The organism is Cellulosimicrobium sp. KWT-B (assembly GCF_002127155.1).
GTDB lineage: Bacteria > Actinomycetota > Actinomycetes > Actinomycetales > Cellulomonadaceae > Cellulosimicrobium > Cellulosimicrobium funkei.
The window spans coordinates 455683-512821 of sequence record NZ_NEDO01000002.1 but is presented as its reverse complement, the minus strand read 5'-3'; the positions used below and the strand labels follow the sequence as shown (position 1 = coordinate 512821).

General features: G+C 76.1%; 50 protein-coding genes and 1 pseudogene (2 of these 51 running past the window's edge). 27 read left to right on the top strand and 24 right to left on the bottom strand.

Annotated elements, in window-relative coordinates; translation table 11 throughout:
• The 3 genes from B9L22_RS08450 to B9L22_RS08440 form a co-directional block, all read right to left on the bottom strand.
• Positions 1–34: the start of a PspC domain-containing protein gene (locus B9L22_RS08450; protein WP_086149992.1), read on the bottom strand. It extends 185 nt beyond the left edge of the window; the window shows 34 of its 219 coding nt (coding positions 1–34); the start codon lies at positions 32–34; the stop codon falls past the left edge of the window.
• Positions 35–127: 93 nt separating this feature from the next.
• Positions 128–706: an O-acetyl-ADP-ribose deacetylase gene (locus tag B9L22_RS08445; protein ID WP_086149991.1), complete on the bottom strand. Its 579-nt coding sequence runs from the start codon at positions 704–706 to the stop codon at positions 128–130.
• A 101-nt stretch (positions 707–807) separates the two neighbouring features.
• Complete coding sequence (locus B9L22_RS08440; protein ID WP_086149990.1) at positions 808–2013, bottom strand: beta-ketoacyl synthase; 1206 nt, start codon at positions 2011–2013, stop codon at positions 808–810.
• 282 nt (positions 2014–2295) lie between these two features.
• Between B9L22_RS08440 and B9L22_RS08435 the strand changes: the two genes are divergently transcribed.
• Positions 2296–3144, top strand: a complete 849-nt coding sequence (locus tag B9L22_RS08435) for an endo alpha-1,4 polygalactosaminidase (RefSeq protein WP_198947254.1) — start codon at positions 2296–2298, stop codon at positions 3142–3144.
• Between the two features lie 57 nt (positions 3145–3201).
• On the opposite strand, the gene hrpA is transcribed toward B9L22_RS08435, so the two are convergent.
• Positions 3202–8043 carry an ATP-dependent RNA helicase HrpA gene (hrpA, locus tag B9L22_RS08430; protein WP_086149988.1) on the bottom strand — a complete coding sequence of 1614 codons (4842 nt, stop codon included), beginning with the start codon at positions 8041–8043 and terminating at the stop codon, positions 3202–3204.
• A gap of 108 nt (positions 8044–8151) precedes the next feature.
• Here hrpA and B9L22_RS08425 point away from each other — a divergent pair, with 108 nt between their 5' ends.
• Both B9L22_RS08425 and B9L22_RS08420 read left to right on the top strand, forming a co-directional pair.
• Positions 8152–8439: an Arc family DNA-binding protein gene (locus tag B9L22_RS08425; RefSeq protein ID WP_085388609.1), complete on the top strand. Its 288-nt coding sequence runs from the start codon at positions 8152–8154 to the stop codon at positions 8437–8439.
• Positions 8436–8864 (top strand): type II toxin-antitoxin system VapC family toxin, encoded by a 429-nt coding sequence (locus B9L22_RS08420; protein WP_086149987.1) that lies wholly within the window; start codon positions 8436–8438, stop codon positions 8862–8864. The genes B9L22_RS08425 and B9L22_RS08420 overlap by 4 nt, the downstream gene beginning before the upstream one ends.
• Before the next feature lie 96 nt (positions 8865–8960).
• Here the strand turns inward: B9L22_RS08420 and B9L22_RS08415 are convergent, their stop codons facing one another.
• A complete protein-coding gene (locus B9L22_RS08415) occupies positions 8961–9911 on the bottom strand; it encodes a YafY family protein (protein ID WP_086149986.1) in 951 nt (316 codons plus the stop codon).
• 140 nt (positions 9912–10051) lie between these two features.
• Between B9L22_RS08415 and B9L22_RS08410 the strand changes: the two genes are divergently transcribed.
• Both B9L22_RS08410 and B9L22_RS08405 read left to right on the top strand, forming a co-directional pair.
• Positions 10052–11191, top strand: a complete 1140-nt coding sequence (locus tag B9L22_RS08410) for an epoxide hydrolase family protein (protein WP_086149985.1) — start codon at positions 10052–10054, stop codon at positions 11189–11191.
• A 105-nt stretch (positions 11192–11296) separates the two neighbouring features.
• Positions 11297–12160: a siderophore-interacting protein gene (locus B9L22_RS08405; RefSeq protein WP_158097177.1), complete on the top strand. Its 864-nt coding sequence runs from the start codon at positions 11297–11299 to the stop codon at positions 12158–12160.
• 13 nt (positions 12161–12173) lie between these two features.
• On the opposite strand, the gene B9L22_RS08400 is transcribed toward B9L22_RS08405, so the two are convergent.
• Both B9L22_RS08400 and B9L22_RS08395 read right to left on the bottom strand, forming a co-directional pair.
• Positions 12174–12566: a PIN domain-containing protein gene (locus B9L22_RS08400; RefSeq protein ID WP_158097176.1), complete on the bottom strand. Its 393-nt coding sequence runs from the start codon at positions 12564–12566 to the stop codon at positions 12174–12176.
• Positions 12563–12817, bottom strand: a complete 255-nt coding sequence (locus tag B9L22_RS08395) for a type II toxin-antitoxin system Phd/YefM family antitoxin (protein ID WP_086149983.1) — start codon at positions 12815–12817, stop codon at positions 12563–12565. Before B9L22_RS08395 ends, B9L22_RS08400 begins: the two co-directional genes overlap by 4 nt.
• A 148-nt stretch (positions 12818–12965) precedes the next feature.
• On the opposite strand from B9L22_RS08395, the gene B9L22_RS08390 reads away from it, so the two are divergent.
• Entirely contained in the window at positions 12966–14021 is a 1056-nt protein-coding gene (locus tag B9L22_RS08390; protein WP_086149982.1) for an NAD-dependent epimerase/dehydratase family protein, read from the top strand.
• Between the two features lie 155 nt (positions 14022–14176).
• Here B9L22_RS08390 and B9L22_RS08385 read toward each other — a convergent pair whose 3' ends face one another.
• The 8 genes from B9L22_RS08385 to B9L22_RS08350 form a co-directional block, all read right to left on the bottom strand.
• Complete coding sequence (locus B9L22_RS08385; RefSeq protein WP_021483059.1) at positions 14177–15268, bottom strand: LLM class flavin-dependent oxidoreductase; 1092 nt, start codon at positions 15266–15268, stop codon at positions 14177–14179.
• A gap of 195 nt (positions 15269–15463) precedes the next feature.
• Entirely contained in the window at positions 15464–15763 is a 300-nt protein-coding gene (locus tag B9L22_RS08380) for a hypothetical protein (RefSeq protein ID WP_021483060.1), read from the bottom strand.
• Positions 15764–15933: 170 nt separating this feature from the next.
• Positions 15934–17592: a bifunctional phosphatase PAP2/diacylglycerol kinase family protein gene (locus B9L22_RS08375; RefSeq protein WP_086149981.1), complete on the bottom strand. Its 1659-nt coding sequence runs from the start codon at positions 17590–17592 to the stop codon at positions 15934–15936.
• Between the two features lie 78 nt (positions 17593–17670).
• Positions 17671–18171, bottom strand: a complete 501-nt coding sequence (locus B9L22_RS08370) for a hypothetical protein (protein ID WP_043658772.1) — start codon at positions 18169–18171, stop codon at positions 17671–17673.
• A 134-nt stretch (positions 18172–18305) separates the two neighbouring features.
• Positions 18306–19178: a metal ABC transporter permease gene (locus B9L22_RS08365; protein ID WP_061267940.1), complete on the bottom strand. Its 873-nt coding sequence runs from the start codon at positions 19176–19178 to the stop codon at positions 18306–18308.
• On the bottom strand, positions 19175–19939 hold the full coding sequence (locus B9L22_RS08360) for a metal ABC transporter ATP-binding protein (RefSeq protein WP_086149980.1): 765 nt from the start codon (positions 19937–19939) through the stop codon (positions 19175–19177). The genes B9L22_RS08365 and B9L22_RS08360 overlap by 4 nt, the downstream gene beginning before the upstream one ends.
• Positions 19936–20904 carry a metal ABC transporter substrate-binding protein gene (locus B9L22_RS08355; RefSeq protein ID WP_086149979.1) on the bottom strand — a complete coding sequence of 323 codons (969 nt, stop codon included), beginning with the start codon at positions 20902–20904 and terminating at the stop codon, positions 19936–19938. The genes B9L22_RS08360 and B9L22_RS08355 overlap by 4 nt, the downstream gene beginning before the upstream one ends.
• Positions 20905–21087: 183 nt before the next feature.
• On the bottom strand, positions 21088–21888 hold the full coding sequence (locus tag B9L22_RS08350; RefSeq protein ID WP_086149978.1) for an IclR family transcriptional regulator: 801 nt from the start codon (positions 21886–21888) through the stop codon (positions 21088–21090).
• Between B9L22_RS08350 and B9L22_RS20215 the strand changes: the two are divergent.
• The 6 genes and pseudogenes from B9L22_RS20215 to hutI all read left to right on the top strand — a co-directional run.
• Positions 21887–22279: pseudogene (locus B9L22_RS20215) on the top strand (helix-turn-helix transcriptional regulator); the annotation flags it as partial. The gene B9L22_RS08350 and the pseudogene B9L22_RS20215 overlap by 2 nt on opposite strands.
• A 226-nt stretch (positions 22280–22505) precedes the next feature.
• A complete protein-coding gene (locus B9L22_RS08340; protein WP_031316030.1) occupies positions 22506–22916 on the top strand; it encodes a VOC family protein in 411 nt (136 codons plus the stop codon).
• A 238-nt stretch (positions 22917–23154) separates the two neighbouring features.
• Positions 23155–25539, top strand: a complete 2385-nt coding sequence (locus tag B9L22_RS08335; RefSeq protein WP_086149976.1) for an excinuclease ABC subunit UvrA — start codon at positions 23155–23157, stop codon at positions 25537–25539.
• A 274-nt stretch (positions 25540–25813) separates the two neighbouring features.
• Positions 25814–27427 (top strand): histidine ammonia-lyase, encoded by a 1614-nt coding sequence (gene hutH / locus B9L22_RS08330; RefSeq protein ID WP_086149975.1) that lies wholly within the window; start codon positions 25814–25816, stop codon positions 27425–27427.
• 33 nt (positions 27428–27460) lie between these two features.
• Complete coding sequence (hutU, locus tag B9L22_RS08325; RefSeq protein WP_086149974.1) at positions 27461–29140, top strand: urocanate hydratase; 1680 nt, start codon at positions 27461–27463, stop codon at positions 29138–29140.
• Complete coding sequence (gene hutI, locus B9L22_RS08320; protein ID WP_233139887.1) at positions 29137–30432, top strand: imidazolonepropionase; 1296 nt, start codon at positions 29137–29139, stop codon at positions 30430–30432. Before hutU ends, hutI begins: the two co-directional genes overlap by 4 nt.
• Positions 30433–30572: 140 nt before the next feature.
• On the opposite strand, the gene B9L22_RS08315 is transcribed toward hutI, so the two are convergent.
• A complete protein-coding gene (locus B9L22_RS08315) occupies positions 30573–31583 on the bottom strand; it encodes an arginase family protein (RefSeq protein ID WP_086149972.1) in 1011 nt (336 codons plus the stop codon).
• A 41-nt stretch (positions 31584–31624) separates the two neighbouring features.
• A complete protein-coding gene (locus B9L22_RS08310) occupies positions 31625–32524 on the bottom strand; it encodes a universal stress protein (protein ID WP_158097175.1) in 900 nt (299 codons plus the stop codon).
• Between the two features lie 212 nt (positions 32525–32736).
• Here B9L22_RS08310 and B9L22_RS08305 point away from each other — a divergent pair, with 212 nt between their 5' ends.
• The 3 genes from B9L22_RS08305 to B9L22_RS08295 all read left to right on the top strand — a co-directional run bounded on the left by B9L22_RS08305 (position 32737) and on the right by B9L22_RS08295 (position 34625).
• On the top strand, positions 32737–33465 hold the full coding sequence (locus B9L22_RS08305; protein ID WP_081599919.1) for a response regulator transcription factor: 729 nt from the start codon (positions 32737–32739) through the stop codon (positions 33463–33465).
• Between the two features lie 145 nt (positions 33466–33610).
• Positions 33611–34084, top strand: coding sequence for a pyridoxamine 5'-phosphate oxidase family protein (locus B9L22_RS08300; protein ID WP_081599918.1), 474 nt, complete (start codon positions 33611–33613; stop codon positions 34082–34084).
• A 28-nt stretch (positions 34085–34112) separates the two neighbouring features.
• Positions 34113–34625: a GNAT family N-acetyltransferase gene (locus B9L22_RS08295; RefSeq protein WP_086149970.1), complete on the top strand. Its 513-nt coding sequence runs from the start codon at positions 34113–34115 to the stop codon at positions 34623–34625.
• 19 nt (positions 34626–34644) lie between these two features.
• Here B9L22_RS08295 and B9L22_RS08290 read toward each other — a convergent pair whose 3' ends face one another.
• Positions 34645–35820, bottom strand: a complete 1176-nt coding sequence (locus B9L22_RS08290; RefSeq protein WP_233139885.1) for a GAF domain-containing sensor histidine kinase — start codon at positions 35818–35820, stop codon at positions 34645–34647.
• Between the two features lie 198 nt (positions 35821–36018).
• Here B9L22_RS08290 and B9L22_RS08285 point away from each other — a divergent pair, with 198 nt between their 5' ends.
• Positions 36019–36828 (top strand): lipopolysaccharide assembly protein LapB, encoded by an 810-nt coding sequence (locus tag B9L22_RS08285; RefSeq protein WP_086149969.1) that lies wholly within the window; start codon positions 36019–36021, stop codon positions 36826–36828.
• A 245-nt stretch (positions 36829–37073) separates the two neighbouring features.
• Here B9L22_RS08285 and B9L22_RS08280 read toward each other — a convergent pair whose 3' ends face one another.
• On the bottom strand, positions 37074–37646 hold the full coding sequence (locus B9L22_RS08280; protein ID WP_076404297.1) for a hypothetical protein: 573 nt from the start codon (positions 37644–37646) through the stop codon (positions 37074–37076).
• A 175-nt stretch (positions 37647–37821) separates the two neighbouring features.
• Positions 37822–38340 carry a hypothetical protein gene (locus B9L22_RS19665; RefSeq protein ID WP_158097174.1) on the bottom strand — a complete coding sequence of 173 codons (519 nt, stop codon included), beginning with the start codon at positions 38338–38340 and terminating at the stop codon, positions 37822–37824.
• 197 nt (positions 38341–38537) lie between these two features.
• Between B9L22_RS19665 and B9L22_RS08270 the strand changes: the two genes are divergently transcribed.
• From B9L22_RS08270 to B9L22_RS08240, 7 genes are all read left to right on the top strand, one after another.
• On the top strand, positions 38538–40598 hold the full coding sequence (locus B9L22_RS08270; protein WP_086149967.1) for a D-alanyl-D-alanine carboxypeptidase family protein: 2061 nt from the start codon (positions 38538–38540) through the stop codon (positions 40596–40598).
• Positions 40599–40817: 219 nt separating this feature from the next.
• On the top strand, positions 40818–42557 hold the full coding sequence (locus tag B9L22_RS08265) for an ABC-F family ATP-binding cassette domain-containing protein (protein WP_086149966.1): 1740 nt from the start codon (positions 40818–40820) through the stop codon (positions 42555–42557).
• Positions 42558–42683: 126 nt separating this feature from the next.
• Complete coding sequence (locus B9L22_RS20470) at positions 42684–43217, top strand: DUF2087 domain-containing protein (RefSeq protein ID WP_232422939.1); 534 nt, start codon at positions 42684–42686, stop codon at positions 43215–43217.
• Between the two features lie 60 nt (positions 43218–43277).
• The gene (locus B9L22_RS08255; RefSeq protein ID WP_061267922.1) at positions 43278–43811 is read left to right on the top strand and encodes an aminoacyl-tRNA deacylase; all 534 of its coding nucleotides are present in this window, start codon (positions 43278–43280) and stop codon (positions 43809–43811) included.
• 337 nt (positions 43812–44148) lie between these two features.
• On the top strand, positions 44149–44523 hold the full coding sequence (locus B9L22_RS08250; protein ID WP_021483854.1) for an STAS domain-containing protein: 375 nt from the start codon (positions 44149–44151) through the stop codon (positions 44521–44523).
• 65 nt (positions 44524–44588) lie between these two features.
• On the top strand, positions 44589–45884 hold the full coding sequence (locus tag B9L22_RS08245) for an exonuclease SbcCD subunit D (RefSeq protein ID WP_086149965.1): 1296 nt from the start codon (positions 44589–44591) through the stop codon (positions 45882–45884).
• Entirely contained in the window at positions 45884–49012 is a 3129-nt protein-coding gene (locus B9L22_RS08240; protein WP_086149964.1) for an AAA family ATPase, read from the top strand. The genes B9L22_RS08245 and B9L22_RS08240 overlap by 1 nt, the downstream gene beginning before the upstream one ends.
• Before the next feature lie 18 nt (positions 49013–49030).
• On the opposite strand, the gene B9L22_RS08235 is transcribed toward B9L22_RS08240, so the two are convergent.
• Positions 49031–49777, bottom strand: coding sequence for a TetR/AcrR family transcriptional regulator (locus tag B9L22_RS08235; RefSeq protein ID WP_086149963.1), 747 nt, complete (start codon positions 49775–49777; stop codon positions 49031–49033).
• Between the two features lie 83 nt (positions 49778–49860).
• Between B9L22_RS08235 and B9L22_RS08230 the strand changes: the two genes are divergently transcribed.
• Both B9L22_RS08230 and B9L22_RS19975 read left to right on the top strand, forming a co-directional pair.
• Positions 49861–50289: a VOC family protein gene (locus B9L22_RS08230; RefSeq protein ID WP_086149962.1), complete on the top strand. Its 429-nt coding sequence runs from the start codon at positions 49861–49863 to the stop codon at positions 50287–50289.
• Between the two features lie 300 nt (positions 50290–50589).
• On the top strand, positions 50590–50754 hold the full coding sequence (locus B9L22_RS19975) for a hypothetical protein (RefSeq protein WP_157446563.1): 165 nt from the start codon (positions 50590–50592) through the stop codon (positions 50752–50754).
• 204 nt (positions 50755–50958) lie between these two features.
• On the opposite strand, the gene B9L22_RS08225 is transcribed toward B9L22_RS19975, so the two are convergent.
• The 3 genes from B9L22_RS08225 to B9L22_RS08215 form a co-directional block, all read right to left on the bottom strand.
• Positions 50959–51774, bottom strand: a complete 816-nt coding sequence (locus B9L22_RS08225) for a uracil-DNA glycosylase (protein WP_086149961.1) — start codon at positions 51772–51774, stop codon at positions 50959–50961.
• A gap of 126 nt (positions 51775–51900) precedes the next feature.
• Positions 51901–53379, bottom strand: a complete 1479-nt coding sequence (locus B9L22_RS08220) for a multidrug effflux MFS transporter (protein ID WP_086149960.1) — start codon at positions 53377–53379, stop codon at positions 51901–51903.
• A 76-nt stretch (positions 53380–53455) separates the two neighbouring features.
• Positions 53456–55999: a tetratricopeptide repeat protein gene (locus B9L22_RS08215; protein ID WP_143317182.1), complete on the bottom strand. Its 2544-nt coding sequence runs from the start codon at positions 55997–55999 to the stop codon at positions 53456–53458.
• A gap of 233 nt (positions 56000–56232) precedes the next feature.
• Here B9L22_RS08215 and B9L22_RS08210 point away from each other — a divergent pair, with 233 nt between their 5' ends.
• Together B9L22_RS08210 and B9L22_RS19970 are read left to right on the top strand one after the other, a co-directional pair.
• The gene (locus B9L22_RS08210; protein WP_158097173.1) at positions 56233–57006 is read left to right on the top strand and encodes a DUF1266 domain-containing protein; all 774 of its coding nucleotides are present in this window, start codon (positions 56233–56235) and stop codon (positions 57004–57006) included.
• A gap of 51 nt (positions 57007–57057) precedes the next feature.
• Positions 57058–57139, top strand: the 5' portion of a protein-coding gene (locus tag B9L22_RS19970; RefSeq protein ID WP_157446567.1) for a hypothetical protein. 59 nt of this gene lie beyond the right edge of the window; the window shows 82 of its 141 coding nt (coding positions 1–82); its start codon is at positions 57058–57060; its stop codon lies beyond the right edge, outside the window.

Below are 57139 nucleotides of genomic sequence, written 5' to 3'. Positions count from 1 at the left end.
GGTACGCGGCGGTGGAGGCGTCTGAGGTGCTCATGCCTTGACGGTACGAGCGTCCCGGGCGCCCCGGTATCCGGAGGCCCCCCGACCCGACCCTGATCCTCGGGGCGGCGACCCCGAGGGTCGGGGCTCAGCGGGCGAGGGCGGCCTGGAACGCCGCGAGCGCCCGCGGCGTCGCGAGGGCGAACGTCACGGCCGAGACGCCCGGCCCGGGGCGCGACCCGTCCCGGTCCTGGGCCGCCGTCGGACCGGCGGGCTCGTCGAAGAGGTCGGGTGCGGACCAGCCGCGGACGGCGTCCACCGCCACGCGGGCGACCTCCTCGACGTCCCAGCCGTACGCGCCCGCGCTGATCGCGGGGAAGGCGACGGTCGTGGCGCCGAGGTCGTCCGCGACGTCGAGCGAGCGGGCGAAGCAGGACGCGAGGAGCGCGGGGTCCGTCTCGCCGCGGTAGCGGTTCGGCCCGACGGTGTGCACGACCCAGCGGGCGGGGAGGTCGTAGGCGTCGGTGGCGACGGCGTCGCCCACGGGCAGGCCGTCGGGGAGGGTCGTGCGCCGGAGCCGTCGGCACTCCTCCAGGAGCCGCGGCCCGGCCGCGGCGTGGATCGCGCCGTCCACCCCGCCGCCGCCCAGCAGGGACGAGTTCGCGGCGTTGACGATCGCGTCGACGTCGAGCGTCGTGATGTCGGCGAGGCGCGCGTCGAGGTCCATCGCTCCATGGTGCCCGGGGAGGGGGTTGCTCGCCGTCGACCACGGGGTCCGTGGCGTCCTGGCCGCCTTGCCGACGGCGACCTCGTGCTCGGCGACCCTGGTCAGTCGCGCGAGACCACGACGCTCGAGCTGTGACCGCCGAACCCGAACGCGTCGACGAGCGCGTGCCGGGCCGACGTCGCGGCCGCCTCCCGCACGACGTCGAGGTCGATCGCGGGGTCGAGCGTGTCGACGTTGAGCGTGGGCGGCACGCGGCCGTCGCGCAGGGCGAGGAGCGCGACGAGGACGCCCAGCGCGCCCGACGCGCCGAGGAGGTGGCCCGTCGCGCCCTTCGTGCTCGTGACGGGCGGCGGCATCCCGAGGGCGGCGCGCAGCGCGTCCGCCTCGTTGACGTCCCCGACGGGGGTCGCCGTCGCGTGCGCGTGGACGAGCCCGACGTCCTCGGGGGAGAGGCCCGCCGAGCGCAGCGCCATCATGATGGTGCGGGCCTGGTTCTCGGGGTCCCCGCCGACGATGTCGTACGCGTCCGACGTCAGGGCCGCACCCGAGACGACGCCGTGCACGACCGCCCCGCGGGCCCGGGCGTGCTCCTCGCGCTCGAGCACGAGGAGCGTCGAGCCCTCGCCCATGACGAACCCGTCCCGGTCCACGTCGAACGGCCGGGACGCGCGCTCCGGCTCGTCGTTGCGGGTCGACATCGCGCGGGCCGCGGCGAAGGCCGCGAGCGAGAACGGCTGGACGCCCGCCTCGACGCCCCCGCACACGACGACGTCCGCCGAGCCGGCGAGGATCATCTCGCGGCCCATCGTGATCGCCTCCGAGCCCGCCGCGCACGCGCTGATCGGGGCGCGCGCGCCGGCCTTGGCGCCGAGGTCGATCGACAGCCACGCGGCCGGGCCGTTGGCCATGAGCATCGTCACGGTGTGCGGGGACACGCGCCGGTGGCCCTGCTCGTGCAGGACGCGCGACTGGTCGAGCGTCGTCGCGATCCCGCCGTTCGCGGAGCCGACGACGACGGCGAGACGCGTCGGGTCGACGTCGGGCGACCCGGCGGACGCCCACGCCTCCCGGCCCGCGACGAGCGTGAGCTGCTCGGCCCGGTCCGTGCGGCGCCGCTCCCGGACGGAGAGCGCCTCGGCGAAGGCGTCGTCGACGCGCGCGGCGATGCGCACGGGCAGCTCGGCCGCCCAGTCGTCGTCGATCGCCCGCACCCCCGGCTCCCCGCGCAGCAGCGCCTCCCACGTGTCGGGGGCGGTGCGCCCGACCGGGGTCACCGCCCCGTACCCGCTGACGACGACTCGTGTCATGGTGTGCCCCTTGCAGCCGAGCCGCCGAGAACGGCGACGGGTGTGGTCGATGGGTCTTATTCCAAGTCATCGCGACGGCCTTTGTCGCCCTCGCAGGTGTGACGGTGCGCACGCCGACATCCCGGCAGGAGCGGCGGACGGCTGCCGCGAGCGCCCTCGGGCGGCGTACGGTCGGCACAGCGGCCGCCGTCGGGGAGGCCGCGGGACGAGGGCGGGGGAGCAGCGGTGCACCGTGCGGGGACGCGAGGGCCTGCTGCCCGACGGCGCGCGCACCGCGCCGTGGTGGCGGTCGCCGTGGGCGTCGTCGTGCTCGGGACCGGGTCGTGCGCCGCCCCCTCGTCCCCGGCGCCCGCGGCTTCTGCCCGGGCGGAGACGCCCGCCCTGCCGCCCACGGACGGCGTGCTCGACTACCAGCTCGGCGGCGCGTACGACGAGGTCGACGCGGGGGACGGGCCCGTGCGGCCGGACGTCGTCGTGCGGGACGCGACCGCCGCACCGCTGCCGGGCGCGTACTCCGTCTGCTACGTCAACGGCTTCCAGACCCAGCCGGGAGAGACCGGCCGGTGGCTCGAGGGCCACGAGGACCTGCTCCTGCACGACGCCGACGGGACGCTCGTCGTCGACCCCGACTGGCCGGACGAGCACGTCCTCGACCCCTCCACGCCCGAGCAGCGCGACGGCATCCTCGCGATCCTCGGGCCCGTCGTCACGGGCTGCGCCGACGCCGGCTTCGACGCCGTCGAGCTCGACAACCTCGACACCTGGACGCGGTTCGACGCCGTCGACGAAGACGGCGCCCACGCCCTCGCCCGCGCGTACGTCGACCTCGCGCACGACGCCGGGCTCGCCGTCGCGCAGAAGAACGCGGCGGAGATCGCGTCCGTCGCGCACGACGACCTCGGCTTCGACCTCGCCGTCACCGAGGAGTGCGCGGTCTTCGACGAGTGCGCTGCGTACACCGACGTCTACGGCGACCACGTGCTCCAGGTCGAGTACCCCGACGCGCTCGCCGGCGCAGGCCTGACCTTCGACGACGTCTGCGCCCGCGACGACCGCGCCGCGCTCACCGTCCTGCGCGACCGCGACCTCGTCGGCCCGGACGAGCCGGGCTACGCCTACGACGTCTGCTGACGGCGCGGCGGAGCGTCCGGTCGCCACGAGCATGACCGTGGGTTCCCGCCCCGCGCGTCACCAGCCGTCAGGTGTGAGGAGCTTGCGGATGCGCTTCTCGCTCACCGGGCCGTCGGTGCCGAGCTGCTGCGCGAACAGCGACACGCGCAGCTCCTCGATCAGCCACCGCACCTCGGCCAGGTCGGCGGCGCGGACCGGGTCGGCCGGGCCCTGCGCGTACGCGGCACGGGCGCGCTGGTAGGCGTCCTCGACGTCGTGCACGCGCCACGCGAGCTCGGCGTCGCGGTTCGGGTTCGACTGCGCCTTCTCCAGCCGGTAGGACGCCGCCCGCAGGTAGCGCGTCAGGTGCGGCAGGCGTCGGGGCGGGGTCTGCGAGACGAAGCCGTCGTGGATCAGGCCCGCGGCCTGGTCGCGCAGGTCGGTGAGCGTGTTGAGCAGCGCGAGGCTGTTCGACGCGCGGATCTCCGCGTCGAGGTTCCGCGACGCGGTGAGCGCGGCGACCACGTGCCCGACCACCTGGTGCACGTGCTCCTCCAGGTGCGCGCGGACGAACGTGCGCGCGGCCGCGTAGGCCTCGGCGTCTCTGATCGTCGCCGCGTCCGGCTGGCCGCTGCCGCCGCTCGTCAGCGCGATCACCGCGGCGAGCTGCAGGTCCGCGACGAGCGCGTCCGTGTTCCGGTACGGGCTGGCCGCCAACGTGAGCGACTGCGTGCCGTTCCAGCGGCTCGTGATGCGCCCGGTCTGGAGCGCCGTCTCGGTCAGCAGCAGACGCCGCACACCCCGCGCGTGCTCTCGCGCCTGCGCGGTCGCGTCGGCCAGCACGCGCAGCGCGACGACCGGCTTCCCCTTCGCGTCCTGCTCCTCGACGACCGCCGGGTACCCGCGCACCACGACCCCACCCCCGAGGTCGGTCGACACCGTCGCGGGCAGCCGCCCGTCGGCGAGGTCGTCGGGCCACGTCGTCAGGTCGGTGCGCTCGCTCACCAGGCTCGTGGTCGAGTCCGGGGGCGGTGCGCCGTCGGTGCTCGGGCCGGCCGCGCCGTCACCTGGTGCGGTCGGCCGTCCGTGGCCGCGCGCGGCCTCGACGCCCGGCGCACCCGACGGCGCGCCGCCCGCTCGTCCTGCACCTCGCCCGGGTGAGCCGGACGCGGAGGCGGGGGAGGGGGCGTCGGATGCGAAGGGCGTGGCGGGCCTGGCGGGAGCGCCGTGAGGAACGAGCGGCGCGGATGGTAGCCCGAGCACCGACGCCCCCTCCGCCGCCGGACCCGACCCCGCGCCGACGGAACCCGACGCCGCCTCGCGCAGAGCAGCACCCACCGCGCCCTTGACCGCCGCCCGTACCGCCGCCTGGTTCTGTGCCGCGAGACGGCGCTGGAGCGCGAGAAGGTCCTTCGACTCGTCGAGCACGACGGAGCCGCCGCGCCCGCGGGTGTCCTCGACGCGGAACGTCATGCGCAGGTGCGCGGGCAGGCGCGCCTCCTGCTCGGGGCCCCACGCGTCGTCGGGGATGACGACGTCGCGCAGCGCCCGGACGGCGCGCGTGAACGCGACGTGGAACGGCTCGGCCATGTCGCCCGCGCGGGCCATGTCCTCCCAGGCGGGCGTGTGCTCGCGGAGCCAGGCGACGACGTCGCGCGCGACGTCCGGTGCCGGCACGAGCTGGACGCGGACCGGCTTGGGCAGCGAGCGGATCGTCGCCGTGGCGAGCTCGTCGAGCAGGCCCGGCACCATCCAGTCGAACCCGTCGGGGACGACGCGGTTGAGCACGGAGATCGGGACGTGCACGGTCACGCCGTCGGCCTCGGTCCCGGGCTGGAACTGGTACGTGAGCGGGAGCGTCAGCTCGCCCTGCGGCCAGGTCTCGGGGAACTGCGACGTGTCGACCTGCTCGGCGTCGGGCACGAGCTGTTCGAGCGTGAAGGTGAGGAGGTCGGGGTCGCGGCGCTGCGCCGTCTTCCACCAGCGGTCGAAGTGCGCGGCGGACACGACGTCGTCGGGCACGCGCTCGTCGTAGAAGTCGAACAGCACGTCGTCGTCGACGACGAGCCCGCGCTGGCGCGAGCGCGCCTCGAGCTCCTCCGCCTCGGCGAGGAGCTTGCGGTTGTCGTGGAAGAACCGGTGGTGCGTCGTCCACTCGCCCTGCACGAGCGCGTGCCGCACGAACATCTCGCGCGCGGCCTCGGGGTCGACCTTGGCGTAGAGGACCTTGCGGTCCGCGACGATCGGCACGCCGTACAGCAGCACCTTCTCGGTCGCGATCGCCGCGCCGCGCTTGGTCGACCAGTGCGGCTCGGAGTACGTGCGCCGCGCGAGGTCGCCCGCGAGGTCCTCGGCCCACTCGGGCTGGATCCGGGCGACGTCGCGCGCCCACAGCCGCGACGTCTCGACGAGCTCGCCCGCCATGATCCACGCCGGCGGCTTCTTGCTCAGCGGCGAGCCGGGGAAGATCGCGAACCGCGCGCCGCGCGCGCCGGTGTACTCGTTGCGGGCCTGCTTCTGCGCGCGCCGCAGCGCCTTGGCGCGGGCCTCGCCCTTGAGGTGCGCGACCGACGACGCCTTCACCTCGCCCGTGTCCTGCATCCCGATCTGCGACAGCAGGCCGGACAGGAGCGCCTTGTGGATCGTGTCGCCGTCCCAGGCGCGCTTGTAGGTCTGGTTTTCGGGGGTTGCGTCCGCGGTGGGGGCGGCGTCGGTGCTCGGAGCTGCCGCGCCGTCGCCCTGGTCGTCCGGCCGGGAGTTCACGAGCGCGGCTTGACGCTCTCTCGCATCCGACGCCGCCCCCACCGCTCGTCCTGCACGTCGCCCGGACGTCGGTGCCGCGTCCCCCGCGACGCCCGACCCGTGACGCGCGCGGGGGCGGTACGACATGTCGATGCCGAGGGGCTTGGACATCTCGCGGAGCTGGGCGACGACGTCCTGCCACTCGCGGATGCGCAGGAAGTTGAGGTACTCGGCCTTGCACAGGCGGCGGAATGCCGACGACGAGAGCTCGTGCTGCTGCTCGCGGACGTACTCCCAGACGTTGAGGTAGGTGAGGAAGTCGGAGTGCGGGTCGGTGAAGCGCGCGTGCGCCTGGTCGGCCTGCGCGCGGACCTCGGCGGGGCGCTCGCGCGGGTCCTGGATCGACATGACGGCGGCGATGATCGCGACCTCGCGCGCGACGCCCAGCCTCGAGCCCTCCCAGATCATGCGGGCGAGGCGCGGGTCCATGGGGAGCTGCGCGAGGACGCGCCCGACCTCGGTGAGGCGCGTGACGCCGTCGGACGTGGCGAGGGCGCCGAGCTCGGTGAGGAGCTGGACGCCGTCGCGCACGGCGCGCGTGTCCGGGGGCTCGACGAACGGGAAGCGCGCGACCTCGTCGGGGGTCTCGACGACGCCGACGGAGATCATCTGGAGCAGCACGGACGCGAGGGAGGTGCGCAGGATCTCCGGCTCGGTGAACTCGGGCCGGGAGAGGAAGTCGTCCTCGGAGTAGAGGCGCACCGCGATGCCGTCGGCGACGCGGCCGGAGCGGCCGGAGCGCTGGTTCGCGCTCGCCTGCGAGACGGGCTCGATGGGCAGGCGCTGGACCTTCGTCGCCTTGGAGTAGCGCGAGATGCGGGCCGTGCCGGGGTCGACGACGTAGTGGATGCCCGGCACGGTGAGCGACGTCTCGGCGACGTTCGTCGCGAGCACGATGCGCCGCGAGGAGTGCGCCTGGAACACGCGGTGCTGCTCGGCCGACGACAGCCGCGCGTACAGCGGCAGGATCTCGACGCGCTGCGGGTGCTTCGGGTCGGTGACGCGGTCCTTGAGGTGGCCGGTGAGCGCGTCGGCGGCGTCGTGGATCTCGCGCTCGCCGGAGAGGAACACGAGGATGTCGCCCGGTCCCTCGCGCATGAGCTCGTCGCACGCGTCGACGATGCCGGTCACGAGGTCCTTCTCCTCGGCGCCCGCGCGGCCCTTCGCCTTCGTGCCGCTGCCGGTGGAGGCGCCGGGGTCGACGTCGGGGGACAGCGGCCGGTACCGGATCTCGACCGGGTAGGTGCGGCCGGACACCTCGACGACGGGCGCGGCGTCGGGCAGGGCGTCGACCACGTAGTCCGGCGCGCCGCCGAGCTGGGCGAGGTGCGCGGGGGAGAAGTGCTGCGCGAAGCGCTCGGAGTCGATCGTCGCCGACGTGATGATCAGCTTGAGGTCGGGGCGGCGCGGCAGGAGCCGCGCGAGGTAGCCGAGCAGGAAGTCGATGTTGAGGGACCGCTCGTGCGCCTCGTCGACGATGATCGTGTCGTACGCGAGAAGCTCCGGGTCGCGCTGGATCTGCGCGAGCAGGATGCCGTCCGTCATGACCTTGACGAGCGTGTCCTCGCTGGAGGTGTCGGTGAACCGCACCTGGTACCCGACGACGCCGCCCAGCTCCGTGCCGAGCTCCTCCGCGATGCGCTCGGCGACCGTGCGCGCGGCGATGCGGCGGGGCTGCGTGTGCCCGACCTGACCCGAGCGGCCTCGGCCGAGCTCGAGCGCGATCTTGGGGAGCTGCGTCGTCTTCCCGGAGCCCGTCTCGCCCGCCACGATGACGACCTGGTGGTCGCGGATCGCGGCGGCGATGTCCGCGCGTCGGGCGCTGACGGGGAGCTGCTCGGGGTACGTGATGGGCGGGACCGTCACGTTCTCGCGCGCCTGCGCGGCCCGGTCGAGCTGCGCGCGGCTCACCTGCCGCGGGCCCGACGTCGTCCGCTCGCCCCGACCGCGACGCGTCGGCTCCCTGGTCGTCGAGGTGCCCGACGCCGTCCGCTCGCCCCGCCCGCGCCCGCGGCGGTTCCCGCGGCGTCGGCGACCCTCGCGCGGGGTGCCCTCGGCGGCGCCGTCCGGCTGGGGAGGGCGCGCGTCAGGCTGGTTCGCTGCGGGCTCGGTACTCACGACGGTCCATTCTCTCAACCTCTCGCAACTTCATTGCTCTCGAGGAGGGGCCGACCCTGGCCGATCGTGCTGTCATTTTGCTAGCGTCATGCGTGGGAGGTGGTCCAGGTGGCGACGCTGACGATCCGAGGGCTCGACGACGACGTGCGCGAACGGCTGCGGGCGCGGGCGGCGGAGCACGGGCGGTCCATGGAGGCGGAGGTGCGCGAGATCCTCACGTCCGCGGTGACAGCCCCCAGCGGGCTGGAACGGGGGCTGGGCACCTTCATCCACAGGTCGTTCGCCGACGCCGGTCTGGCGGTCGAGCTCGACCTCCCCGCGCGCTCGGAGCACGGCCGGGTCGTCGACCTCTCCGACGAACCGGGCACGCCGGACCGGGAGACCGCGGACACGTGATCGTCCTCGACACGAACGTGGTGTCCGAGGTGATCCGCCCGGTGCCCGAGGCGCGCGTGCTCCGCTGGCTCGACGCGCAGGCTCCGCAGGCGCTGTCGATCACGGCGGTCACCGTCGGCGAGATCGTCCACGGGGTGGCGCGGCTCCCCGAAGGGCGGCGCCGTGACCGCCTCGCCGCGCTCGTCGAGGAGCACGTCACCACGACCTTCGCGGGCCGGGTGCTCCCGTACGACGCCGACGCCGCGCGCGTCGGGGGCACCCTCCTGGCGCTCCGCGAGCGAGCGGGCCGGCCGATGAGCCTGGCCGACGCGCAGATCGCTGCGATCTGCCGCGTGCACGACGCGACGCTCGCGACGCGCAACGTCCGTGACTTCGCCGCTACCGGAGTGGACGTCGTCGACCCGTGGGACCCACGCACGACCTGACTGACGCGGGAGCCCCCGACCGTCGCCGAGCATGGGCTCGGCGACCGATTCCCTCGAAGGAAGGCCGCCAGCCCCATGCTCGGCGACCGGGTCGGGTCACGGCGGGGTCGCGCGGGCGTAGCGGGTCGCCAGGGTGCGCACGTGGTCGACGAGGGCCGGCGGCTCTGTCACGTGGAAGTCGAGGCCCAGCATCCCGACCCACACCGCGACGACCTCGACGCTGTCGCCGCCGGTGACGAGGACGCAGCGGTCGTCGGCGAGCGGTTCGACCGTGCCGACCGTCGGGTTGATGCGCCGCAGCACCTCGTCGGCGGGCGCGTCGACGACGATCCGGGCGTGCACGGCCCAGCCGGCGCGCGCGACCTCGCGCACGACGAACTCGGTCAGGTCGCCGGGGAAGTCCACCGGCGCGAACCGCCGCCCGCCCGGCACGCGCAGCACGAGCCAGTCGACGCGGTAGGGAGCCCACGCGCCCGTCGCCGGGTCGCGGGCCACGAGGAACCAGCGGCGCTGCCACGCGACGAGGCGGTAGGGCTCCAGCTCGAGCGGCTCGTCGCGGTAGAAGCAGCGCAGGCCCTGGTGGTCGCGCACGGCGTCGGCCAGGGCGGTGAGCGTGTCCGGATCGACGACCGGGTCCTCGACGTTCGAGTCCGTGTTCGCGGGGCCGGCGGCGCTCGCGGACCGGAGGGCGGCGAGACGACGGCGCAGGCGGTCCGGCATGACCTGCTCCAGCTTCGCGAGCGCGGACGCCCCGGACTCCTCGAAGCCCGCCGTGCCGGTCGCGGCCCGCAGCCCGACGGCGACCGCGACGGCCTCGGCGTCGTCGAGCAGGAGCGGGGGCAGCCGCGCCCCGGCGCCGAGCCGGTACCGGCCGCCCGGGCCGCGCACCGCGTCGACGGGGTAGCCGAGCTCGCGCAGGCGGGCGACGTCGTTGCGGACCGTGCGGTCGCTGACGTCGAGGCGCTCGGCGAGCTCGGCGCCCGACCAGTCGGGGCGCGACTGGAGCAGGCCGAGCAGCGCGAGCATGCGGGCCGAGGTGGAGGCCACGGGTCCCTCCTGGGGTCGACGGACGACGCGGGAGAACTCCTCAGAGCACAGCCAGAATAACGGAAGGAAGCGTTCCTAAACCCTTCCTAGAGTCGGGAGCAGAGCAGGGCACGAGGCCCCGCCCGACCGAGGAGACCACCATGACCGCGTCGCACCGCTCCCCGTCCCTCGAGCACCGCCCGTTCTCCGTCGCCGTCCCGCAGGCCGACCTCGACGACCTCCGGTCGCGCCTCGAACGGACCCGGTTCGCGCCCGCCGCCCCCGGCGACTCCTGGGACTACGGGACGCCCGAGTCCTACCTGCGCGACATGGTCGGGCGCTGGACGGCGTTCGACTGGAGGGCGGTCGAGGACCGGGTCGACGCGTACCCGGGCTTCCGCGCCGAGATCGACGGCCAGCCGATCCACTACCTCCACGTGCGCTCCCGGCACGACGACGCGACGCCCCTGCTGCTCGCACACACCTACCCGGGCTCGTTCCTCGACTTCCTCGACATGATCGACCCGCTCGTCGACCCTGTCGCCCACGGCGGCCGGCCCGAGGACGCGTTCCACCTCGTCATCCCCTCCATGCCGGGCTTCGGGTTCTCGACGCCCGTCGTCGGGGACACGGACTGGACGATGGCCCGCGTCGCCCGCACCTACGACGTCCTCATGCGCGACCTCGGGTACGACTCCTACGGGATCCACGGCAGCGACGGCGGCGCGATGGTCGGCCGCGAGCTCGCGGTCCTCGACCCCGAGGGTTTCCTCGGCGCCCACGTGCTCCAGCTCTTCTCCTTCCCGTCGGGCGCTCCCGGCGAGATGGACGGCTTCGGCGAGAAGGAGCTCGCCGCGCTCGGGCACCTCCAGTGGTTCCAGTCCGTGGGTGCCTACAACACGATGAACGCGTCGCGGCCGCAGACGATGGCCGCGGGGCTCGCCGACTCGCCCGTCGCCGTCCTCGCCTACCACGAGCTGTTCGAGAGCTTCGGCAACGGGACGAGCCTCGTGAGCGCCGACCAGGTGCTCGCCCAGGCGACGCTCTACTGGCTGACCAACTCCTACGCGACCGCCGCGCGCTACCACTACGCGGAGCAGCGCTCGGGCGCCGAGCCGGTCGTGAGCCGGGGTCGGATCGGCGTGGCCGTCTTCGCCGACGACTTCCAGACGATCCGCGCGTTCGCCGAGCGCGACAACGCCCGGATCGAGCACTGGTCCGAGCACCCGCGCGGTGGTCACTACGCGGCGCTCGAGGTCCCGCTCGACGTCGTCGCCGACCTCCGGGTCTTCTTCGCCTGACGCCCGCGACCGTCGAGAACGGGGTACCGCGCGCTCGACCACGACGTCGCCGTCGTCATCGGCCGGATGACGACGGCGACGTCGTGCTCGGCGCAGAATGGGGCGGTGTTCTCCCGACCCGCGACCCGCCTCGACCTCGTCCCGCGCCGCGTCCGCGTGCACGCCGTCCGGGAGACGTCCGGCGCGCTGCGCCGCCTCACCTTCCGCGACGCCGCCCCGGGCGAGGCCTCGCTCGCGACGCTGCGCGTGCCCGGTCCCGACGACCACGTCAAGGTGTTCCTCCCGGACCCGGCCACCGGCGTCCTGCACGCCCCGACGCTCACCGACGACGGCGCCCTCCAGCGCCCGGCAGGCGTCGTGTCGATCTCGCGCGAGCTGACCGTCCGGGCGACGCGGACCGTCGACGGGGTTCCCGAGGTCGACGTCGACTGGGTGCTCCACGGCGGCACCGACCCGGGTGCGCCGCCCACCGGCGAGGGTGGCCCGGCGTCGGCGTGGGCCGCACGGGCGGCGGTGGGCGACGAGGTCGTGCTCGCCGGCCCGACGACGAGCCGCGCCGTGCCGGACGGCGTCCGGCGGCTCCTGCTCGTCGGGGACGAGACGGGCCTGTCGGCGCTCGCGCGCTGGGTGGAGGCGGTCGGGGCCGAGGTGCCCGTGACCGCGATCGTGGAGATCGGCGACGACGTCGACGAGGCGTTCGTCGAGGACGAGCTCGGGCGCGCGACGACCGAGCTCCTCTACCGCACCGACGGGCCGGGACAGCTCGCCGAGGCCGTCCGCGCGCTCGGCCCGCTCGACGCCGACGAGTACGTGTTCGCCGCGGGCGAGGCGACCGACCTCGTCGCGGTCCGCCGTGCGCTGCGCGGCTCCGGCGCGCGGCCCGACCAGCTCGCCGTCCACGGCTACTGGCGCCGCGGCGTCGTCAACCTCGACCCCGAGGCTCCTTTGGACCCGACCGACCCGGACTGACGCCTCGCCCGGGTCAGCTGCCGTGCAGGACGTCGACGGCGAGCCCGCGCCCGGCGACGGCGAGCCGCGAGTCGTTCGTCCACAGGGCGGAGCACCCGTGGACCTGCGCGGCGGCGAGGTGCAGCGCGTCGGGCGTCCGGAGCGACGAGGAGGCGCGCAGGCGTGCCGCCCGCTCGAAGGCCGCCGTATCGAGGGAAAGCTCGACGAACAGGTCGAGCGCGCCCCGGTACCGGTCCTCGAGCTCCGGGTCCCCGGACCGCAGCGGTCCCACGAGGCACTCGAGCCGGACGAGCGGGCTGATCGCGAACTCCTCGTGCCCGTGCCGGGCCAGCAGCTCACGCACGTGCGGACCACGCTCGGCGTCCTCGACCAGGTAGATGACGAGGCACGTGTCGAGGTAGATCACTCCCAGCCCTCGCGCGCGGCCTCGATGTCGGCGTCGATCTGGCTCCCAGAGCGGGCAGTACGTCGCGACGGCGGGTGGTCGTCGAGCCACTCGACGATCGCCGCCCCGGTCCCGTGCGCGAGGTCGGCCCGGACCGGCACGAGCCGCACGAGCGGGACACCACGGCGCGCGATGACCACGTCCTCGCCGGCCGCGGCACGGCTGACGAGCTGGGAGAGGTTGTTCTTGGCCTCGAGCACGTTGACCTGCATCGCCGCTCCTCGGGTCGGTCGTCCTGGCCAGGATACCTGGCCAGTGTGCTCCGCGGAAGGCCCGCGAGGGTCGTAAGGTCCCTCCCGCGGCCGTCTGCGGGCGGCGTAACGGGCTGCAAGCAGACCGACGGCGCGCCACAGTGGGCCCATGACCCGACTCCTCGTGCTCGGCGGTTCCGACTTCGTGGGGCGCGCCGTCGTCGACGACGCCCTCGCCCGCGGCTGGGACGTCACCGTCCTCAACCGGGGCACCACGCCCGTGCCCGACGGCGTCCGGCAGCTCGTGGGCGACCGCACCCGGCCCGACGGCCTGGACGCGCTGCGCGTGGACGACGTCCCGCAGAAGTGGGACGTCGTCGTCGACACGTGGTCCTGGGCGCCCGCGGCGGCACGCGACGCCGCCCGGCTCCTCGCCGGCCGGGTGCCGGGCGACGACCGGTACGTCTACGTGTCGTCGCGCTCGGTGTACCCGTTCCCGCGACCGCGCGGAGCCGACGAGACGTCGGAGCTCGTCGACGGCGACCCGGACGGCACGACCTCCGACGACTACGCCCGCGCCAAGCGCGGCGCGGAGATCGCCGTGACCGACGCGCTCGGCGACCGGGCGATCCTCCTGCGCGCGGGCCTCATCCTCGGGCCGCGGGAGAACGTCGGCCGCCTGCCGTGGTGGCTGCGGCGCGTCGCGCGCGGCGGCCCGGTGCTCGCCCCCGGGCCCGCCGACCTGCCGCTGCAGTACGTCGACGCGCGCGACCTCGCCGCGTTCGCGCTCGACGTGGCGCTCGCGGGCGCGTCCGGGCCGGTCGACGTCGTCAGCGCGCCCGGGCACACGACCATGGGCGAGCTGCTCGCCGCGTGCGTCGAGGCGACCGCCGACGACGCGGCAGCAGCGGGCGACCCGCCCGCCCAGCTCGTGTGGGTCGAGCCGGAGGCCGTCCTCGCGGCCGGGATCGAGCCGTGGACCCAGCTCCCGGTCTGGCTGCCGCCGGGCGAGCTGCACGACGCGCTCCACGGCTCCGACACGTCGCGCGCGGCGGCGCTCGGCCTGCGCACGCGCGACGTGCGCGAGACGGTGCGCGACACGTGGGCATGGCTCCGCGCCCTCGACGCCACGGGAGGGACGACGCCGCAGCGCGCGGACCGCCCCGCCGTCGGGCTCCCGCCGGACCTCGAGGCCGCCGCGCTGCGCGCCGCCGGCCGCGGCTGACCCGCCGACGCGCTGACCCGCGGCCCGCCGACCAGCCGCCGTCGAGCACGACCCTGCCCTCCGTCGAACACGACGTCGCTGTCGTTCTCGCCCCGATGGCGACAGCAACATCGTGTTCGACCGGGCGGTCGGGCCGCGCAGGCGATCGGTGGGGGTCAGTGCTCCGCGAGGAGCTCGCGGACGCGGGGGATGACCTGGGTGCCGTAGAGCTCGATGCTGCGCAGCATCGTCGAGTGGGGGAGCGTGCCGGTCGAGTACTTGAGGTCGAACCGGCCCGCGCCGAGGAGGCGGACGGTGCGGGCGATCTTGCGGGCCACGGTCTCGGGCGAGCCGACGTAGAGCGAGCCGTCGCGCACGTCGTGGGCGAACCGCCCGCGGTGGTACGCGGGCCAGCCACGCTCGCGCCCGATCCGGTTGTTCATCGCCGCGAAGTGCTCGTAGACCTCCTCCTGGGCCTGCTCGTCGGTCTCGGCGACGTGGCCGGGCGAGTGCACGCCGATCGGCAGCACCGGGGTGCCGAGCTCCTCGACCGCGCGGTGGTAGAGGTCCACGTAAGGGCGGAACCGCTCGGGCTCGCCGCCGATGATCGCGAGCATGAGACCCAGGCCGTGCCGCGCGGTCCGCACGACCGACTCGGGCGAGCCGCCGACCCCGACCCACGTGCGCAGGCGCCCGCTCTCGGTCTTGGGCCACACCTCCTGGTCGGCGAGCCCGGCGCGCGTCGTGCCCGACCACGTGACCGGGCCCTCGTCGAGCAGGTGGACGAACAGGTCGAGCTTCTCCTCGAACAGCACCTCGTAGTCGGCGAGGTCGTAGCCGAACAGCGGGAACGACTCGATGAACGACCCGCGCCCCAGGATGACCTCCGCGCGCCCGCCGGACAGCGCGTCCAGCGTGGAGAACCGCTCGAAGACGCGCACCGGGTCGTCGGAGCTGAGCACGGTCACCGCGGAGCCGAGGCGGATGCGCGACGTCCGCGTCGCGATCCCGGCGAGCACCACCTCGGGCGCGCTGATGGCGAAGTCCGCGCGGTGGTGCTCCCCGACGCCGAAGAAGTCGACGCCGACCTGGTCCGCGAGCTCCGCCTCCTCGACGACGTCGCGGATCGTGCGCGCCCCGCTGAGGAGCACGCCGTCCGGCCCGGCGGTCACGTCGCCGAAGGTGTCGAGCCCGAGCTCGACCGTCGCGGGATCCGGTGCGGCCGTCGCGCTCTCGGTGGGGATCGGGGAGGTCGTCTCGTCGGTCATGATCTGCTCCTGCGGTCGGGCGACCGTCGGGGGACCGGTGCTCTCACCGGTGGCGCGGTCGTGCGCGTCTCAACCGTGCCCGGTCCGCGGATCTTCCGCGACCCGTCCGCGGGCCACTCCGGCAGGGACGACGACGGCCGCCGCCCCGGGTGGGACGACGGCCGTCGGTGCCGCGCGGGCGGGCCGGCGGGGACGTCAGTACGTCGCGACGTCGCCGTTCGCGACGAGCGCCGCGATGGCGACGATGTAGATGACGAAGCCGATGGCGCCGAGCACGGTGAAGATGATGCTGAGGATGAGACCCCACTTGGCGAGCTGGTTGTCGAAGCCCGCCTCCTTGCTCTTCTTGCGCGCGATCGCGCTGACGACGATGCCGGCGACCGCGAAGACGAACGCGAGGACGAAGCCGACGATGCCGAGGGTCTTGCCCGGGTCCTCGATCGGGGCCGAGTAGCCGGCGTGGGCCTGCGGGGCGGCGGGGTACTGCTGGGCCATGGTTCTTCTGCTTTCTGGTGGGGCCGACGTGGTCGAGTCCGGACGGGGCGCGGACGGGGTGCCGGCCGCGCGACTGCGGGGCTCATTGTGGGGCATGACGGCTGTGCGTGAACAGGGGGAGTTCTCCCCGGGTGCCGTGAACACCGGGCATACCGGACAGGCCGGACGGATCAACCCGCCGTCGGGTCGCTCGGGGCGTAGAGACGCAGCGCTCCGCGCCGCATGGTGAGACGGACGGTGACCGGCCCGGCGGGGGCGACGTCGTCGAGCGAGAGCGTCTCGCCGTCGTGCGCGAGCACCACGGGCGGCGACCCGGGGCGCCCGTGCTCGGCGTCGGGGGAGCGGTCCGTCGTGACGGCCTCGCCGTCGGGCCCGACGACCGCGCCGCGCGCGGGGAAGCGGAGCTCCAGGGCCGGGACGGACGTCGCGTCGACCACGAGGTGCCCCCGCACCCCGGGCACGCGCCGCGCGACGCGCGTCCCCGCGTCGCCCGCCGCGACCTCGAGGAACGTGCGCAGCCTGCTCGCGCGCCGCTCGGCCCGGGCCGTGCGGACGTCGAGCACGCCGTCGTCGAGGCGGTGCCGCTCGACCGGCGCGAGGCTCTGCGGGTAGTAGCGGTTGACGCCCGCGAACAGCGACCAGTACTCGCCCTCGTGGCCGTCCACCTCCATGCGCACCCGGTGCGCGCGCCGCAGCACGCGCGCCGCCGCGAGGACGGCCGCCGGCCACTTGCCGAGCCGGTGCTCGTGCTTCTCGCGCTCGGTGACGAGCTCCGGGTAGACGCCGGCCGAGAAGGTGTTGAGCACGGTGCGGGGCGGTCCGTCGACCCCGTCGACCTCGAGGTCCGCGACGTCGATCGTCACGCCCGAGCCCGTCCGCACCGCCTCGATCGTCGCGCGCATCGACGTGAGGTCGGCCGCGCGCGCGAAGTGGTTGAGGGTGCCGCCGGGGAGCACGGCGAGCGGGAGGTCGTGCGCGCGCGCCGCCGCGGCCGCGGTCGACACCGTGCCGTCACCACCGCTGATGCCGAGCGCGCGGGCGCCCCGCGCGACGGCGTCGTCGTACAGACGGCGCAGGTCGTCGCCCTCGGCGAGCACGTGGACGTCGGCGCGGGGGAGCCCGTCGCGGACCGCCACGAGCGGGTCCTCCTTGAGCAGCCGGCCCGAGCCCGCGGCCGGGTTGACGACGACGAAGAGGCCCGCGCCGTCGTCGAGCGCGGGGACGTCCGCGGGTGGCCCCGCCGGGACGTCGGGGCGCTGCTCGGCGCGGCCGGGGACGAGCACCCGACCCGCGAGCGCGACCCCGACGCCCAGCGCCGCGCCCGCGGCGACGTCCGAGAACCAGTGCGAGCCCGTGTGCAGGCGCGAGTACAGGACGGCCCCGGCGAGCGGCGTGAGCGCCAGCCCGACCGTCGGCCACTCGATCGCGACGCCCGTGACGAACGCGGCGGCCGACGCCGAGTGGCCCGACGGGAACGAGGGCGACGTCGGCGGGTCCGCCACGCGCCGCCACAGGGGAAGGCCGTCGAGCGACGGGCGCACGCCCCCGAACACGGTCTTGCCGACGACGTTCGCGAGGACGCTCGACACGAGCAGCGAGCCGTAGCCGCGCAGGGCGGCGTCGCGCCCGCGCCGCCCGGTGGCGGCGATCCCGACCGCGGCCCCGGCCCACAGCACGCTGTGGTCGGCCCACGTCGAGAGCCGGGAGAGCGCGGTGTCGGCCGCGGCCCCCAGCGCGCGGCGGTTCGTCCAGCGGTTCACCGCGCGGTCGAGGCGGGCGACGCCGGGGAGCGCCTCGTGCGGCTTGACGATCCCGGTGACACGAGGCATCTCGCCATCGTAGGAAGGGCGGTCGAGGACCGCGCGGCGACGCCGCCCCGGGACCCCGCGCGGGCCGGCTGGTCGGGCTCAGGCCCCCGCGCGGCTCGTCTCGCCGCGGAGCGTGTCGATGTGCGCCTGCAGGCGCTCCAGCGCGACGGCGACGCCCTCGCCCGCGTCGTGCGCGAGGTCCGTCACGTAGCGGAGCTGGGCGGACGCCGCGTCGAGCGCGACCTGGGCGTCGGCGAGCGCGACGGCCGCGCGACCGTCGGCCGCCTCGTCGTCGTCGGTCGCGCGCTCGAGCGCGGAGCGCGCCTCGTCCGTCGCGGCCTCGACCGACTCGACGGCGTCGAGCACGTCGTTGCGGAGCACGGGGTGCAGGGCGGGGAGCTGGGCGTGCACGCGGTCGAGGTCGTTCCCGATGGTCTCCGTCTGGACCTGTGCGTCGGCGATGAGCTGCTGAACCTCGGCGGCGCTCGCCGTCGAGCACATCGGCAGCATCATGGACAGCGCGAGCAGGCTCGCCGCGGCGAACCGGGCAGACGTGCGCGTGCGCTGCGGCGTCGTGGGCTCGCTCGTCCTCGCTGACATGGCGACAAGTCTCCCGGGCGAACCTGAGAAGCACCAGGGAATCGAGGGCGAATTCATGGAGATTTCGCACACAGCGCACGCAGGAGGCGTGGTCCGGCGGCCCGGACCGGGTTCCGGGCCGCCGGAGCGGACGGTCAGACGCGCGCGAGCCGACGGCGTCGGGCCGCCGCGACCCGCGTCCCGACGAGCCCGTGCCGCGGGCTGAACAGGTACGCGAGCGCGAACGCCACGCCCAGCGCGACGACGACCGTCCCGCCCGACGCCGTGTCGAGGTAGTAGCTGACGTAGATGCCCACGACCCCGCACACCGCCGCGACGAGCGGCGAGATCCACAGCATCCGCGAGAAGCGGTCGGTGAGGAGGTACGCCGTCGCGCCGGGCGTGATGAGCAGCGCGACGACGAGGACCACGCCGACGGCCTGGAGCGCGACGACGACCGTCAGCGCGAGCAGGCCGAGGAGCAGCGCGCCGAGCCGCCGGGGCGAGAGCCCGATCGCGTGCGCGTGCGTCGGGTCGAACGCGTAGAGCGTGAGGTCGCGCCGCTTGAGCACGACGACCGCGAGCGTCACCGCGCCGAGCGCGAGCACCTGGAGCAGGTCCGCGCGCGAGACCCCGAGCAGGTTGCCGAACAGGATGTGGTTGAGGTCCGTCTGGCTCGGCGTCACGGAGATGAGGACGAGGCCGAGCGCGAAGAGCGTCGTGAACACGACCCCGATCGCGGCGTCCTCCTTGACGCGCGACGTGTCGCGCACCGCGCCGATGAGCAGCACCGCGAGCAGCCCGAAGACGAGCGCGCCGAGCGCGAACGGCGCCCCCACCACGTACGCGAGCACGACGCCGGGCAGCACGGCGTGCGAGACGGCGTCGCCCATGAGGGACCAGCCCACGAGCACGAGCCAGCACGACAGCACGCCGCACACGATCCCGGCGGTCACCGTGACGGCGAGCGCGGTGCGCAGGAACTCGAACGACAGGGGCTCCAGGAGGGTGGCGAGGAGGTCGGTCACGGGGCCACCTCCACGCCGAACGCGAGCGCGAGGTTCTCGGGCCGCAGGACCTCCGCGGGCGTCGAGTGCAGCAGGACGCGGCGGTGGAGCAGCACCGCCTCGTCGGCGAGCTCGGGCAGTGCGTGCAGGTCGTGGGTCGAGACGAGGACGGTCGCCCCACCGGCCGCGAGCTCGCGCAGCAGCGTGGTGATCGTCGCCTCCGTGCGCTTGTCCACGCCGGCGAACGGTTCGTCGAGCAGGAGGATCGTCGCGCCCTGCGCGAGCCCCCGGGCGACGAACGCGCGCTTGCGCTGCCCGCCCGAGAGCGCGCCGATCTGCCGGTCGGCCAGGTCGGCGAGCTCGACGCGCGCGAGCGCGTGCTCGACCGCCTCCCGGTCCGCGGGCCGCGTGCGCCGCGTGAAGCCCTGGTAGCCGTAGCGGCCCGTCATGACGACGTCGCGCACGCTCAGCGGGAACGCCCAGTCGACGTCCTCGCTCTGCGGCACGTACCCCACGGCCTGGGCGCGCCGGGCGCGCGCGGGGGGTGCGCCGTCGACCAGGACGGTGCCGCGGTCCGGCCGGACCATGCCCATGACCGCCTTGAACAGCGTCGACTTGCCCGAGCCGTTCATGCCGACGAGCCCGCACACCGTCCCGCGCCCGCTCGACGCGCCGAGCGTGAGCGTCGCGCCGTCGAGCGCGAGGACGTCGCCGTAGTGGACGGTGAGGTCGCGCACGTCGATCGCCGGCGTGCCCGACGGCGCGCGCCCGCCCGCGCTCACGCGTCACCGCCCGCGGTGGTGCCGGTGAGGCCCGCGACGATGGTCTCGGTGTCGTGGCGCAGGAGGTCGAGGTAGGTCGGCACGGGTCCGTCGGGCGCGGAGAGGGAGTCGACGTAGAGCGTCCCGCCGAACGCCGCGCCGGACTCGCGCGCGACCTGCTGCATCGCGTCGTCGGAGACGGTGGACTCGCAGAACACGGCCGGGACGTCGTGCTGCTCGACGAACTCGATGGCGCCGACGACCGACTGCGGCGTCGCCTGCTGCTCGGCGTTGACCGCCCACAGGTACTTCTCCGCGAGCCCGGCGTCGCGCGCGAGGTAGGGGAACGCGCCCTCGCACGTGACGAGCGCGCGGTGGCTCTCGGGCAGCGCGTCGAGCGCCGTCGTGAGCTCGTCGTGCACGGCGGCGAGCTCGGCGGAGTAGGCCGCGGCGTTCGCCGCGTAGTCGTTGGCGTGGGCCGGGTCGAGCTCCGCGAACGCGTCGGCCATGTTCTGCACGTAGACCTGCGCGTTCACCGGCGACATCCAGGCGTGCGGGTTCTCCTTGCCCTGGTACTCCTCGGCGGTGTCGTCGCCCAGCGCGATGGGCTCGACGCCCTCGCTGACGACGACGTGCGGCACATCGAGCCCGTCGACGAACCGAGCGAACCACGCCTCGAGCCCCATGCCGTTGTCGAGGATGAGGTCGGCGTCCGCCGCCTTGCGGACGTCGCCGGGCGTCGGCTCGTAGCCGTGGATCTCCGCCCCGATCTTGGTGATCGACTCGACGCGCAGGTGGTCGCCCGCCACGTTCTCCGCCATGTCGGCGAGCACGGTGAACGTCGTGAGCACGACGGGCCGGCCGTCGTCGGGCGGGGTCGCCCCCGCGTCCATGGCGCTCGAGCAGCCGCTCAGCGTTGCCGCGGCGAGGAGCGCGACGGCTGCGGCAGCGCGGGATGCGGACTTCCGCGTCGAAAAGTTCGGCATACCGAAAAATCTAGTCGGCACGTCGGCCGCACGCAACGCCGCTTCCACTCCGGTCCGCCGAGGTAGAGCCCAGGTGCCGCGAGGTAGTGCCCTGGTCCCGCGAGGTAGAGCCCTGGTTCAGCGAGGGGGAAGACCAGGGCTCTACCTCGCCAGACCACGGCTCTATCTCGGCAGACCGGGCCTCTACCTCGGGGCGGTCGGGCCCGCCGGGCGGGTCGGAGGGGTGCGGGCACCCAAGCGGCGGCTCACCTCGGCGGCGGCGCGCCCGACGGCGGCGGCGAGCTCCGCGCGGCGGGCGGGCGGGGCGTCGTCGGCCCAGAAGGTGAGGGCGATGCCGGCGACGGGGAGCCCGGTGTGATCGACGGCCGCGTGCGCGACGGACGCGAGTCCCGGGGTGACCTCGCCGTCCTCCTCGGCCCAGCCGCGCCGTCGGACGCCGCGCAGCACCTCGCGCAGGGCGCCGAGGGTCTGCGGCCCGACGCCGGTGCGGTCGGCGAACGCCGCGGCGCCGGGGAAGAGGGCGCGGACCTGGGCCGCGGGGAGGCCGGCGAGGACGGCGCGCCCGCTCGCGGTGAGGTGCGCGGGGAGGCGCACGTCGACGTCGGTCACGAGCGTGGGGCGGCGCGGGGCGCGCTGCTCGACGAGGTAGAGGACCTCGCGCCCGTTGAGGACGGCGAGGTGCGCGCTCTCGCCCGTCGACTCGACGAGGCGCGCGACGACCGGCCGCGCGAGCCGGGCGAGGGGCGCCTGCCGCGCGTACGCCGACCCGAGCGCGAGCGACGCCGTCCCGAGCCCGTAGCGGTGCTCCTCGGGCAGGTGGGTCACGAACCCCTCGTCGACGAGGACGGACAGCAGGTGGTAGACGGTCGAGCGGGGGAGCCCGAGTCCCTGCGCGACGGCGGCCGCGGGCGACGGGCCCGCCTGCGCGGCGAGGAACGTGAGCACGCGCACGGCCTGGCGCGCGGCGGGGACGTCACTCGGCATGGAGGCCACGGTAGGCCCGTGGCACGATCGAGGCGTGACGACGACGCCCGACGACCAGCGCCTGCGCGACCTCGCGCGCCTGCGGCGCGTGCGCGACCGGATCGACCGCGAGTACGCGCAGCCGCTCGACGTCACGGCGCTCGCGGCCGGCGTGCACGTGTCGGCCGGGCACCTGAGCCGCGAATTCAAGGCGGCGTACGGGGAGTCGGTGTACGCGTACCTCATGACGCGGCGGATCGAGCGCGCCAAGGCGCTGCTGCGTCGCGGTGACCTGAGCGTCACGGACGTGTGCTTCGCGGTGGGGTGCTCGTCCCTGGGGACGTTCAGCACGCGCTTCACCGAGCTCGTCGGCGTGCCGCCGAGCGTGTACCGACGGCGCGCGGCCGAGTCCGGCGCCGGGTCCCCGGCTCCCGCGGAGTCGCGGACGGCCGCGGCGGCGGGCACCGCGCACGGCACATCGCCGGGCGCTTCGCCGGAGACCACGACGGGCACCGACGCGGGCGCCGTCCCCGGCGCGGAGCGGCTGGACGGGCTGCCGGCGTGCGTCGCGCGACGCGTCACGCGACCGGTCAGGAATCGAGAAGCGCAGGCCGGACGGCGGTCCTAGCGTCGTTCTCATGAACCTCACCATCAACTCCAGCTTCCTGCCCCAGACCGACCCCGACGCGTCGCTCGCGTTCTACCGCGACGTGCTCGGCTTCGAGGTCCGCAACGACGTCGGCTACGAGGGGATGCGGTGGATCACCGTGGGCCCGGCCGACCAGCCGGACACCGCGATCGTGCTGCACCCGCCGGCCGCGACCCCGGGCCTCAACGACGACGACAAGCGCGCACTCCTGGAGATCGTGGCCAAGGGCGCGTACTTCGGCGTCAACCTCGCGACGCCCGACGTCGACGAGACGTTCGCCCGGATCGAGGCCGCGGGGGCGGAGGTCGTGCAGGAGCCGATCGACCAGCCCTACGGCGTGCGCGACTGCGCCTTCCGCGACCCGGCGGGCAACGAGATCCGTATCCAGCAGCGCTCCTGACCTCCGCACCGCCGCCGTCACGTCCCGGCGCCCCGGTCCCGCGCCGCCGTCGCGCACGGCGCGATGAGTCCCGACCGCCCGGCCGGTCCTCACCCCGGGACGTCCACCCACCGCACCCATCCACGCGCCGACCGTCCGGCTCTCCGGCAGACTCTTCCCGGGCTGCCGGGAGCGGGCGGTCGGCGCCGTCGACCGGTCTTCCGACCGCGCGACGAGGCTCGACGACGAGGAGACACGCATGAGCACGGCCACGACGACGGGAACCCCGACCTCGGAGCGCCAGGACCCCGACGCGCACGACGTCATCCGGGTCCAGGGGGCGCGGGCGAACAACCTGCAGGACGTGAGCGTCGAGATCCCGAAGCGGCGTCTCACGGTGTTCACGGGCGTCTCCGGGTCGGGCAAGAGCTCGCTCGTGTTCGACACCGTCGCGGCCGAGTCGCAGCGCCTCATCAACGAGACCTACCCGGCGTTCCTCCAGGGGTTCATGCCCACGCTGGACCGCCCCGACGTCGACGTGCTCGAAGGGCTCACGACGGCGATCGTCGTGGACCAGGAGCGGCTGGGCGCCAACCCGCGCTCCACGGTGGGCACGGTGACCGACGCGAACGCGATCCTGCGGGTGCTGTTCAGCCGGTTCGGCGAGCCGCAGGTCGGTCCGCCCACGGCGTTCTCCTTCAACATCCCCGCGCGCAAGGCGAGCGGCATCATGACGTCCGCCACCGGCGAGAAGACGATCGTCCGCAACGCGATCTACCACGGTGGCATGTGCCCGCGGTGCGAGGGCCGCGGGTCCGTCTCCGACCTCGACCTCACGGAGATCTTCGACGACTCGAAGTCGCTGCTCGACGGCGCGATCAAGGTCCCGGGGTATACCGCCGACGGGTGGATGGTCCGCGGGTTCGTCGAGTCCGGGTTCTTCCCGGGCGACAAGCCGATCCGGGAGTTCACCGACCAGCAGCGGCAGGACTTCCTCTACAAGGAGCCCACCAAGATCAAGGCGGCGGGCATCAACCTCACGTACGAGGGCCTGATCCCCAAGATCCAGAAGGCGATGTTCTCCAAGGACGTCGACTCGCTCCAGCCGCACGTCCGCGCGTTCGTCGAGCGCGCGGCGACGTTCGCGCCGTGCCCCGACTGCGGGGGCACGCGTCTGTCCGAGTCGGCGCGCTCGTCGAAGATCCGGGGTGTGAACATCGCGGACCTGTGCGCGATGCAGATCACCGACCTCGCGGCGTGGATCCGCGACCTGGACGACCCCCACATGGCGCCCGTCGTCAACGCCCTCGGCGAGAACCTCGCGTCGTTCGTCGAGCTCGGGCTGGGCTACCTCAGCCTCGACCGGCCGTCGGGCACGCTCTCGGGCGGCGAGTCGCAGCGCATCAAGATGCTGCGCCACCTCGGGTCGTCGCTCACCGACGTCACCTACGTCTTCGACGAGCCGACCATCGGCCTGCACCCGCACGACATCGACCGCATGAACGGCCTCCTGCTCCAGCTCCGCGACAAGGGCAACACGGTCCTCGTCGTCGAGCACAAGCCGGAGACGATCGTCGTCGCGGACCACGTCGTCGACCTCGGCCCGGGTGCGGGCACGGCCGGCGGCCGGGTGACGTTCGAGGGCACGGTCGAGGGGCTGCGCGCGAGCGACACCGTCACCGGGCGCCACCTCGACGACCGCGCGACGCTCAAGGAGGAGGTGCGCTCGCCGTCGGGCGCGCTGGAGATCCGTGGCGCGGACGCGCACAACCTGCAGGACGTGGACGTCGACATCCCGCTCGGGGTGCTCGTCGTGCTGACCGGGGTGGCCGGGTCGGGCAAGAGCTCGCTCGTCGAGGGGTCGGTGTCGCGGCGCGAGGGCGTCGTGACGATCGACCAGAGCGCGGTGCGGGGGTCGCGCCGCAGCAACCCCGCCACCTACACGGACCTGCTGGAGCCGATCCGCAAGGCGTTCGCCAAGGCGAACGGCGTCAAGCCCGCCCTGTTCAGCGCGAACTCCGAGGGCGCGTGCCCCGAGTGCAAGGGCGCGGGCGTCATCTACACGGAGCTCGGCTTCATGGAGACCGTCTCGACGCCGTGCGAGGACTGCGGCGGACGCCGGTTCCAGGCCGCGGTGCTCGACTACACGCTCGGCGGGCTGAACATCGCCGACGTGCTCGACCTCCCGGTCGCGAAGGCGCGCGCGTTCTTCTCGTCCGGCGAGGGCAAGGTGCCGGCCGCCGCGGCGATCCTCGAACGTCTCGACGACGTCGGCCTCGGGTACGTGAGCCTCGGCCAGCCGCTCACGACGCTGTCCGGCGGCGAGCGCCAGCGCCTCAAGCTCGCGACCCACCTCGGCGACAAGGGCGGCGTGATCGTGCTCGACGAGCCGACGACCGGCCTGCACCTCGCCGACGTGCAGAACCTCCTCGGGCTCCTCGACCGGATCGTCGACGCGGGCAAGTCCGTCATCGTCATCGAGCACCACCAGGCGGTCATGGCGCACGCTGACTGGATCATCGACCTCGGCCCCGGCGCCGGGCACGACGGCGGTCGCGTCGTCTTCGAGGGCACCCCGGCCGACCTCGTGGCGGCCCGCTCCACCCTCACGGGCGAGCACCTCGCGGCCTACGTGAACGCCTGACCCGCTGCCACCCCGCCGCCGCCCGACCCTCCCGGCCCCCCGGTGCCGAACAGGTGATCGTGGCGCGTCCAGAGCGGCTGACGCGCCACGACCGCCTGCTCGGCTCGCCGGGGTGGCCTGGTCGGCGGCGGCGGCGGCGTCGGCGGCGTCGGTAGCTGCGGTAGAGGGCCGGCTTCTGCGGTCGGGGAGGGAACAAACAACCCTGTCTGGGATCCCAGACTGAACCTGTCGCGGCGGGCTCCCGGCGCGTCGGGGCGCGGTGTGTTCTGGGGGAATGACAGCGACGACGCACTCCCCGGCCGTCTCCGACCCGGCCCGCGCCGCGCGCGTCGTCGTCGTGGGCGACGGTCCGCTGACGATCGACGACGTGGTCGACGTCGCGCGGCACGGCGCGCGCGTCCGGCTCGCGGACGCGGCGGTCGAGGCGATGGCGGCGAGCCGTGCCGTGGTCGAGGGGCTCGCGGACGACGACCGCCCGCACTACGGCGTCTCGACCGGGTTCGGGGCGCTCGCGCGGCGCCACATCCCGGTCGAGCGGCGCGCGCAGCTCCAGCTCAGCCTCGTGCGGTCGCACGCGGCGGGGTCGGGGCCGGAGGTCGAGCGCGAGGTCGTGCGGGCGCTCCAGCTCCTGCGGCTCGCGACCCTGGCGACCGGGCGGACCGGGGCGCGTCCCGTCGTCGCGCAGACGTACGCCGCGATGCTCGACGCCGGGATCACGCCCGTGGTGCGGGAGTTCGGCTCGCTCGGCTGCTCGGGCGACCTCGCACCGCTCGCGCACGTGGCGCTCGCGGCGCTCGGCGAGGGCGAGGTCCGGGACGCCACGGGAGCCCTCGTGCCCGCCGCGGACGCGCTCGCCGCGGCCGGGATCGCGCCGCTCGCGCTGCGCGAGAAGGAGGGCCTCGCGCTCATCAACGGCACGGACGGCATGCTCGGCATGCTCGCGCTCGCTCTGCACGACCTGCGGTCCCTGCTCACGACGGCCGACGTCGCGGCGGCGGCGAGCGTCGAGGCGCTGCTCGGTTCGGACGCGCCGTTCGCGGCCGACCTCGTGGCGATGCGACCGCACCCCGGCCAGGCGGCGTCGGCCGCGAACCTGCGCGCGCTGCTCGACGGCTCGCCCGTCGTGGCGAGCCACCGCACGCTCGACGCCGACGGCCGGCCCGAGTGCACGCGGGTGCAGGACGCGTACTCGCTGCGGTGCGCACCCCAGGTGCACGGCGCCGCGCGCGACACGCTCGACCACGCGACCGCCGTCGCGCGCCGGGAGCTCGCGGCGGCGATCGACAACCCGGTCGTCACGGTGGACGGGCGCGTCGAGTCGAACGGCAACTTCCACGGGGCCCCGGTCGCGTACGTGCTCGACTTCCTCGCGATCGCCGCGGCCGACGTCGCGAGCATGAGCGAGCGCCGCACGGACCGGTTCCTCGACAAGGCCCGCAACGAGGGCCTGCCGCCGTTCCTCGCCGACGACCCGGGCGTCGACTCCGGGCTGATGATCGCGCAGTACACGGCGGCGGGGATCGTCTCGGAGCTCAAGCGGCTCGCGGTGCCGTCGAGCGTCGACTCGATCCCGTCGTCGGCCATGCAGGAGGACCACGTGTCCATGGGCTGGGCCGGGGCGCGCAAGCTCCGCCGCGCCGTCGACGGGCTGGGCCGGGTCCTCGCGATCGAGCTGCTCACCGCGACGCGCGCGCTCGACCTCCGCTGCGACGCCGGGTCCCTGCACCCCGCGCGGGGGACCGGCGCCGTGCGCGACCTCGTGCGCACGGCCGCCGCGGGACCCGGACCGGACCGCTACCTCGCGCCCGAGATCGAGGCCGTGACCCACCTCGTCGCGACGGGTGCCGTGACCGCGGCGGCGAGCGCCGCCGTCGGGCACCTGGCCTGACCTCCCGCCCGACCCCGAAGGAGCGAGACGACCATGACCCACGAGCCGACCCACCGCCTCGGCACGCCCGTCCCCGTCCGCGCCCCGCGCGGCACGACCCTCACCGCGCGGTCGTGGCAGACCGAGGCGCCGCTGCGGATGCTCATGAACAACCTCGACCCGGAGGTCGCGGAGCGGCCCGACGACCTCGTCGTCTACGGCGGCACGGGCCGGGCGGCGCGCGACTGGCCGAGCTACCACGCGATCGTCCGCACGCTCACGACGCTCGCGGACGACGAGACGCTCCTCGTGCAGTCGGGCAAGCCGGTCGGGGTGCTGCGGACGCACGAGTGGGCGCCGCGCGTGCTGCTCGCGAACAGCAACCTCGTGGGGGACTGGGCGACCTGGCCCGAGTTCCGGCGGCTCGAGGCGATGGGCCTGACGATGTACGGGCAGATGACGGCGGGGTCGTGGATCTACATCGGCGCGCAGGGCATCCTCCAGGGCACGTACGAGACGCTCGCCGCGGTCGCCGCGAAGCGGTTCGGGGGCTCGCTCGCCGGGACGCTCACCCTCACCGGCGGGTGCGGCGGCATGGGCGGCGCGCAGCCGCTCGCGGTGACGCTCAACGGCGGCGCGTGCCTCGTGGTCGACGTCGACCGGTCGCGCCTCGACCGGCGCGTGCGCGAGCGGTACCTCGACGTCGTCGCCGACGACCTCGACGCCGCGGTCCGGCTCGTCGAGGACGCGCGGCGCGAGCGCCGGGCGCTGTCGGTGGGGGTCGAGGGGAACAGCGCGACGGTCGTGCCGGAGCTGCTGCGACGCGGGGTCGAGGTCGACGTCGTCACGGACCAGACGTCGGCGCACGACCCGCTGTCCTACCTGCCGGTCGGGGTGGACCTCGCGGACTGGGCGGACTACGCCGCCGCGAAGCCCGACGAGCTCACCGACCGCGCGCGCGAGTCCATGGCCCGGCACGTGGAGGGCATGGTCGGGTTCCTCGACGCGGGCGCCGAGGTCTTCGACTACGGCAACTCGATCCGCGACGAGGCGCGCCGCGGCGGGTACGACCGGGCGTTCGACTTCCCGGGGTTCGTGCCCGCGTACATCCGGCCGCTGTTCGCGCAGGGCAAGGGCCCGTTCCGGTGGGCCGCGCTCTCGGGCGACCCGCGCGACATCGCCGCGACCGACGCCGCCGTGCTCGACCTGTTCGACGACGACCACCTCCACCGCTGGATCCGCGCCGCCCAGGAGCGCGTCGCGTTCCAGGGCCTGCCCGCGCGCATCTGCTGGCTCGGGCACGGCGAGCGCGACCGCGCGGGCCTCGCGTTCAACGACCTCGTCGCGTCGGGCGCGGTGCGCGCGCCGGTCGTCATCGGCCGCGACCACCTCGACGCCGGGTCGGTCGCGTCCCCTTACCGCGAGACGGAGGCCATGGCCGACGGCTCCGACGCGATCGCCGACTGGCCGCTGCTCAACGCGCTCACGGCCGCGTCGTCGGGCGCGACGTGGGTCTCGATCCACCAGGGCGGCGGCGTCGGCATGGGCCGCTCGATCCACGCGGGCCAGGTGTCCGTCGCGGACGGCACGCCGCTCGCCGCGGCCAAGCTCGCGCGCGTGCTGTCGAACGACCCGGGCCTCGGGGTGCTGCGCCACGTCGACGCCGGGTACGACGACGCGGTCGCCGCCGCCGAGCGCGGCGGGCTCCGCGTCCCCGCGCGGGAGACGCCGTGACGGGACGACGCGCGGCGGGCACGTCCTCGGTGCCCGGGTCGACGCTCGTCACCGGCATCGGCGAGCTGACGACCAACGCCCCGGGCGGCCCCGGCACGCGCGACGGGGACCCGACCGGTCTGGTGACGGACGCCGTCGTGCTGCTCGACGGCGGCCGGGTCGCCTGGGCGGGCCCGGCCCGGGAGGCGCGGGACGCCGTCGGGCAGGCGCTGGACGGACGGGAGCCGGACGTGACCGTCGACGCGGGCGGGCGCGCGGTGCTCCCGGGGTTCGTCGACTCGCACACCCACCTCGTGTTCGCGGGCGACCGCGCCGCCGAGTTCGAGGCGCGCATGGCCGGGCGCCCGTACGAGGCGGGCGGCATCCGGTCGACCGTCGCCGCGACGCGCGCCGCGTCCGACGACGTGCTCCGCGCCGGGCTGGCCCGGCACCTCGACGAGGCGGCCCGCCAGGGCACGACCACGGTCGAGGTGAAGAGCGGCTACGGCCTCACCGTCGCGGACGAGGAGCGTTCCGTGCGGCTCGCGCGCGAGGTGACGCCCGAGGTGACGTTCCTCGGGGCGCACGTCGTGCCGGTGGAGCACGCGGGCCGGGCCGACGCGTACGTCGACCTCGTGTGCGGGGAGATGCTCGCCGCGTGCGCGCCGCACGCCCGGTGGGTCGACGTGTTCTGCGAGACCGGCGCGTTCACGCCCGAGCAGTCCCGCCGCGTGCTCGAGGCCGGGGCCGCCGCCGGGCTCGGCGTCCGCGTGCACGCGAACCAGCTCGCGCCGGGGGAGGGGGTGCGCCTCGCCGTCGGGCTGGGTGCCGCCGCGGTGGACCACTGCACGTACCTCACCGACGACGACGTCGCGGCGCTCGCCGGCTCGTGGGCCGACAGCGGGACGCGGCCGGACGGGCCGGCGGGAGCGGTCGCCGGGACCGTCGCGACCCTGCTCCCGGGCGTCGAGTTCTCGACGCGCCAGCCCTACCCCGACGCGCGACGCTTCCTCGACGCGGGCGCCGTCGTCGCGCTCGCGAGCGACTGCAACCCCGGGTCGAGCTACACGTCGTCGATGCCGCTGTGCGTGGCGCTCGCGGTCCGCGAGATGCGGATGACCGTCGCCGAGGCCGTGTGGTCCGCGACCGCGGGCGGCGCGCTCGCGCTGCGGCGGGACGACGTCGGCCACCTCGCCCCCGGCGCCCGGGCCGACGTCGTGCTGCTCGACGCCCCGAGCCGCACCCACCTCGCCTACCGCCCGGGCGTCCCGCTGATCGCGAAGACGTGGAGGTCCGGCCACCCCCACCCCTGACCCACCCCCAACCCCCCGGCCCCCAACCCCCCCGGCCCCCAGCCTGCGTCGAACAGGTGGTCCTGGTGCGTCCGGGTCGCGTGTCGTGCCAGGACCACCTGGTGGGCGGCCGGTACCGCCTGCTCGGCGGGGGGGGGGGGCTACGTCAGTGCCGGTTTCGGGGTCGGCGGGTGGAGGGAGAGGCCTGCCGCGAGCTCCAGGACGCAGAGGGCGGCGAGGCGGACCGTGCGGCCGTCGGGGGTGTCGGCGGTCGCGTCGACCTCGACGACGTCGGCGGAGCGGAGCCGGTCGTCGCGCGCCGCGGCCCGGACGAGGGCGCGCAGCTCCCACGCCGCGATCCCGCCCGGGGCGCTCGCGGGGCAGCCCGGGGCGACGGAGCGGTCGCACACGTCGACGTCCACGTCGAGGTGCACCGGCCCACCTGCGGCGCCCGCGACCTCCATGGCCGCCCGCATGACGTCCTCGGGCCCGCGCCGGCGCAGCTCGTCGACGTGCACGACGGTGATCCCCAGCTCGACGGCGCGGCGTGCGTACTCGGCGGAGTTCGCGAAGTCCGCGATACCGACCTGCACGACGCGCCGCGGGTCGAGCCCCGCCTCGACCAGACGCCGCACCGGCGACCCGTTGGACACGCCGTCGCGCAGGTCGTGGTGAGCGTCGAGCGTGACGAGGCCCGCGGTGGCGAGGTCGTCGCCCCACGCGCCGAGCGCGGTCGCGACGGTCACGGAGTTGTCGCCGCCCAGCGCGACGAGCAGCCGTGCGCGCTCCAGCGCCGCGCGGGCCGCCGCGCGCGTCCGGGCCTCGCCCTCCGCGCCGTCGGGCTCGTCGACGTCGCCGAGGTCGGCGAACGTGAGCTCGGCGAGGTCGACGGGGCCGGTCCGCTCCGCGGGACCGCCCGAGGCGACGGGTCGCACGCGGGCAGAGGGGCCGCCGTCGGGCAGCGGGCGGTCGGGGACGAGCGCGGGGCTGTACCGGCGCAGCGCGGCGCGCACCGCGGCGGGCGTCGCGTGCGCGCCGGTCGGCGAGAGCGACGTGCGCCAGGCCGGGACGCCGAGCAGCGCGACGTCGACGGCGTCACCCGTCGGCCCGGGCCAGTCGCCCGCCCGGGGCCACGAGGGGTCGTGCGGGAGGGCCTGCGCGTCGTCGCTCACGGTCTCGACGCTAGCGGCCCGACGACGGTCCCGCCGCGCACCTAGTCGCGCGCCGCGTGCACGACGGCGACGGGGTGCGTCGCGTGGTGCAGCACCTCCTGGCTCACGGAGCCGAGGAGCATGCCGCGCAGGTCGCCGCGGCCGCGCGACCCGACGACGGTCAGCGCGGCGCCCGCCGCGGCCTCCCGGAGGGCGACGGACGGCTCGCGGTCGACGACGAACGTCTCGACGAGGACGTCGTCGTGCTCCGCGGTGCGCACGCGCGCGAGCGCGGCCTCCACGGTGCGCGACGCCTCGGCGCGCGCGTCCCGCTCGGCGGCGGTGTAGAACGCGGGGTTCTCCTCCCACAGCGGACCGGCGGGCAGCCGCCAGGCGCACACCGCGACGACGCGGGAGCGCGTGCGCGCGGCCTCGTCGAGCGCGAACCGGAGCGCGGCGTCACCGTGCACGGACCCGTCGACGCCGACCACGACGTCGGTCGTGCGCTCCACGTGGTCCACGGACGGCGGAACCACGACGACCGGCACCGGCGCGCGGGCGGCCAGCCGGGTCCCGACGGACCCGAAGAACATCGACCCGACGGACCCGAGCCCGCGCGACCCCACGACGACGAGGTCGGCGTCCTTGGCCTCGTCGAGCAGCGCCTCCGAGGGCGGGCCGGAGCGCAGCAGCGTCCGCACGGGCACCGACGGGTCCACGCGCGCGGCGCGCTCGGCGGCGGCCGAGAGGATGGGGCCGGCGATCTCGCCGAGCTCCTCGACGCTCGGGTAATAGGCGCCGCCGACGAACGGCGTCGCGACGACGGGCACGTACGCGACGTGCAGCACGCGCAGCTCCGCGCCCCGACGTGCCGCCTCGTGCACCGCCCAGTCCAGGGCCTTGCCGCTCGTCGTGCTGCCGTCCACACCGACCAGCACGACCTGCTGCGTCGATCCGCTCACCATGACCACCTCGGTCCGTCGTCCCCTTCGTGGCGGTCGTCCCGCCACCTGCCACACCTCCTGGATACCCCGCGCGGGCGGTCCGCCGCACCCGGCGACCGCCCCCGACGCGCGGGACGCTCGGCACGACCCACCGGGACGAAGGTCCCGCACCCGCGGCGCCACGGGCGGACGCGCGCGAGAATCCCCCTCCGACCGGCTACGTTGAGGGCATGGGCTCTCCCCACCCGATCCGCGTGTTCCTGCTCGACGACCACGAGGTGGTCCGCCGCGGCGTCGCCGCTCTGCTCGAGGCCGCCGGTGACATCACCGTCGTCGGCGAGGCCGGCACCGCCGCCTCCGCGCTCGCCCGCATCAAGGCGACGCGCCCCGACGTCGCGATCCTCGACGTGCGCCTGCCCGACGGCTCGGGCGTCGAGGTGTGCCGCGAGGTGCGCTCCGAGCTGCCCGAGGTCGGCTGCCTCATGCTCACCTCCTTCGCCGACGACGAGGCGCTGTTCCAGGCCGTCCTCGCCGGGGCGTCGGGGTACGTGCTCAAGCAGATCCACGGGTCCGACCTCGTCGGGGCCGTCCGCACGGTCGCCGCGGGCGGGTCGCTGCTCGACCCGGCGAGCACCGCGCGCGTCCTGGAGCGCCTGCGCCACGCCGCGGACGAGACGCCGGACCGCCTCGAGGGCCTGTCCCAGCAGGAACGCCAGATCGTCGCGCTCATCGGCGAGGGCCTGACGAACCGCGAGATCGGCAAGCGCCTCTACCTCGCGGAGAAGACGGTCAAGAACTACGTCTCCCACGTCCTCGCGACGCTCGGCCTGCAGCGCCGCACCCAGGTCGCGGTCCTCGCGACCGAGATGCGCCAGGAGGAGGCGTCCCGCCAGGGCGCCCCGGGCGCGGGCGGTCCCACGGGGGACCGGCAGCACGGTGGCCCGGCGCAGCGTCCCTGACGGCGGGCCCGACCCGCAGGGCGGGACGGGGCCCGAGGGCTCGCCCGCGCACGGTCCGGGGACCGACGCCCGCGGACCGGGCGACCGCGCGGCGTCGGGACCTTCGGCACTCCCGGATCTGACACCGCGGCGCGACGATGTGGAGATGGACACAGTCGAGCGGACCGGGACAGGGGCACCGGTGGGGAGCGGGGGGCTCGCGACGGCCGAGCGCCCGCGCGCCTCGGCAGGGCTCGCGGAGCTCACGCCGGAGGAGAGCTACGCGCTTCTCGCGACCGTCCCCGTGGGCAGGATCGTCTACACCGACCACGCGCTGCCGGCGATCCAGCCGGTGAACTTCGTGCTCGACGGCCCGGACGTCGTGTTCCGGACCGCGGAGGGCTCGAAGCTCGCGGTGGCCGCCAGCCGCGCCGTCGTGGCGTTCGAGGTCGACTCGTTCGACGCCGACGCCCGCTCCGGGTGGTCCGTCGTGCTCGTCGGCCGCACGTTCGAGGTCACGGAGCCGGTGGAGCGCGCGCGGCTGCTCGCGCTGCCGCTCGTGACGTTCGTGCCCGGCGTGCGCGACCGCGTCATCAAGGTCGTGCCGCGCATCGTCACGGGGCGGCGGATACTGCGCTGAGCCGCGGGCCGCGCACTACGCTCGCCGGGTGACTGCGACGATCGAGGTGCGCACCGCGACGCCGGCGGACTGGCCGGGCATCTGGCGGGCGCTCGAGCCCGTGTTCCGCGCGGGGGAGACGTACACGTACCCGCGCGACATCACCGAGGCCGACGCCGGGGCCGCGTGGCTCGACGCCCCAGGGGCGCGCGTCCTCGTGGCCGTCCCGGCGGAGGACGGCGCCCGTGGCACCGTGCTCGGCACGGCGAAGTACCTGCCCAACCACCCCGGCGCCGGGGCGCACGTCGCGAACGCGAGCTTCGTCGTCGGGCCCGACGGCGCCGGGCGTGGCGTCGGCCGGGCGCTCGCGCGCGCCGTGCTCGACGGTGCGCGCGCCGACGGCTACCGGGCGATGCAGTTCAACGCCGTCGTGGAGACGAACGAGCGCGCGGTCCGGCTCTGGGAGTCGCTGGGGTTCACGATCCTCGCGACCGTCCCCGAGGCGTTCGACCACCCGGTGCACGGGCTCGTCGGCCTGCACGTCATGCATCGGACGCTCTGAGCACCCGGTCGCGCGCGCGTCAGCCGAGCGGCACCCACCACTCGAGGCGCGTGCCGCCGTCGGGCCGGGCGGTCGCGGTGCTGGACCCGCCGAGCGCGGCGGCGCGCGCCTGCATGTTCCGCAGGCCGGAGCGCCGGCCGCCGGGCTGGATGCCCACGCCGTCGTCGGTGACGGTGAGGCGCGCCTCGTGCGCGGTGACGGCCAGGTGCACGACGACGCGGCTCGCCTGCGCGTGCCGGGCCACGTTGGTCAGAGCCTCGCCGAGCACGACGACGAGCTGGTCCGCGACCTCGGCCGGCAGGCTGGGGCCGCCGTCGGTCACGCCCGCGCCCGACCCCTCGGCCGCCACCTCGACGTCGACCTCGGGCGCGAACCCGAGCACGGTCGTCGCGGCCTCGGCCTGCGCGCGGAACCGGTCCTCGATCGAGGGCGCGTCCGGGTCCGTGGCCGTGTGCAGCGCGAAGATCGTGGACCGGATCTGCCGGATCGTCTCGTCGAGGTCGGAGACGGTCTCCTCGATGCGCGTGCGCGCGTTCGGGTCGCTGACGAGCGGCTGCACGCTCATGAGCGTCATGGCCGACGCGAAGAGGCGCTGGATGACGACGTCGTGCAGGTCGCGCGCGATCCGGTCGCGGTCCTCCAGGACGCCCACCTGCTTCGCCCGGCCGTAGAGCCGCGCGTTCTCGATGGCGACGCCCGCGGCGGCGGCGAGCGCGACCACGGCCGCCTCGTCCTCCGCGGTGAACTCCTCGCACCCGCCGCCGGGGACCTGCTTGTCGGTGAGGTAGAGGTTGCCGAACACCGTGTCGCGCACCCGCACCGGCACGCCGAGGAACGTGTGCATGGGCGGGTGGCCGTCGGGGAAGCCGGCCGAGCGCACGTCGTCGGCGATCTCCGGGACGCGGATGGGCGCCGGGTGGTCGATGAGCTCGCCGAGCAGCCCCTCGCCGTGCGGCCAGTGGTCGATCTCGGCGACCTCGTCGTCCGAGAGACCCAGGGGGATGAACTGCGCGAGGCGCTCGCGTCCCGAGGCGTCGAGCACCCCGAGCGCGCCGTACCGGGCGCCCGTGAGCTCCATCGCCGCGTCGACGATGCGCCGCAGCACCTGCGGCAGGTCGAGGTCGCTCGTCACCGCCACGACGGCGTCCAGCACGCGTTGCCCGGCGCTGGCCGGCAGGTCGGTCGTTCCGCTCACCCGATGCAGTCTCCCAGACCCCGGCGGCCCGGCGGCACCCGTCTCGCCCGGGGTGTGACGTGGGCGACACCGCCGCGCTATCGTGCGTCCACATCTCGGGACGTCCGACGCCGTCCTGCCGCCGGCCGCACGTCGCCGTCGTGCAGGTCCCGGACCACCGGGCCGTCGACGCAGGGGGCCGAAGGGACGCGGTGCCGCATGCCGACCACCGACCAGGGCGCGGACGTCGCCCCGCACTCCGGGGCGCCCGCCGAGGCCGCGGCGAGCGCCCTCGCGGACCTGCGGTCCGCCGTCGGGCACCTGCACCCCGACGACCCGGCCGAGCTCGTCGCGATCGCCGACGACCTGCGCGCGCTCGGCAGCCCGGCCGCCGCGGTCCCGTTCTACGAGGCGGCCGTCGAGCAGGGCGTGCCCGGGGCCGTGTACCGGCTGGGCGTCGCGCACCACGAGGCGGGCGACGCCGCGGAGGCGTTCCGCTGCTTCGAGCTCGCCGGTCTGGCGGGCGACGCGCTGGGGGCGTTCATGGCCGCGCAGGTCGCGGCGGAGCGCGGCGACCTCCACGCGGCCCGCCGCTGGTACGAGCTCGCGCAGGGCGTCGAGGGCGCGGCCGTGCGGCTCGCGCAGGTGCTCGCCGAGCTGGGGGAGCGCGACGCGGCCGACGACGTCCTCGCGGCGACGTCGGGCGAGAGCTGGGAGGCGGCGGTCGAGCTCGTGCGCAGCGGCGCCCTCACCCCGGACGACGCCGTCGCGCTGCTCGAGGGGTGGGCCGGGACGGGCGAGGCGCGCGTCGCGGCGGCCCTCGCGGACCTCTACGTGCGCGCGGGTCGCGGGCCGGACGCCGAGGACCTGCTCGAGCAGGCGGCGCTCGCCGGCGAGCCGACCGCGCGCACGAGCCTCGGGGTGCTCCGCCTCCGGGCGGGACGCGTCGCCGAGGCGATGGCCCTGTGGCACGAGGCCGCCGCCCAGGGCGATCCCCAGGCGGCGGAGCTGCTGGCCCGCTTCGGCTGACGCCGGGCGGCCGCACCGGACCGGGCGGCCACGGTCCGGGCACGCAGAAAGGCGCCCGGCGGGCGACCGGCTCCGTCGAGCTGTCGGTCGCCCTGCCGGGCGCGGAGGGCGGGACGTGCGGGTGGTCTCCCCACCGCCCGCACGCCCCTCTTCCCCCGGGAGCGACTCCCTGCAGCGACGGCCTCAGATCGTCGCGCGGTATCGGTCGCCCCGTGGCCCGCCGCACACGGCGGGCGGTCGAACCGTCAGACCAGCCAGGCGTTGCGCTGGACGAACGGGATCCTCTTCCACGCCTTGCCGAGCCCGAGCACGCTGCCCGCCCCGAGGAGCGTGAGAGCGATGATCGTGAGCGACATCGTGATGTGGTCGTCGATGATCGGGTTGGTCACGAGCGGGAGCTCGGCCAGGTACATGAGCAGGAGCAGGAGCGTGCCGCTCACCGCGGCGATCCGCATCCCGATGCCCAGGATCAGGGCGAGCCCGATGCCGAGCAGGCCGACCATGAAGAGCACGTCGATGAACGCGTTCCCCGCGAGGCCGCTGAAGAAGCCCGAGAACGTGCCCTCGAGGTTCGACAGGAAGCCGGTGGTCGGGCTGTTCCCGTTGATCCACGACCGCTCGGCGGGGGTGGCGAACCCGAGCCCGAACGTCTTGTCGAGGAAGGCCCAGAGGAAGTAGAACCCGATCGTGATCCGCAGGACGCCGAGCACCACCTGGGTGGGTCGCGTGGCGCGCTCCGCGAGGCTGAGGGTCTCCGGCTCGGTGCCTTCGACCGTGGGGAGCGGCGCGTTGGCGTTCCGCTCGATCGTCCCCTTCATCACTGTCCCCTCTCATCGACCCGTCCGGTGCGGTCGGGCTCCTGAGACCAAGCAAACCCCTGTGAAGGAAGGGTGGACGTCAGGCAAAAGTCGCCGGGCCCGGGGACCTAGGTCCCCGGTGCGGACGAGGGCGCGGGGATACCGGGCGCGGGCCGCTCGCGCGCGGCCCGTGCGGTCACGAGCCCGAGGCGTCCTCGAGGTCCGCGCGGAGCTCGTCGACCCGGGTGCGCAGGCTCTCGATCGCGTCGCGCACCGCGGCGTCGGCACCGGAGAGCGAGCCCGCGACGTCGCCCAGCTCGGTGGACGCGTCCTCGAGCGCGGCCTCGGCGTCGGCCAGGCGCTGCTCGGCCTGGGCGCGCGTCTCGTCCGTGGCGGACGCCGCCTCGTCCGCCGCGGCGCGGGCCTCGTCGGCGGCCTCCTGCGCGGACGCGACGGCCTCCTCGGCGCGGGTGCGCGTGTCATCCGGGAGGGTGCCCAGGTCGTCCGTGAGCGACCGGACGTCCTCGCCGATCGTCTCGACCTGCGCGCCCGCGTCGTCGAGGAACTGCTGGACCTGGTCGCCCGTCAGGGTGAATTCCGGCACGCTCACCGAGCCGTCCTCGGCGCACCCGCCCAGCGCGACGGTCGCGGCGACGGCTGCCCCGAGCGCGAGCGCGCGAGACGTTGACCTGCGGTGACGTGTCGGTGAACTCATGGGGAGATTGTCCACCGCGAACATGAGACCGGGGTGAGAGCCTCGTGGAGGCGGTGTACGGTAGGCGGACGAGGGCACTGTGGCGTGCAGCACACCGATCGTGTGCGCGCGCAGCCGTGACGTCGGGCGCGACGACGCGCACATCCGGCGTGCGGGACCGCAGGTCCGTGGCAGGGCACGAAGCACGGGAGTGAGCGGTGAGCACCACGGCGGAGCACGAGGGCGCGGACGACGCGCCCGTGACGCCCGAGCCCGCGCCCGCCGCCGCCGCGGTGGGCCCGGAGTCGTTCGGACGGCGCGCGCGGGCCGTGTCGCACGTCCTCATCTCCTCGGCGCTCGCCATCACGCTCGCCGCGGCCCTCGCCGGCAGCGCCCAGCCCCGCCCGGGTGCGTCGTTCTTCGCGCAGGAGGCGGCCACGGCGACCCAGGTCGCGGCGCTCTCGAGCACGCTCGGGGCCGGCCTCGACGAGGGCCAGCAGCTCGACGGCGCCATCGAGGTCCTCGCGACGGCCAACGCGCTCGACGACGGCCACGTCTCCCCGCCCGTCGAGCAGGCCCGCGCCGAGCTCGGCATGCTCCTGGCCACCTACCTCGCGCAGCAGGACGCGGCCCGCCGCGTCCCCGCGCCCCTCGTGCCCGACGGCGACCTCGACCTGGACGAGTCGCTCGACGGCGCGCAGGTCCCCGAGCTGCCGGAGCCGCTCGACCCGGGTACAGGCGCAGGCGCGGGCACCGACGACACCACGACGGGCACGGACGGCGAGACCGCGGACCCCGCGACCGACCGCCCGGCGCAGCAGCCGGCGACGGTCGACGCCGCCGGTGACGTAGCGACCGACGCGGTCCGCACCGCGGCGACGCCCACCGCGCCCTCGCCGAGCCCGACGAGCAGCCCGTCCCCCAGCGCGACCGACCCCTCGCCGAGCGTCACCCCGAGCCCCGGCGGCACGCCGAGCCCGGCGCCCGGCACGAGCACGCCCCTGGACCCGTCCGCCCCCGGCGGCACGGGATCCCCGGGAGGCGCCGGGTCCCCGGGCGACCGGACGCTGCCTGAGGACGAGGTGCCCGCGCCCGACGGGGTGGCACCCGGCGAGATCGACGGTTCCCAGGACCCGGCCGACGGCTCGGCTGACAGCGGTGACGGCGACCACGCCGAGGGCGACGACCACGCGCACGGCGACGTGACGCTGGAGGACGTCCTCGCCTCCGCGACGACGCTCGCCGAGCTGCTCGGCACCGACCTCGTGCCGGTCGGGGTCGTCCCGGCCGCCGGGGCGACGGCGCTCGCGGGCACCACCCTCGCGGAGCGGCTCGCCGAGGTCGTCGAGCGGTACGCGGGCTCGACGGCGCAGTACCAGAACGGCCGCATCCCGCCGGAGGCGCTGTGCGCGCTCGACTTCGCGCCGGGCAAGACCCTGCGCTGCGACGCCGCGGAGCAGCTCGAGGCGCTCGCCGCCGAGTTCGAGAAGGAGTTCGGGTACGCGCTGAAGATCACCGACGCGTACCGCCCGTACGACGAGCAGGTGCGCCTCAAGGCGGTCAAGCCCTACCTCGCGGCCGTGCCCGGCACGTCGCAGCACGGGTGGGGGCTCGCCATCGACGTGGGCGGGAACGTGCCGTCGGGGACGTCGCTCGAGTACGTCTGGCTCCGCACGCACGGTCCGGACTACGGCTGGGACAACCCCGCGTGGGCGCGGCCCAACGGGTCCAAGCCGGAGCCGTGGCACTTCGAGTTCTTCGCGGCGGGCAAGATGCCGACGCGGTACACGCCTGCCGAGAGCAGCGCGCCGTCCACGCCGCAGAAGCCGGCGACGCCGAGCGCCCCCGCGCCGAAGCCGACGACCCCGCCCGCGCCGCAGCCCCCGGCACCGACGCCCACGCCCACGCCCACGCCCACGCCGACGGAACCTCCGCCGACGAAGCCCACGGACCCGCCGCCGCCCACGACCGTCGCCGTCCCGGCGAACCTCGTCGGCAAGCAGCAGGCCGCCGTGGAGGCAGCGCTCCAGGGCGCCGGGTTGAAGGTCAGCGTCACGACGAAGGCCGACCCGGCCGCGCCCGGGACCGTGCTGTCCGTCGCGCCGGGCTCCGGCACCCAGGTCGCGCCGGGAAGCACGGTCGCGATCGTCGTCTCGTCCGGGCCGCCGCCTGAGCCCGAGCCCGAGCCGTCACCCGAGCCGACGGACCCGGCACCCGAGCCCACGGTCGCGCCGACCGAGGCCCCGACGGCCCCCGGGACGGAGCCGACCACCCCCTGAGCCGAGGGGCGTCGTCGGGCCCGGGCGGGACCGTGGCCGCGCCCGGTGCGAGGGCGCCGCCGGAAAATGCCGTGCGCCTCCCGAACCGACGGCGTAGCGTCGGGCGCGATGTGATCCTCACCCGCCCCGGCCGCTCCGTCCCGTCGAGCCCGTCGCCGTGGCCCCCGCCGCCCTCCGCGGCGTGCGCGCGCCACCCGGGCACCTGGTAGGTGATCACCCATGGCACGTCCCACCCCTGTCCTGCGCGCGTCCGACGTCCGCGTGTCCTTCGCGGGCCGCGCGGTCCTGCGCGGCGTCGACCTCGCCGTCGACCCCGGCCACCGCACGGGTCTCGTCGGCGAGAACGGCGTCGGCAAGTCCACGCTCCTGCGGGTGCTCGCGGGCACGCTCGCGCCCGACGACGGCACGGTGAGCCGGCCCGCGGACCTCGGGTTCCTGCACCAGGAGTTCCCGTACCCGCCGAAGACGACGGTCCGCGCGGTCGTCGACGACGCGCTCGTGCGCGTGCGCGGGATCGAGCGCGAGCTCGAGGAGGCGGCGCTCGCCCTCGCCGGCGACCCGGGCGGCGAACCCGCCCCCGGTGCCGAGGAGGCGTACGCGCGCGCCCTCGCGCGCGCCGAGCTCGCCGACGTCTGGGACGCCGACGCGCGGGCCGCGCGCACGCTCGCGGGTCTGGGGCTCGACGTCGACGGGGTCGCGGGCCGCGAGGTCGGGTCGCTGTCCGGGGGCCAGCGCACGCGGCTCGGCCTCGCCGCGCTGCTCGTGCGCCAGCCCGGCGCGATGCTGCTCGACGAGCCGACGAACCACCTCGACGACGACGCGGCGGAGTTCCTCGCCGCGGCGCTGCGCGCGCTCCCGGGCGCCGTGGTGCTCGCGAGCCACGACCGCGTGTTCCTCGACGAGGCGTGCACCGAGATCCTCGACCTCGACCCGGTCGCGGAGCCGCTCCGCGGCGCGGGCGGCGGGGACGCGGCACGCGGCGGGGGAGCGGGGACCCTCTACGGCGGCACGTACGGCGACTACCTCGAGGCCAAGCGCGTCGAGCGCGAGCGCTGGGAGCAGCGCTTCGAGGCGGAGCAGGCCGAGCTCGCGGAGCTGCGGCGCGGCGTCGCGGTGACGGCCCGGGACGTCGCGAAGAACCGTGAGCGCGGCAACCAGGCGAAGATCCTCTACGACTTCAAGGGCGAGCGCGTGCAGGGCCAGGTCGCGCGGCGCGTGCGCAACGCGCAGCAGCGGCTCGACGCGCTCGAGCGCGACCAGGTGCGCAAGCCGCCACCGCCCCTGCGCTTCGCCCCGCCGAGCTGGGGGACCCGCCTCGCCCCGGGCGGTGGCGACGTGGTCGCGTGGGCGCGGGGCGTCGTCGTGCACCGGCCCGGGCGCGATCAGCGAGGGGCGGCCCCGGGCGAGCGGCCGGACCGGCTCGACATGGCGGCGTCGGGCGTCCCGTCGATCGAGGTCGCCCGGGGGAGCCGGCTGCTCGTCACCGGGGCCAACGGCGCCGGGAAGTCCACGCTGCTGCACGTGCTCGCGGGCGACCTCGTGCCCGACGCCGGCACCGTGGGCCGGGTGCGCGGGGTCCGGGTGGGGCTGCTCGAGCAGGACGTGCACCTGCACGACGACGACCGCACCCCGCGCGAGCTGCTCGCCCTCGCGCAGGGCGTGGACCCGGCGGACGCGCGCGACGCTGCCGTGGACGCGCGCGGCCTCCTCGCGCCGCGCGACCTGGGCCGACGGCTCGCGGAGCTCTCCGTGGGGCAGCGCCGGCGCGTGGTGCTGGCGATGCTCGTCACGCAGGCGCCCGACGTGCTGCTCCTCGACGAGCCGACGAACCACGTGTCGCTCACGCTCGCGGGCGAGCTCATGGAGGCCGTGGAGGAGTGGCCGGGCGCGGTGGTCGTGGCGTCGCACGACCGGTGGCTGCGGCGCCGCTGGCAGGGCGACGCCGTGCACCTCGCCTGACGGCCCCCGCCGCCCGTCGGCCCGGCTGGGGGGTCGGGGCGCAGGTCGGGCGCGGGAGGTGGAGCGCGGCCTGCGGGTCCGGAAACCCGGTGGCCGTGCGCGGCGCGGCGTGCGTAGGGTCGGGCGGTGGACGACGACCGGACGGGCGCCCCGGTGCCCGACAACGCGTGGAAGCAGGTGGTCGCGTCGCTCGCCGACGCGGGACGGCTCGAGGTGCTCGCGCGCGTCGTGACCGAGGGGCCCGCGGAGGCGGTGCTGTCGGCCGACGAGCGCCGTCGGCTCGCGCCGCTCCTCGCCGCGGGCGTCGTGGTGCGCGAGGAGACGGGCTTCCTGCGGGCGGCGCCCGAGCGGTTCGCGGCCCTGCTCGCGACCGTGCCCACGCCGCGCCCCACGGGCCCCGACCGCTTCCTCACGGACGGACGCCTGCTGCGCATGCCGAAGCGGTGGCGCGACCGCGAGCTCGTCGTGCGGTACCTCGCGGCGCAGGTGCTCCCGCTGGAAGAGCCCGTCACCGAGCTCACGCTGACCAAGCGGCTCGCGGCGCGCGCCGCGGACCCCGTGTCGCTGCGGCGCGCGATGGTCGACGCGGGCCTCGTGCACCGCACGCGCGACGGCGCCGAGTACTGGCGCACCGTCGTGACGGAGTTCGACGACGTCTGACGGGCGGCGGCCCCGCTCCGGCAGCCCGTGCGTCGGGGGCGAGGGCTAGGGTCGGTTCTCATGAGCAGCGAGCGCGCCGTGGCGGCGCTGGAGGCGTCGGGCATCGACTTCACCCTCACCCGGCACGGCCGGGTGGGGTCGCTGGAGGAGGCCGCCGCCGCGCGCGGCGTGCACCCGGCGCGCGTCCTCAAGACGATCGTCGTGCGGCGTGCGGAGGACGACTACCTGTTCGTGCTCGTCCCGGGCGACCGGCAGATCTCGTGGCCCAAGCTGCGCGCGCTGCTCGGGGTGTCGCGCCTGTCCATGCCGGACAAGGAGGTCGCGCGCGACGTCACGGGGTACGAGCGCGGCACGATCACGCCGTTCGGCGCCACGCACGCGTGGCCCGTCGTGGCGGACGTGCGCGTGGTCGCCGTGCGCGGCGAGGACGAGGTGGATGTCGCGGGCGACCCCGCGACCCCGGAGGCCCCGGGCGACGGCGACCACCTCGTCTCGATCGGCGCGGGCGAGCACGGCGTGGCCGCGACGGTCGACGGGCAGGCCCTCGTGGCGGCCCTCGGGGCCCAGGTCGCCGACGTCACCGAGCCCCTGTAGCGGGTCCGGGAGCGAGCCCTGCGACGCCGCCCGGGCTGCACCTCAGCGTGGCGCTCCCGGGGCTCCGGGAGGCGCGCGCAGGCACCGGCGCGGTCCGGGTTGTGAGGGTTCGGAGGAAGGTCGCGGTCGACCGTCGCGCGGGCTGGTGTGCGCCCCGCGCCGGGTGCAGACTCTGGGGTGTTCCGGTCACGGTCGCCTGGTCCGACCCGCCGCCCGACGGTCACGGCCGGCAACCGGACGGAGCCGTGAGGCAGGCGCAGGGAACAGGCCACCACCGCCGGACGTTGTCCGGAGGGGCGGCCGACAGCAGCAGGACGACTCGAGAGAAGCGGGAACCGTGGACACAGGCAGCGCGATCGACCGGACGAGCGGGATCGTCTACGCCCCGGCGGACGGCGGCGTGGTCGTGACGATGTGGGGCGAGGTCGACGCGGCGCTGCGCGACCGCGCGAGCGAGGCGATGTCCTACGTGCTCGACACCCGCGGGCGCGTCGTGGTGGACGTCGCCGACGTCACCTTCATCGACTCCTCGGGCATCGCGTTCATCATCCAGCTCTACATGCTCGGCGAGGAGGACGGCCGCGAGGTCGTGCTCCGGGACCCGTCGCCGAGCATCGTCGAGCTGCTCGACATGATCGGCATGGGCGGGCGCATCCCCGTCGAGCGCAGCGGCGCCTCGACGGGCCCGATCGAGGTCGTCGGCGCCGTCTGACACCCGCGCGCCCGCCGCCGCCCCGGGTCCCCGGGGCTGTGGGAACCGGCCGGTACGGTGCGGGCATGCGCATCCTGCACACCTCCGACTGGCACCTCGGGCGCACCTTGCACGGGGTCGACCTGCTGGAGCACCAGGCCGCGCACCTCGACCACCTCGTCGAGCTGACCCGCTCCGAGGCGGTCGACGCGGTCGTCGTCGCGGGCGACGTCTACGACCGCGCGATCCCGCCGGTCGACGCCGTCTCCCTCCTCTCGGACGCGGTGACGCGGCTCGCCGAGCACGCGCACGTCGTCGTCACGCCGGGCAACCACGACTCCGCCGTCCGGCTGGGGTTCGGCGACCGCCTCCTGCGCCCGGGCGTCCACGTGCGGGCGCGCCTGGCCGACGTCGGTGCGCCCGTCGTCCTGGGCCCGCGCCCCGGTTCGACAGACGGTGACGACTCCCCGCTGCTCGTCTACGCGCTCCCGTACCTGGACCCGGACACGGCCCGCCACGTCCTCGCGGACGCCGCGGACGCGCCGGACGCCGACGCTCCGGGCGTCGAAGGTGTGGGCGGCGACCCGGTGAGGCAGCGGCCGCTCGCGCGGTCCCACGAGGCCGTCATGGGGGCGGCCCTGCGCCGGGTGGGCGCCGACCTCGCGCGGCGCCGCGCCGCGGACCCACGGGTGCGGGCGGTCGTCGTGGGGCACGCGTTCGTCGTGGGTGGCCTGGCATCGGACTCCGAGCGCGACATCCGCGTGGGCGGCGTGGACGCCGTCCCGGCCGCCGCGTTCGCGGGCCGCGGGGTGGACTACGTGGCGCTCGGCCACCTCCATGGGCCGCAGCGCGTCACCGTCCCGGAGGTCGGCGGCGGAGAGCCCGGGGGCGGCGTGGCGACCGTCGCTCGCTACTCGGGCTCGCCCCTCGCGTTCTCCTTCTCGGAGCTGCACCAGCGCAAGTCCACCGCGCTCGTCGACGTCGACCGGCTCCGCACGGACGCGGACGCGGCGGTCGAGCTCGTCCCCGCTCCCGTGCCGCGCCGCCTCGCGGAGGTGACCGGCTCGCTCGACGAGCTGCTCGGGGAGGCGGGCGAGCCGCACGTCGACGACTGGCTGCGCGTCGTCGTGACGGACCCGGTCCGGCCCGCCGAGCTGTACGCCCGCGTCCGGTCCCGGTTCCCGCACGCGCTCCAGGTGACGCACCGCCCGCCGCGCGTCGCCGAGCGGGAGGTCGTGACCGCCGTCGGGCCGGGACGCGACCCGCTGGACGTCGCGCGCGACTTCGTCGAGCACGTCTCCGGCCACGCCCCCAGCGAGGCCGAGGTCGTCGTGCTGCGCGAGGCGTTCGAGCTCGCGCTCGCCGAGGAGCTCAGCGCCTGATGCACCTGCACTCCTTGACCTTCCAGGCGATCGGCCCGTTCGCGGGCCGCCACCACGTCGACCTCGCGGCGCTCGGCGCGTCCGGTATCTACCTCCTCGAGGGGCCGACGGGCGCCGGCAAGTCCACGATCATCGACGCGATCGTGTTCGCGCTCTACGGCAAGGTCGCCTCCGACGCCGCGAGCGACGACCGTCTCCGTTCGGCGTTCGCGGGACCGGACGTCGAGTCGTACGTCGACCTCGTGCTGGAGGTCCCGGCGGGAGTCTTCCGCGTCCGGCGCACGCCCGAGTACCGCCGGCCCAAGAAGCGCGGCACCGGCACCACGACCCAGCAGGCCTCGGTGCGGCTCTGGCGGCTCGCCGAGGTGCCGCCCACCGACGCGCCGGACGCGGTCGAGGACGCCGCGGGCGAGCTGCTGTCCGCACGGCTCGACGAGGCGGGCGACGAGATTCGCCGGCTCGTGGGCCTCGACCGACGCCAGCTCGTGCAGACGGTCGTGCTGCCGCAGGGCGAGTTCGCGACGTTCCTGCGTGCGAAGCCCGAGGACCGGGCCGTGCTGCTCCAGAAGGTCTTCGGCACGGAGCTCTACCACCGCGCCGCGGCGCGCCTGGCGGAGCTCGCACGCGCGGCGCGCTCGCGCACGGACGCCGCGCGGCAGGGCGTCGTGGGCGCGGCGGAGCGGTTCGCGGGGGCTGCCGGGCTCGGGCCCGACGACGCGCGGTGGCTGCGCGAGGCGGCGCACGACGACGACCGGCTGCGGCGGGCCGACGACGACGCCCCGGCCGCTGCGGAGGCGGCGCCGGGCGTCCACGCGCTCGCCGTCGCGCACGTCGCGCGCCTCGACACCGAGGCCACGTCGCTGGCCGAGCGTGCGGCGGGGGCCGACGCGACGCTCATCGTCGCGCGTGAGCGGTTCGAGCACGAGCGCGCTCGGCACGACGCGCTGGAGCGGCGAGCCCGGCTGCGGGCCGACGCGGCACGCCTCGACGAGGAGGAGGCGGCGGTGGCCGAGTGCCGCCGTCGGGCGGACGCGGCGGCACGTGCCGCGGTCGTCGCCCCGGCCGCCCAGGGCCTCGCGCGCGCCGAGCAGACCCTGCACGCCGCGCTCGACCGGCTCGCGCTCGCGCGCACCGGGGCGCCCGCCGCCCTCGCCGACGCCGACCCGACGACGCTCGAAGCCCTGCGTGCCGACGTCGCGACGGCGGCCGTCCGCGTGGCGCGGCTCGTCCCGGTGGGGGCGTCGCTGCCCGCGCGCGACCGCGAGCTCGCCGACGGGCGAAAGGAGATCGCGCAGGCGACGGAGGAGCGCGGTCGCGTGCTGGCCGAGCTCGACGCGCGTCCGGCGCGCCGCGACGCCGTGCGCGTGCGGGTCGCGTCCCTCGCCGAGGCCGCGGGCGCGCTCGGGGTGCTCCGCGAGCGCGCGGACCGCGCCCGGGCGGTCGAGGAGGCGGCGCGCCAGGCGGCGGCGCTCGCGACCGAGGCGGCCGAGGCGCACGCCGAGCGGGCGCGGGCCGCGGCCCGGGCGCACGAGGCGGTGGAGCACGAGGCCCGGCTTCGGGCCGCGCGCATCGCGGGTCTGGCCGGGGAGCTGGCCGCGGGCCTCGCCGTCGGCGAGCCGTGCCCGGTGTGCGGCGGGGACGAGCACCCGCACCCGGCGCCGCTCGCCGAGGACCACCCGACGGTCGAGGACGTCGAGCGCGCCGAGCGGCAGCGCGCGGACGCCGAGCGCCTGCTGCACGACGTCTCGGCTCGGGCGCAGGTGCTCTCCGAGCGGTGCGAGGCCCGTCGTCGGGACGCCGACGGGCTGACCCCGCAGGAGGCCGGGCAGCGGGTCGCGGACGCGGAGGAGCTGGTGGCCGCCGCGCGCGCCGCGGAGCGCGAGCGCGCCGAGGCCGAGCGCGAGCTCGAGGAGCTGGACGCGGAGACGCGTGCGCTCGAGGCTCGGGCGGCCGGGCTCGCCGAAGCGGTCGCGGGCACGACCGCGCGGCTCGAGGAGATCGAGGCGGCCCTCGCGCGCGACCGCGCGGAGATCCGCGCCGAGCTCGACGCGGCGGGCCCGCTCGTGGAGCTCGTGGACCTGCCCGACCCGCTCGCCGACCAGGGTGGCGCGCGCAACCCCGTCGCCGTCCTCGCGGCCGCGCTGGAGGGCCGGGTGCGCACGATCGACGCGCTCGCGGACGCGGGCAGCGCCGTCGCCGCGGCGCAGCGGGCGTGCGAGGAGCGTGCGGCCGACGTCGCCGCGCTCGTCGCACGGTCCGGTTTCGCGGACGCGGCCGAGGCGCTCGCCGCGGTGCTCGACGACGCCGAGCGGCACGCGCTCTCTCAGCGCGTCGCGGAGCACGACGCCGCGCGGACCGCGACGGCGACCGGCCTCGCGGACCCGGCGCTCGCCGACCTGCCCGAGGACGCACGGGCCGACGTCGCGGGCGCCCGCGCCGCCGTCGCCGAGGCAGAGGCCGTGGCCGGAGCCGCGGCGCGGCAGCACGAGCTCGTCGCCCGCCGGGCCGAGGAGGCCCGGACGGCGGCCGAGTCCGTCGGGGCGGCGGTCGACGGCTGGACCGCGGCGCGGGACGCGGCGGGACCGGTCGTGCGCATGGCGGCGCTCGCGTCGGGCACGGGCGACAACGCGCACGCGCTCTCGCTCGCGACGTTCGTGCTCGTGCAGCGGTTCGAGGACGTGGTCGCGGCTGCGAACGAGCGCCTCGCCGAGATGTCGTCCGGGCGGTACGAGCTCGTGCGCAGCGCGACGCGCGAGGACGTGCGGGCGCACAAGCGCGGCCTCGCGATGAAGGTGCTCGACCACGTGACCGAGCGCGAGCGCGACCCGCGCACGCTGTCCGGCGGGGAGACGTTCTACGTGTCGCTGTGCCTCGCCCTCGGGCTCGCGGACGTCGTCACGGCCGAGGCGGGCGGCATCGAGCTCGGGACGCTGTTCGTCGACGAGGGCTTCGGCAGCCTCGACCCCGAGACGCTGGAGGCCGTCCTGGCAGCGCTCGGCCGGCTCCGCGCGGGCGGGCGCGTCGTGGGCGTCGTCTCCCACGTCGAGGCGCTCAAGCAGTCCGTCGCGGAGCGCGTCGAGGTCCGCCGCCTCCCCGGCGGCGGCAGCACGCTCACCGTGCGGGCCTGACCGGGGCTGCGCCGTCCGTCAGGACCGAGGGCGCGGCGCTGGCGTCGGCGCGCACACGCGGTCGACGAGCTCGGTCACGGCCGCCCGCACCGGTCCCGGCGGCGCGCCCGCGTCGAGCGCGAGGGCGGCGCGGTCGAACGCCGCGGACAGCAGGAGCGTCAGCGCGTCGAGACGTTCCTCGTCCGCGAGGTCTCGTGCGACGTCGTCGCCCGCGCCGGAGCCGTGGCTCGCGCTGCCCCCGCCGGGCTGGGCGCCGAGCGCCGCGCCGAGCCCTTCCCTCAGGGTGCGGCGCGCGTGGCGGGCGTCGAGCGCGTCGGCCTCTGCGGGCCCGAGCACGGCGGGTGCGTCGACGAGGAGGAGCCGCGTCCGTCCGGGTTCACCCATCGCGTCGAGGTAGGCGCGCGCACCCTCCACGAGCATCGCGCGGGCGTCCGGGGCGTCCGGGGCGTCCGGGGCGTCCGGGGCGTCCGGGGCGTCGGAGGCTGCGGGTCGTTCCGGGGCTGCCGCGCCGGGATCCGCGGCGGTGCGCTCCTCGATCTCGCGCGCGACCGCCTCCGCCTCGGCCTCGGCGACAGCGCGGAAGAGGTCCTGCTTGTCGGCGTAGTGGTGGTACAGCGCGCCGCGCGTGACGTGCGCGGCGGCGGCGATCTGGGGCGTCGACGTCACGGCGTACCCGGCGCGGACGAAGAGGTCGCGCGCGGCCGCGACCAGGGCAGCGCGGGTCGCGTGGGTGCGTTCGGCGTTGGTCCGGCGGCGCTCTTGCATACCGACAGACTGTAGGCCATCCTCGATACATACAGCCTGTATGTTTCTGCGACCGCCCGGTCGCCGACGACGAGGAGAAGACCGTGCGCATCACGAGCTGGTACCCGGTGCTCATGACCGGCGACGTGGCGGGGACCGTCGCGTTCTACCGCGACCACCTGGACTTCCGGCCGCTCTTCACGAGCGACTGGTACGTCCACCTCCAGTCCGCGCACGACGCGTCGGTGAACCTCGCCGTGCTCGACGGCGACCACGAGACGATCCCGGAGAGCGGCCGGGGTCGCGCAGGCGGGCTCCTGCTCAACCTCGAGGTCGAGGACGTCGATGCCGTGCACGCGCGTCTCGTCGCCGCGGGACTGCCGATCCTGCGCTCGCTGCGCGACGAGGCGTTCGGGCAGCGGCACTTCATCACGGCCGACCCGAACGGGGTGCTCCTGGACGTCATCACGCCCATCCCGCCGACGGGGGAGTTCGTCGAGCGGTACGAGGAGTCCGCCCGCCCGACGGCGTAGCCGGCGCCTAGGTCCCCGAGGTTGCTGCAGGCTCCGGGCTCCGGGCTCACGGTTCGGGGCTGGGGCTCAGGACCCCAGGCGCGGGGTGCAGGGCTGCTGCTCACGGCTCGGCCGGACGAGGCGTGGCCGGGCGCACCACCACGGAGGTCGTGACATCACCCCAGGAGTCGGGATGTCACGAACCGGCCCCGTGTCCGTCTCTCTTCGAGGAGCAGTGCGACGGCCCGCCGTCGTCGCGTCCTCTCCCGGGAACGGCCGCGTCCGGCGGCGTCGTCCGGGAGCCGTCGAAGGAGAGCAGCAATGTCAGCAGCATCGTCCCCGCTCGAGCGCGAGCTGCGGCGCATGGAGGTCATCGCGCGCCGGGAGCAGCTCCGTCTCGTCGGCCGCGTCGCCCCGCGCGTGGCGGAGCGCCGCCGCTGGGCCGACGCACCGCGCCGCCAGTCCCCGGCCACCGCCGCCCGCTAGCGTCGGTCGGGACGCGCGGCCCGGAGCGTCCGGCGGCTCCTCACCGTGAGCCGTGAGCCGTGAGCCGCAGGCCGTGGGCCGTGGGTCCGGCGACCGCGCCCCGGTACGGTCCGGCGGCTCGCTACCGTCCACCGTGGGCCGGGCGACCGCAGCCCGGAAACGTCCGGCGGCTCGCCACCGTGCGCGGTCGCGAGCGCGCGCACGTCAGGCCGGTGCGCCGAGGCCCGCGAGCTCACGGGCCCGGAGCAACACGTCGTCGAGCATCTGCGGGGTGAGCCGGCCGGTGAACGTGTTCTGCTGGCTCACGTGGAAGCACCCCAGCAGGGTGAGGGTCTGCTCCGGGGGCGGGGGGCCGCCGTCGGGCACGACGCCGGGGAGCGACGCCCCCGGGGTGGGGCGAGGGGCGGCCCGGCGCAGCGTCACCTCCGCACCGTGCGCGAACCGGGGTCGCGGACGCGGTACGGCCCAGCCCTGCTCGGCGAGCGTCGAGAGCAGCGCCTGCCACCCGAACCCGCCGAGGACGACGGCGACGCGCACCGTCGCGCCCAGCAGCTCGACCTCGCGCGCGAGGTATGGGCCGCAGCGGCGGCGTTCCTCCGGCGTCGGCTTGTTGTCCGGGGGCGCGCACCGCACCGGCGCGGTGACGCGGATCCCGGTGAGGCGGAGGCCGTCGTCGGCGGAGACCGACGTCGCCTGGTTGGCCAGGCCCGTGCGGTGCATGGCGGCGAAGAGGAAGTCGCCGCTGCGGTCGCCCGTGAACATGCGTCCCGTGCGGTTGGCCCCGTGCGCGGCGGGCGCGAGCCCGACGACGACGATCCCCGCCTGCTCGTCACCGAACCCGGGGACGGGGCGGGCCCAGTAGTCGTCGTCGCGGAACGATGCCCGCTTGACGTCGGCGACGTGCTCGCGCCAGGCCACGAGTCGCGGGCACGCCCGGCACTCGGCGAGGTGGGCGTCCAGCGCCGCGAGCGTCGGCGCCGTCCGGGCCGCGAGCGGGTAGTCGGGGTCGTCGGGCGTCACCCGCCCATCCTGCCCGGACCCCCACCCGCCCGCGCCTCGTCCGCCGAGCACGGGATCGGCGACCGAAATCGGCGAGATCCGGTCGCCGACCCCGTGCTCAGCGGGCGGCAGGGCCGTGGTCGGCCGTCAGGCCCGCCGGTTCGTCGGCGCCGTCGCGCCGGCGAGCGCCGCGGCGTCGTGGGGGGCGTCGGCAGCCGAGACGGCGCCGTCGTGGGGCGCGTCGGCGGACGGGAGGGTAGCCCCGACGGGAGCGTCCGGGAGGTCCGTGGCCGGGGCGGGGACAGCGACGGCGGGGTCGGGAGCCCCGAGGGAGCCCGCGGCGTCGGCCGGGAGCGGTGCGCCGAACGTGTGCCGCAGTCCGAGGAGCACGGCGCCCGCGACCACGACGACGCCGAACATCACCGCGGCCATGGTCACCGGCGGTGACCCGCCGAGCAGGCCGGTCACCGGCGCGACGACCGCCCCGACGCCGAACTGGAACGCGCCGATGAGGGCCGCGGCGCTGCCGGCGCGGTGCGCGTTGCGCTCGAGCGCGATGGCCGGGACGGACGGCATGACGAAGCCCGCGGTGCCGAGCGTGAGCACGATGAGCGGGACGAGCCACGCGAGCCCGCCACCGGCGATCGCGGCGACGAGGAGCCCGCCCGAGAGGACGAACCCGGCCGCGACCGCACCCTGGAGGATGCGCTCGGGCGTGACGCGCCCGACGAGCGCGCCGTTGATCTGGCTGCCCGCCGTCACGGACACCGCGCCCACGCCGAAGACGATCGCGTACTGCTGCGCGGACATCCCGTAGAAGTCCTGGAACACGAACGTCGACGCGGAGATGTAGGTGAACATCGCGGCCATGTAGAAGCCGGCGATGAGCGCGAGGCCGATGAACGACCAGTCCCCGAGGAGCGAGCCGTACGAGCGCAGGGCCGCGATCGTCCCGCCGCTGCGGCGGCGTTCGACGGGCAGCGTCTCGCGCAGCCGCAGGAGCACGAGCACGAAGAGCACGGCCCCCACGACGGCGAGCGCGACGAACATGCCGCGCCACGACCCGAGGCGCAGGAACTGCGCGCCGATGGTCGGCGCTAGGATGGGCGCGACGCCCACGACGAGCATGAGCCGCGCGATGACCTTGCCGATCTGGTAGCCCTCGAACGAGTCGCGCACGATCGCCATGGACAGCACCATCCCGGCGGCCGCGGAGAGGCCCTGCACGAACCGCAGCCCCGTGAGCGCGGCGACCGAGCCGGCGAAGACGATCCCGACGGACGCCGCCACGTACACCGCGAGGGACACCAGCAGGGGAGCGCGGCGGCCGACCGCGTCCGAGACCGACCCGATGAGGAGCTGGCCGAGGGCGAGGCCCGCGAGGGTCGCGGTGAGGGTGAGCTGGACGCGGGACTCGGTCGTGCCGAGCTCGTCCACGATGCGCGGGAACGCGGAGAGGTAGAGGTCGATCGTCAGCGGCCCGACGGCGGTGAGCGCGGAGAGCAGCAGGACGAGACCGGCGCTGATGCGCCCGGTGCGGGCCGCGGGGCTCGGCGAGGGTGCGGTGCCCGGGCGGGCGGCGACGGGCGCGGTCGGCGCCGGGGTCGCGGGTGGGGTGGAGGCCATGACAGCGGCAACCACCGGTGGTGCGCCGCGTGTTCCCGCACGGCGTACGTGATCGGATGCTGAGACGTGCGGCGGGTCAGGCGCGGCCGACGTCGGCCCGCGCGGCGGCCAGCCCGCGCCGGGCCCGCGCGTGCTCCAGCCGGTCGTCGAGCTCGTCGGCGAGGTTGAGCGCGGTGTCGTGCAGGTGTGCGGCGCGCTCGGCGTCGCCCGCCGCGCGGACCGCCTCCCCGAGCGCGTTGAGCGCCTCGGCCTCGACGAGCCGGGCCCGGACCCGCCGGGCCAGCGCGAGCGCCTCCTCGCCCGCGGCGACCGCGGCCGTGACCTCGCCCGCGGCGAGCAGCGCGGTGCCGAGCGCGCTGCGGGCCTCGGCCTCGGCGTCGGGGTCGCCGAGGTCGACGGCCGCCGCGACGGCGGCCCGCAGCTCCCCGACGCCCGCGGCGGCCTCGCCCGTGCGGGCGAGGAGCCGCCCCAGGTGCACCCGGCTGCGCGTCCCGAGGCCTGCGTCCCGGAGCGACGTCGCGCTCGCGAGCGCGTCCCGGTGGAGCGCGAGCGCGCGGTCGAGCCCGCCCTCCGCCTCCGAGAGGATCGCGGCGTTGCTCGACACGATGGCGACGTTGAGGGCGTCGCCGACCCGGCGCGACAGCGCCAGCGCGCGGTCGTAGCCGGCGCGCGCGTCGTCGTGCCGGCCGAGGATGCGGTGCACGTCCGCGAGGTTCCCGACGGCGCGGCCCTCGCTCACCGGGTCGCCCGCGGTCCGCGCCCCGGCGGCGGCGTCGCGGTACGCGGCCTCGGCCTCGTCGAACCGGCCGAGGCGCTTGTACACGTTGCCGACGCGGTTGAGCGTCTGGCCGGGGCGGGGGTCGTCGCCGCGCTCGAGCGAGCGGACGAGCTGCGCGAGCGCCTCGTCGTACCGGCCCAGCCGTTCGAGCGCCCGGCCGAGGTCCCGGCCCGCCTGGGACCGGCCCGACGGCCGTCCGTGCTCGACGGCGGCCGTGTGCACCGCGACCGCGTCGTCCCCGTGCCCCGCCGAGTCCAGGTACGGCGCGAGGAGCGCGGAGAGGTCGGTCACGGCGTCGGCCAGCTCGTGCTCCGCGGCGAGCGCCGACGTCGCGACGAGCAGGTCGCGGTGCGCGTCGAGCCACGCGACCGCGGCGTCCGCCGTATGACCGGGAGGCGCCTCGCCCGGTGCTCCGCCCACTCCGACGCCCGGCGCGGCCGCGTCGTGGTGGGGCGACGTCGCGCGCACGGCGGGCCGGGCGTCGTCGAGCAGCCGCGCGGCGAGCCGCCCGACGGCGGCGGCCCGCGCCGAGAACGGGTCGTCCGTGCGGGCCAGGTCGGCGGCGAGGACGCGCACGGCGTCGGGCACGAGGACCTCCCCGCGCGGCCCGGCCGCGACGAGGTGCGCGCGGCCCAGGGCGGCGAGCGCGTCGCGGCTCTCGCTCGTCGAGACGCCGAGGAGCACGGGGACCTCGGCGGCGTGGAGCGGCGCCGGGACGAGGGCGAGCAGGCGCAGGGCGCGGGCGTGGTCGGCGGGCAGACGGCGGTGCACGGCGGCGAGCGCGGGGTGGAGAGCCGGTCCGGGGAGGTCCTCGACCCGACGGACGTGGTCGGCGAGCGACCAGCCGGGCCGCGCGCGGACGTCGTCGGCGATCTGCGCCAGCGCCGCAGGGAGCCCTCCGGACGCGCGCACCAGCCGCGCGGCGGCCTCCGGCTCCGCGGCGGTGCGGTCCTGGCCGACGCGCGCCGCGAGCAGCGCGCGGGCGTCGGCCTCGCCGAGCGGCGCGAGGGTCGTGGCGGTCTCGCCGGGGAGCCCGACGACGCGGTGCGCCGCGACCACCACGCGCGCGGTGCCCGGCAGGTGCGCGACGACGTCGGTGGCCTGGGCGCCGTCGGTCACGCCGTCGAGGACGATCGTCGCGCGCCGCCCGTCGAGCGCGGTCGCGAGCGCGGCGGCGAGGGCGGGGAGGTCGCGCGCCTGCGCGTCGGGCGGGGGTGCGCCGAGCGCCTGGAGCAGCGCGTCGAGCACGACGGCGGCCTGGGGCGGCCCGTCCGCCTCCCCGTGCAGGTCGACGAGCGCGACGACGCCCGCGGGGACCTCGCGGGCCGCGGCGAGCGCGACGCTCGTCGTCCCCGACCCGGGCAGGCCCGTGACCGTCACGACGCGCGGCCGCACGTGCGAGGGCGCAGGAGGCGGGGCGGCGAGCGCCGCCGCGAGCCGTGCGACCTCGTCGGCCCGACCGACGAGCGGCCCGTCGGGCGCGAACGGTCCCAGCCGGACGGTCGGCGGGAGAGCGGGTTCCGGAACGGCCGCGGGGACGGTCGCCGTCCGGTACGCGGCGCGCCACGCCGCAGGCTGCCGGTCGCCGAGGACGTGCGCGACGTCGGCGAGCAGGTCGACGTCGAGCCGCGCGCGGCCCGCCCGGAAGACGTCGTAGACGGTGACGCGGCCGGGGCGCGCCTCCGCGGCGGGGACGCCCCGGGCGGTGCGGAGCGCGCCGACGCGCCGCGCGATCTCGGTGTACGAGGGGTCTCCCGCCCACGCCCGCAGCGCGCGCAGCCGGGCGGCGAGCTCGTCCACCGACCCCGCGCCCACGGGGGACGGCGGCGGGTCGGGGGGCACGGCGCCAGGCTAGCGACGGCCGCCCGCCGCTGCGCGGCGTGCTCGCCCGGTGACGTGGCGGCGGCGTGCGGGCGGGTCGGCGGTGACCTTGGTCCGGGTGACGAGCGCGTCCGGCCCGTTCGGGATCGTTCGGGATGCGTGCCGCGGGCGCGCGGCGTCGTCAGGCTCTCCGCAGGCCGCGACGTCCGCGGCGCGAGGTCCGCGCGGCGCGCGGCGGGACGAAGGAGCGACCGGTGGGGCTGTTCGACAAGCTCAAGGAGATGTTCTCGACGACGGCGGACCTCTACGCGAAGGAGGACGCCCCCGCGCTCACGCCGGCGCAGCAGCGCGGGCTCGCGCTCGGTGCGGTCTACGCCGTCGAGGGCGTGCTGCCGATCAACGCGCTGACCGTGGAGGCCGACGCGCGCACGGCCGCGAAGCCGCTCGCGGCCGGGTGGGACGTGCGGGGCGCCGACGACGTCGAGCGCACGTTCGAGTTCCTGCTCACCCAGGGGCACCGGGGCTACTACGCGATCGCGATGCCGAAGGTCGAGGAGCTGTACTCGGGCCGCCTGAGCCGTCGCGACGCGAAGGGCGCGGCGGACCAGCACGTCGCCCAGGCGCGGCAGGAGGCGACGGCGCGGGGCCTCGACCCCGAGCGCGCGGTCGCGTTCTACCAGGGGTGGAGCGCGTCGGCCCAGATGGGTGGGCACGGCGAGCTGGCCGACCCGCTGCCGCCGTCGATCGCGGCGTGGGACGCGGCGCGGGTCGTGCACGTGAGCCGGCTCGCGGTCGACGCGGGGTTCGTCACCCCGGAGCGGGCGTGGGCCGCGATCGAGGAGGCCGTCGCGATGTCGCGCCCGGCGTACGCGTCGTGGGAGCAGTTCGGCGACGGGTTCCTCGCGGGCCGCGCGTTCTGGTCCGCGGGCAACCGCACCCCGGTCGACCAGGACCTGCCCGACTTCAAGCGCGCGGTCCGGCGGCTGCTCGACACCGAGTCGTCGCCCTGGCGCACACTGTCGTACTGACGGCGGGGACGAGAGCGGCGGGACGAGAGCGACAGGACGGGAGGGCGGACGGTGCACCGATCGGCGTGGTGGTGGCGCGCAGGGCTCCTCCTCGTCGTGGTCGGCGTCGGCGTGGCGGTCGTCGCGGCCGACG

Coding starts and splice junctions, on each gene's coding strand:
- B9L22_RS08445 (WP_086149991.1), bottom strand. CDS start 706: ATGGACCTCGACGCGCGCCTCGCCGACATCACGACGCTCGACGTCGAC.
- B9L22_RS08440 (WP_086149990.1), bottom strand. CDS start 2,013: ATGACACGAGTCGTCGTCAGCGGGTACGGGGCGGTGACCCCGGTCGGG.
- B9L22_RS08410 (WP_086149985.1), top strand. CDS start 10,052: ATGACCGCGTCGCACCGCTCCCCGTCCCTCGAGCACCGCCCGTTCTCC.
- B9L22_RS08395 (WP_086149983.1), bottom strand. CDS start 12,817: ATGCAGGTCAACGTGCTCGAGGCCAAGAACAACCTCTCCCAGCTCGTC.
- B9L22_RS08390 (WP_086149982.1), top strand. CDS start 12,966: ATGACCCGACTCCTCGTGCTCGGCGGTTCCGACTTCGTGGGGCGCGCC.
- B9L22_RS08385 (WP_021483059.1), bottom strand. CDS start 15,268: ATGACCGACGAGACGACCTCCCCGATCCCCACCGAGAGCGCGACGGCC.
- B9L22_RS08380 (WP_021483060.1), bottom strand. CDS start 15,763: ATGGCCCAGCAGTACCCCGCCGCCCCGCAGGCCCACGCCGGCTACTCG.
- B9L22_RS08375 (WP_086149981.1), bottom strand. CDS start 17,592: ATGCCTCGTGTCACCGGGATCGTCAAGCCGCACGAGGCGCTCCCCGGC.
- B9L22_RS08370 (WP_043658772.1), bottom strand. CDS start 18,171: ATGTCAGCGAGGACGAGCGAGCCCACGACGCCGCAGCGCACGCGCACG.
- B9L22_RS08355 (WP_086149979.1), bottom strand. CDS start 20,904: ATGCCGAACTTTTCGACGCGGAAGTCCGCATCCCGCGCTGCCGCAGCC.
- B9L22_RS08350 (WP_086149978.1), bottom strand. CDS start 21,888: ATGCCGAGTGACGTCCCCGCCGCGCGCCAGGCCGTGCGCGTGCTCACG.
- B9L22_RS08340 (WP_031316030.1), top strand. CDS start 22,506: ATGAACCTCACCATCAACTCCAGCTTCCTGCCCCAGACCGACCCCGAC.
- B9L22_RS08335 (WP_086149976.1), top strand. CDS start 23,155: ATGAGCACGGCCACGACGACGGGAACCCCGACCTCGGAGCGCCAGGAC.
- hutH (WP_086149975.1), top strand. CDS start 25,814: ATGACAGCGACGACGCACTCCCCGGCCGTCTCCGACCCGGCCCGCGCC.
- hutU (WP_086149974.1), top strand. CDS start 27,461: ATGACCCACGAGCCGACCCACCGCCTCGGCACGCCCGTCCCCGTCCGC.
- B9L22_RS08305 (WP_081599919.1), top strand. CDS start 32,737: ATGGGCTCTCCCCACCCGATCCGCGTGTTCCTGCTCGACGACCACGAG.
- B9L22_RS08300 (WP_081599918.1), top strand. CDS start 33,611: ATGGACACAGTCGAGCGGACCGGGACAGGGGCACCGGTGGGGAGCGGG.
- B9L22_RS08285 (WP_086149969.1), top strand. CDS start 36,019: ATGCCGACCACCGACCAGGGCGCGGACGTCGCCCCGCACTCCGGGGCG.
- B9L22_RS08280 (WP_076404297.1), bottom strand. CDS start 37,646: ATGAAGGGGACGATCGAGCGGAACGCCAACGCGCCGCTCCCCACGGTC.
- B9L22_RS19665 (WP_158097174.1), bottom strand. CDS start 38,340: ATGAGTTCACCGACACGTCACCGCAGGTCAACGTCTCGCGCGCTCGCG.
- B9L22_RS08265 (WP_086149966.1), top strand. CDS start 40,818: ATGGCACGTCCCACCCCTGTCCTGCGCGCGTCCGACGTCCGCGTGTCC.
- B9L22_RS08255 (WP_061267922.1), top strand. CDS start 43,278: ATGAGCAGCGAGCGCGCCGTGGCGGCGCTGGAGGCGTCGGGCATCGAC.
- B9L22_RS08245 (WP_086149965.1), top strand. CDS start 44,589: ATGCGCATCCTGCACACCTCCGACTGGCACCTCGGGCGCACCTTGCAC.
- B9L22_RS08240 (WP_086149964.1), top strand. CDS start 45,884: ATGCACCTGCACTCCTTGACCTTCCAGGCGATCGGCCCGTTCGCGGGC.
- B9L22_RS08235 (WP_086149963.1), bottom strand. CDS start 49,777: ATGCAAGAGCGCCGCCGGACCAACGCCGAACGCACCCACGCGACCCGC.
- B9L22_RS19975 (WP_157446563.1), top strand. CDS start 50,590: ATGTCAGCAGCATCGTCCCCGCTCGAGCGCGAGCTGCGGCGCATGGAG.
- B9L22_RS08220 (WP_086149960.1), bottom strand. CDS start 53,379: ATGGCCTCCACCCCACCCGCGACCCCGGCGCCGACCGCGCCCGTCGCC.